This is a genomic window from Streptomyces sp. NPDC060000, from assembly GCF_042737375.1.
Lineage (GTDB): Bacteria > Actinomycetota > Actinomycetes > Streptomycetales > Streptomycetaceae > Streptomyces.
The window spans coordinates 1-52054 of the sequence record NZ_JBHWUU010000071.1; the positions used below are offsets into that span (position 1 = coordinate 1).

43 protein-coding genes and 1 pseudogene are annotated in these 52054 nt (G+C 71.0%); 20 read left to right on the forward strand and 24 right to left on the reverse strand.

The window, feature by feature from the left end; genetic code table 11:
• Positions 1-105 precede the first annotated feature (105 nt).
• The 7 genes from ACFWBB_RS31360 to mce all read right to left on the reverse strand — a co-directional run bounded on the left by ACFWBB_RS31360 (position 106) and on the right by mce (position 9937).
• Entirely contained in the window at positions 106-987 is an 882-nt protein-coding gene (locus tag ACFWBB_RS31360) for an ABC transporter permease subunit (protein WP_385279061.1), read from the reverse strand.
• Positions 984-2309: an ABC transporter ATP-binding protein gene (locus tag ACFWBB_RS31365; protein WP_385279063.1), complete on the reverse strand. Its 1326-nt coding sequence runs from the start codon at positions 2307-2309 to the stop codon at positions 984-986. Before ACFWBB_RS31365 ends, ACFWBB_RS31360 begins: the two co-directional genes overlap by 4 nt.
• Positions 2310-2419: 110 nt before the next feature.
• Positions 2420-3190: an ABC transporter permease gene (locus ACFWBB_RS31370; RefSeq protein WP_385279065.1), complete on the reverse strand. Its 771-nt coding sequence runs from the start codon at positions 3188-3190 to the stop codon at positions 2420-2422.
• Positions 3190-4176 (reverse strand): ABC transporter ATP-binding protein, encoded by a 987-nt coding sequence (locus ACFWBB_RS31375; RefSeq protein WP_385279068.1) that lies wholly within the window; start codon positions 4174-4176, stop codon positions 3190-3192. The genes ACFWBB_RS31370 and ACFWBB_RS31375 overlap by 1 nt, the downstream gene beginning before the upstream one ends.
• Positions 4177-4261: 85 nt before the next feature.
• A complete protein-coding gene (locus ACFWBB_RS31380; RefSeq protein ID WP_385279070.1) occupies positions 4262-5200 on the reverse strand; it encodes a cellulose-binding protein in 939 nt (312 codons plus the stop codon).
• Between the two features lie 183 nt (positions 5201-5383).
• Positions 5384-9265 carry a polarized growth protein Scy gene (gene scy / locus ACFWBB_RS31385; RefSeq protein ID WP_385279072.1) on the reverse strand — a complete coding sequence of 1294 codons (3882 nt, stop codon included), beginning with the start codon at positions 9263-9265 and terminating at the stop codon, positions 5384-5386.
• A 231-nt stretch (positions 9266-9496) separates the two neighbouring features.
• Positions 9497-9937: a methylmalonyl-CoA epimerase gene (mce, locus tag ACFWBB_RS31390; protein WP_057603473.1), complete on the reverse strand. Its 441-nt coding sequence runs from the start codon at positions 9935-9937 to the stop codon at positions 9497-9499.
• Between the two features lie 151 nt (positions 9938-10088).
• Here mce and ACFWBB_RS31395 point away from each other — a divergent pair, with 151 nt between their 5' ends.
• From ACFWBB_RS31395 to ACFWBB_RS31405, 3 genes are all read left to right on the forward strand, one after another.
• Positions 10089-11300, forward strand: coding sequence for an acetyl-CoA C-acetyltransferase (locus tag ACFWBB_RS31395; protein WP_385279075.1), 1212 nt, complete (start codon positions 10089-10091; stop codon positions 11298-11300).
• Positions 11301-11356: 56 nt separating this feature from the next.
• A complete protein-coding gene (meaB, locus tag ACFWBB_RS31400; RefSeq protein ID WP_385279077.1) occupies positions 11357-12313 on the forward strand; it encodes a methylmalonyl Co-A mutase-associated GTPase MeaB in 957 nt (318 codons plus the stop codon).
• Positions 12314-12719: 406 nt separating this feature from the next.
• Positions 12720-13976: an MFS transporter gene (locus ACFWBB_RS31405; protein ID WP_385279079.1), complete on the forward strand. Its 1257-nt coding sequence runs from the start codon at positions 12720-12722 to the stop codon at positions 13974-13976.
• 122 nt (positions 13977-14098) lie between these two features.
• Here ACFWBB_RS31405 and ACFWBB_RS31410 read toward each other — a convergent pair whose 3' ends face one another.
• The 4 genes from ACFWBB_RS31410 to ACFWBB_RS31425 all read right to left on the reverse strand — a co-directional run bounded on the left by ACFWBB_RS31410 (position 14099) and on the right by ACFWBB_RS31425 (position 16761).
• Positions 14099-14575, reverse strand: coding sequence for a MarR family winged helix-turn-helix transcriptional regulator (locus ACFWBB_RS31410; protein ID WP_385279081.1), 477 nt, complete (start codon positions 14573-14575; stop codon positions 14099-14101).
• 92 nt (positions 14576-14667) lie between these two features.
• Positions 14668-15474: an AIM24 family protein gene (locus ACFWBB_RS31415; protein WP_385279137.1), complete on the reverse strand. Its 807-nt coding sequence runs from the start codon at positions 15472-15474 to the stop codon at positions 14668-14670.
• 2 nt (positions 15475-15476) lie between these two features.
• Positions 15477-16127, reverse strand: coding sequence for an AIM24 family protein (locus ACFWBB_RS31420; RefSeq protein WP_385279083.1), 651 nt, complete (start codon positions 16125-16127; stop codon positions 15477-15479).
• 1 nt (position 16128) lies between these two features.
• On the reverse strand, positions 16129-16761 hold the full coding sequence (locus tag ACFWBB_RS31425) for an AIM24 family protein (RefSeq protein WP_385279138.1): 633 nt from the start codon (positions 16759-16761) through the stop codon (positions 16129-16131).
• Positions 16762-16929: 168 nt separating this feature from the next.
• Between ACFWBB_RS31425 and ACFWBB_RS31430 the strand changes: the two genes are divergently transcribed.
• The 3 genes from ACFWBB_RS31430 to ACFWBB_RS31440 all read left to right on the forward strand — a co-directional run bounded on the left by ACFWBB_RS31430 (position 16930) and on the right by ACFWBB_RS31440 (position 18864).
• Positions 16930-17274, forward strand: a complete 345-nt coding sequence (locus ACFWBB_RS31430; RefSeq protein ID WP_385279085.1) for a DUF3817 domain-containing protein — start codon at positions 16930-16932, stop codon at positions 17272-17274.
• The gene (locus ACFWBB_RS31435) at positions 17271-17573 is read left to right on the forward strand and encodes an MTH1187 family thiamine-binding protein (RefSeq protein ID WP_385279087.1); all 303 of its coding nucleotides are present in this window, start codon (positions 17271-17273) and stop codon (positions 17571-17573) included. Before ACFWBB_RS31430 ends, ACFWBB_RS31435 begins: the two co-directional genes overlap by 4 nt.
• Positions 17574-17751: 178 nt before the next feature.
• Positions 17752-18864, forward strand: a complete 1113-nt coding sequence (locus tag ACFWBB_RS31440) for a matrixin family metalloprotease (protein ID WP_385279089.1) — start codon at positions 17752-17754, stop codon at positions 18862-18864.
• On the opposite strand, the gene ACFWBB_RS31445 is transcribed toward ACFWBB_RS31440, so the two are convergent.
• Positions 18813-19799, reverse strand: coding sequence for a DUF5937 family protein (locus ACFWBB_RS31445; protein ID WP_385279091.1), 987 nt, complete (start codon positions 19797-19799; stop codon positions 18813-18815). The two genes, ACFWBB_RS31440 and ACFWBB_RS31445, sit on opposite strands and share 52 nt — an antisense overlap.
• 73 nt (positions 19800-19872) lie before the next feature.
• On the opposite strand from ACFWBB_RS31445, the gene ACFWBB_RS31450 reads away from it, so the two are divergent.
• From ACFWBB_RS31450 to ACFWBB_RS31465, 4 genes are all read left to right on the forward strand, one after another.
• Positions 19873-21264 (forward strand): MFS transporter, encoded by a 1392-nt coding sequence (locus ACFWBB_RS31450; RefSeq protein WP_385279093.1) that lies wholly within the window; start codon positions 19873-19875, stop codon positions 21262-21264.
• Between the two features lie 11 nt (positions 21265-21275).
• Entirely contained in the window at positions 21276-21785 is a 510-nt protein-coding gene (locus tag ACFWBB_RS31455; protein ID WP_385279095.1) for a MarR family winged helix-turn-helix transcriptional regulator, read from the forward strand.
• Between the two features lie 43 nt (positions 21786-21828).
• Complete coding sequence (locus ACFWBB_RS31460) at positions 21829-22167, forward strand: DUF3817 domain-containing protein (protein ID WP_385279097.1); 339 nt, start codon at positions 21829-21831, stop codon at positions 22165-22167.
• Between the two features lie 140 nt (positions 22168-22307).
• Positions 22308-24008, forward strand: coding sequence for a methylmalonyl-CoA mutase (locus ACFWBB_RS31465; protein ID WP_385279099.1), 1701 nt, complete (start codon positions 22308-22310; stop codon positions 24006-24008).
• A gap of 193 nt (positions 24009-24201) precedes the next feature.
• Here ACFWBB_RS31465 and ACFWBB_RS31470 read toward each other — a convergent pair whose 3' ends face one another.
• Positions 24202-24852, reverse strand: a complete 651-nt coding sequence (locus tag ACFWBB_RS31470; RefSeq protein WP_385279101.1) for a TetR/AcrR family transcriptional regulator — start codon at positions 24850-24852, stop codon at positions 24202-24204.
• Positions 24853-25091: 239 nt separating this feature from the next.
• Here ACFWBB_RS31470 and ACFWBB_RS31475 point away from each other — a divergent pair, with 239 nt between their 5' ends.
• The 4 genes from ACFWBB_RS31475 to ACFWBB_RS31490 all read left to right on the forward strand — a co-directional run bounded on the left by ACFWBB_RS31475 (position 25092) and on the right by ACFWBB_RS31490 (position 29534).
• Complete coding sequence (locus ACFWBB_RS31475; protein ID WP_385279103.1) at positions 25092-26066, forward strand: tetratricopeptide repeat protein; 975 nt, start codon at positions 25092-25094, stop codon at positions 26064-26066.
• A gap of 643 nt (positions 26067-26709) precedes the next feature.
• Positions 26710-27342, forward strand: a complete 633-nt coding sequence (locus tag ACFWBB_RS31480; RefSeq protein WP_385279105.1) for a DUF6230 family protein — start codon at positions 26710-26712, stop codon at positions 27340-27342.
• 118 nt (positions 27343-27460) lie between these two features.
• Entirely contained in the window at positions 27461-28108 is a 648-nt protein-coding gene (locus ACFWBB_RS31485; protein ID WP_385279107.1) for a DUF6114 domain-containing protein, read from the forward strand.
• Entirely contained in the window at positions 28098-29534 is a 1437-nt protein-coding gene (locus ACFWBB_RS31490) for a hypothetical protein (RefSeq protein ID WP_385279109.1), read from the forward strand. The genes ACFWBB_RS31485 and ACFWBB_RS31490 overlap by 11 nt, the downstream gene beginning before the upstream one ends.
• A gap of 149 nt (positions 29535-29683) precedes the next feature.
• On the opposite strand, the gene pyk is transcribed toward ACFWBB_RS31490, so the two are convergent.
• The 3 genes from pyk to pta form a co-directional block, all read right to left on the reverse strand.
• Positions 29684-31114, reverse strand: a complete 1431-nt coding sequence (gene pyk / locus ACFWBB_RS31495) for a pyruvate kinase (RefSeq protein WP_385279111.1) — start codon at positions 31112-31114, stop codon at positions 29684-29686.
• A 116-nt stretch (positions 31115-31230) separates the two neighbouring features.
• A complete protein-coding gene (locus tag ACFWBB_RS31500) occupies positions 31231-32451 on the reverse strand; it encodes an acetate kinase (RefSeq protein WP_385279140.1) in 1221 nt (406 codons plus the stop codon).
• A gap of 38 nt (positions 32452-32489) precedes the next feature.
• Positions 32490-34580: a phosphate acetyltransferase gene (gene pta, locus ACFWBB_RS31505; RefSeq protein ID WP_385279113.1), complete on the reverse strand. Its 2091-nt coding sequence runs from the start codon at positions 34578-34580 to the stop codon at positions 32490-32492.
• A gap of 175 nt (positions 34581-34755) precedes the next feature.
• Between pta and ACFWBB_RS31510 the strand changes: the two genes are divergently transcribed.
• Positions 34756-35784, forward strand: coding sequence for an ATP-dependent 6-phosphofructokinase (locus ACFWBB_RS31510; protein WP_385279115.1), 1029 nt, complete (start codon positions 34756-34758; stop codon positions 35782-35784).
• A gap of 272 nt (positions 35785-36056) precedes the next feature.
• Here the strand turns inward: ACFWBB_RS31510 and ACFWBB_RS31515 are convergent, their stop codons facing one another.
• The 3 genes from ACFWBB_RS31515 to ACFWBB_RS31525 form a co-directional block, all read right to left on the reverse strand.
• The gene (locus tag ACFWBB_RS31515) at positions 36057-36770 is read right to left on the reverse strand and encodes an XRE family transcriptional regulator (protein ID WP_385279117.1); all 714 of its coding nucleotides are present in this window, start codon (positions 36768-36770) and stop codon (positions 36057-36059) included.
• Between the two features lie 83 nt (positions 36771-36853).
• Positions 36854-37549: a response regulator gene (locus ACFWBB_RS31520; protein ID WP_385279119.1), complete on the reverse strand. Its 696-nt coding sequence runs from the start codon at positions 37547-37549 to the stop codon at positions 36854-36856.
• Positions 37546-39255 (reverse strand): ATP-binding protein, encoded by a 1710-nt coding sequence (locus ACFWBB_RS31525; protein ID WP_385279121.1) that lies wholly within the window; start codon positions 39253-39255, stop codon positions 37546-37548. The genes ACFWBB_RS31520 and ACFWBB_RS31525 overlap by 4 nt, the downstream gene beginning before the upstream one ends.
• A gap of 123 nt (positions 39256-39378) precedes the next feature.
• Between ACFWBB_RS31525 and ACFWBB_RS31530 the strand changes: the two genes are divergently transcribed.
• Entirely contained in the window at positions 39379-40815 is a 1437-nt protein-coding gene (locus tag ACFWBB_RS31530) for a cation:dicarboxylate symporter family transporter (RefSeq protein WP_385279142.1), read from the forward strand.
• 126 nt (positions 40816-40941) lie between these two features.
• Here ACFWBB_RS31530 and ACFWBB_RS31535 read toward each other — a convergent pair whose 3' ends face one another.
• Positions 40942-41916 (reverse strand): NAD-dependent epimerase/dehydratase family protein, encoded by a 975-nt coding sequence (locus ACFWBB_RS31535; protein WP_385279123.1) that lies wholly within the window; start codon positions 41914-41916, stop codon positions 40942-40944.
• Positions 41917-41961: 45 nt separating this feature from the next.
• Here ACFWBB_RS31535 and ACFWBB_RS31540 point away from each other — a divergent pair, with 45 nt between their 5' ends.
• The 4 genes from ACFWBB_RS31540 (at position 41962) to ACFWBB_RS31555 (ending at position 45680) form a co-directional block, all read left to right on the forward strand.
• Positions 41962-42471: an Lrp/AsnC family transcriptional regulator gene (locus ACFWBB_RS31540; RefSeq protein WP_385279126.1), complete on the forward strand. Its 510-nt coding sequence runs from the start codon at positions 41962-41964 to the stop codon at positions 42469-42471.
• 29 nt (positions 42472-42500) lie between these two features.
• The gene (locus tag ACFWBB_RS31545; RefSeq protein ID WP_020131119.1) at positions 42501-42929 is read left to right on the forward strand and encodes a MerR family transcriptional regulator; all 429 of its coding nucleotides are present in this window, start codon (positions 42501-42503) and stop codon (positions 42927-42929) included.
• Positions 42926-43273, forward strand: coding sequence for a thioredoxin family protein (locus ACFWBB_RS31550; protein ID WP_385279128.1), 348 nt, complete (start codon positions 42926-42928; stop codon positions 43271-43273). Before ACFWBB_RS31545 ends, ACFWBB_RS31550 begins: the two co-directional genes overlap by 4 nt.
• Positions 43274-43451: 178 nt before the next feature.
• Complete coding sequence (locus ACFWBB_RS31555; protein ID WP_385279130.1) at positions 43452-45680, forward strand: HelD family protein; 2229 nt, start codon at positions 43452-43454, stop codon at positions 45678-45680.
• A gap of 162 nt (positions 45681-45842) precedes the next feature.
• Here the strand turns inward: ACFWBB_RS31555 and glgB are convergent, their stop codons facing one another.
• From glgB to ACFWBB_RS31575, 4 genes and pseudogenes are all read right to left on the reverse strand, one after another.
• Positions 45843-48320: a 1,4-alpha-glucan branching enzyme gene (gene glgB / locus ACFWBB_RS31560; RefSeq protein ID WP_385279132.1), complete on the reverse strand. Its 2478-nt coding sequence runs from the start codon at positions 48318-48320 to the stop codon at positions 45843-45845.
• Positions 48321-48333: 13 nt separating this feature from the next.
• A complete protein-coding gene (locus ACFWBB_RS31565; protein WP_385279134.1) occupies positions 48334-49713 on the reverse strand; it encodes a phosphotransferase in 1380 nt (459 codons plus the stop codon).
• A gap of 92 nt (positions 49714-49805) precedes the next feature.
• Positions 49806-51524: a maltose alpha-D-glucosyltransferase gene (treS, locus tag ACFWBB_RS31570; RefSeq protein ID WP_385279136.1), complete on the reverse strand. Its 1719-nt coding sequence runs from the start codon at positions 51522-51524 to the stop codon at positions 49806-49808.
• Positions 51521-52054 (reverse strand): annotated as a pseudogene (locus tag ACFWBB_RS31575) (alpha-1,4-glucan--maltose-1-phosphate maltosyltransferase); the annotation flags it as partial. The gene treS and the pseudogene ACFWBB_RS31575, both read right to left, overlap by 4 nt.

The following is a 52054-nucleotide window of genomic DNA, read 5'->3' on the forward strand; positions in this document are numbered from 1 at the left end:
CGGGCGTCGACGCCCGCCGGCACGGGCACATGGCGTGCTGGACCGCACGGGACCGCCGCACCCGGGGGGGGCGCCGGTCCCGTAACGCGCCGAAGTTCTAGCGGGTCACACGTCGCGCTTCTCCAGCAGCGCGAAGGCGGCGCCGAGCACGGCGGCGGTCACGCCGAGCGCGATCCACAGCGGGTCCCAGCCGCTCGGGCCGCTGTCGCTGAGCGAGGTGGAGTAGAAGACGCTCAGCTGGTTCGGGATCGAGTACTCGAAGAGGGCCTGGCGCAGGCTCTCCAGCGAGGACGAGAACATGAAGATCGCGATCACCAGCGGGGCCAGCAGGACCCCGATCATGATGGTGATCGCACCGGCGGAGTGCCGGATGATCGAGCCGACGCCGAGCGAGATCAGTCCGAGCAGCGCGACGTAGAGGGACACCCCGAAGGTGGCCTTGAGCCACTCCTCACCGTTCGGCTGCCGGGCGTCGCCCAGCATGCCCACGTGCGCCATGGCGACGAAGCCCGAGGACACGAGCGTGACGACGAACGCGACGGCGAAGAACACGACCGCCTTCGCGGCGAGCACCCGGCCGCGGGACGGACAGGCCACCATGGTCGTCCGGATCATGCCGGTGCCGTACTCCGAGGCCGTGGTCAGCACGCCGAGCGTGATGACGCACATGCTGCCCAGGAGCAGCCCGAAGAAGCCGAACGACAGAGCGGTCTCGCCCTCGAGATCCTCCGGGGACGCGTTCGAGGCGACGACCGCTCCGGCCAGCAGCCCGATGCCGACGACGAGCAGGACGAACACGCCCAGCGTCCACATCGTGGAGCGCACCGACCGGATCTTCGTCCACTCCGAGGTGACGGCGTGCCCGAGGTGCGTGCGCACGATCGGGATCGGCGAGGTGTAGACGGGACCGGCCGTGGCGTACGAGGGACCGGGCGCCGCCTGCCAGGCGGGCGCGGCCTGCGGCGACGGGTGCTGCGGGGTGCTCATCGGGCGTCCTCGGACTTGGTCGGGGCGGCGTCGGGGGCGGGGGCGGCAGCGGCGGGCGCGGGCGGCGCCTTGTCCGGTGACGCGGCGGCGGCCGGTGCCGGTGCCGGTGCCGGAGCCGGCGCCTGGGGCGCCGGTGCGGCCGGGGCGGGCGGCTGGGCCGGGGCCTGTGCGGGCGCCTGCGCGTACGGGTTGGCCCCGTTCGGGCCGGACGCCGTGCCGGGTGCCGCCGGGGCGCCGTACGACCCGTAGGAGGCCGCCGGAGGCGTCTGGGCCGGCTGCGGGGGCGCGTAGCCGGGGTGCTGCGGGGGCGGCGGGGCGTACCAGCCCTGCTGGCCCTGACCCGGCACCGGCATCGGCGGCTGCGCGCCGGGCGGCAACTGCTGCTGGAGGCCGGCCCTCTGGTCGATGGTGGACCGGTAGTCGACGGCGCCCTGCGTCATCCGCATGTACGCCTCCTCGAGCGAGGCCTGGTGCGGCGACAGCTCCCACAGGCGTACGTCGGCGTCGTGGGCGATGTCGCTGATGCGCGGCAGCGGCAGCCCGGTCACCCGCAGCGCGTTGTCCTGCTCGGGCAGCACATGGCCGCCCGCCTCGGTGAGCGCGGAGGCCAGCTTCTCGCGCAGCTGAGGTTCGGTGTGCGGGGTGCGGACGCGCGCGAAGTCCGCCGAGTTGGCCGAGATGAAGTCCGTCACGCTCATGTCGGAGAGCAGCTGTCCGCGCCCGATGACGATGAGGTGATCGGCGGTCACCGCCATCTCGCTCATGAGGTGGGAGGACACGAACACCGTGCGGCCCTCGGCGGCCAGCGACTTCATCAGGTTGCGCACCCAGAGGATGCCCTCGGGGTCGAGGCCGTTGACCGGCTCGTCGAAGAGCAGCACCTGCGGGTCGCCCAGCAGCGCGGCCGCGATGCCGAGCCGCTGGCCCATGCCCAGGGAGAAGCCCTTGGAGCGCCTGCGCGCCACGTCCTGGAGGCCGACCACGCCGAGCACCTCGTCGACCCGCCGGGCCGGGATGCCGGACAGCTGGGCCAGGCTCAGCAGATGGTTGCGGGCGTGCCGGCCGCCGTGCACGGCCTTGGCGTCCAGCAGGGCGCCCACCTGGCGGGCCGCGTTCGGCAGCTTGCGGTAGGGGTAGCCGCCGATCGTCACCGTTCCGGCGGTCGGGTTGTCAAGGCCCAGGATCATCCGCATGGTCGTCGACTTGCCCGAGCCGTTCGGCCCGAGGAAGCCGGTGACCGCACCGGGCCGCACCTGGAAGGAAAGGTTGTACACAGCGGTCTTGTCGCCGTAGCGCTTGGTCAGGCCGACTGCTTCGATCATGCTCCGCACCCATCGAAAGGTTCAGGACAGCAGGGCACACGCCCCCGTAAGGGTTAGGAGACTATCGGGGCGCTGACGGTTCCGCTCAAATGAAAGCAAAGCCCAAAGCGTTACGCGTCGCGTTTCTTCAGCAGGAGGTAGCCGCCGGCCAGCGCGGCGAGCGCCCACAGCGCCATGATGGCGAACCCGCCCCAGGGTCCGTACGGTGTGTCGTCGTCGATCGGCGTGACCACCTGCATGATCTTGCTGCCGGCCTGGTCGGGCAGATACCGGCCGATCTTCTTCGTCGCGGAGACGTTCCCGAGGATGTTGGAGATCAGGAAGAAGAACGGCATCAGGATGCCGAGCGACAGCATCGGCGAGCGCAGCATCGTGGCCACGCCCATCGAGAACATCGCGATGAGCGTCATGTACAGACCGCCGCCGATGACCGCCCGCAGCACACCGCTGTCCCCGATCGACGCCCGGTGGGAGCCGAGCATGGCCTGTCCCAGGAAGAACGTGACGAAGCTGGTGACGAGCCCGACGGCCAGCGCGAGCCCGCTGGCCACCGCGATCTTGCTGAACAGGAAGGTGCCGCGCTGCGGCACGGCGGCCAGCGAGGTGCGGATCATGCCGGTGCTGTACTCGTTCGACACCACCAGCACCCCGAACACGATCATCGCGAGCTGGCCGAGACTCATCCCGGCGAAGCTGATGAAGGTCGGGTCGAAGGAAAGCCGGTCGGCACGGCTCATGTTGTCGAACTCGTGCCGCGACAGCGCCGAGATCAGCATGCCGAGGGCGATGGTGACGACCACGGCGAGGGAGAGCGTCCACACGGTGGAGGCCACCGACCGGATCTTGGTCCACTCGGACCGGATGACCTGGGTCGCCGCCATCACGGGCTCCTCGTCCAGTCGTCGCCCCACTGCTGCCGGGACGGTTCGGGGGGTGTGTCCGTGAGCGCGTCCGGGGGCGCGTCCGTGTGCGCGTGGTACTCCACCGACTCCGCGGTCAGCTGCATGAACGCCTCCTCGAGGGAGGCCCGCTGGGGGCTCAGCTCGTGCAGCACGATCTGGTGCCGCGCGGCCAGCTCCCCGATGTGCTCGGACTTGCCGTCGTCGACCTCCAGCACCCCGCTGCCGGTCTCGACGACCAGCATCCCGGCACCGTGCAGCACATCGAGCAGCCGCTCCCGCTGCGGAGTGCGGATGCGGACGAACGAGCGCGAGTTCTGCGCGATGAAGTCGGCCATGGAGGTGTCCGCGAGCAGCCGGCCCTGCCCGATGACGACGAGGTGATCGGCGGTCAGCGCCATCTCGCTCATCAGGTGGGAGGAGACGAACACGGTCCGGCCCTGTGCGGCGAGGGACTTCATCAGGTTGCGGATCCAGTGGATGCCCTCGGGGTCGAGACCGTTGACCGGCTCGTCGAACATCAGGATCCGCGGGTCGCCGAGGAGCGCCCCCGCGATGCCCAGCCGCTGTCCCATGCCCAGCGAGAACCCCTTGGCCTTCTTCTTCGCCACGGAGGTGAGCCCCACGGTGTCCAGTACCTCGTGCACCCGGCTCTTCGGGATGCCGTTGCTCTGCGCCAGGCACAGCAGATGGTTGAAGGCGCTGCGCCCGCCGTGCATCGCCTTGGCGTCCAGCAGGGCGCCGATGTACTTGAGGGGATCCCTCAGCCGGTCGTAGTGCTGCCCGTCGATCCGGACGTCCCCCGCGGTCGGCCGGTCGAGGCCGAGCATCATCCGCATGGTGGTGGACTTCCCGGCGCCGTTGGGACCGAGGAAGCCCGTGACGATGCCCGGTCTGACGGTGAAGGTGAGGTTGTTCACCGCGACCTTCTCGCCGTACCGCTTCGTCAGGCCAGACAGCTCGATCATGCGGCCACGCTAGAGCGCGACGAAGCCCTCTGCCACCGGAGTGACAAAGGGCTTCACCGATGTTCGGTCACCGTACCCCCGGGCGTTACCGGGACTGCTGCGCCGGGACCCCACGGGAGATCGGCTCGTCGTCCGTGGACGGCGTGCCGGTCGCGGCCACCGCGGCACCGGTCAGCGTGGCGAGCATCTCGCGGACGTTCGTCAGCTGAGCGTTGATCGAGTCGCGGCGGTTGGTGAGAGCCGCCAGCTCGCGCTCGGACTCGGAACGGATGCGGTCGGCCTTGGCGTTCGCGTCGGCCACGATGTCCTCGGCCTGGCGCTGTGCCGTCTCGACGGTCTGACGAGCGCGACGCTCGGCGTCGGTGCGCAGCTTCTCCGCCTCCAGACGCAGCTGCTCCGCGCGGTGCTCGATCTCCGCGAGACGCTTCTCCGCCTTCTGCTGACGCGACGCCAGGTCGCGCTCCGACTGCTCGCGGCGCTTGGCGAGGTTGGTCTCGAAGTCGGCGGCGGCCTGCGCGGCCTTGGCCCGGGTCTCCTCGAAGAGGGCGTCCGCCTCCTCACGCTTCGACTGCGCGTCCTTCTGCGCCTCGGAGCGCAGCTGCGACGCGTCGCTCTTGGCCTTCTCGACGATCCGGACGCCCTCGTCCTCCGCCTTGGACTTGCGCTCCGCAGAGAACGATTCTGCGTCGTTGCGCACCTGCTGGGCCGCCGACTCGGCGAGCTCGCGGTGCTGCTCGGCCGCGCGACGGGCCTCCTCGCGCAGGTCCTTGGCCTCTTCCTCGGCGAGGCGGAGGATCTTCTCGACACGCGCGCCGAGGCCGGCATACGACGGTTCCGCGTCGCTTACCTGGGCCTGGGCGTTCTGCGTCTCGAGGTGGAGCTCCTCGATGCGCTTTTCCAGAGCAGTGATACGAGCCAGAGCGCTGTCACGGTCGGAGACGAGCTTCGAGATGCGTTCGTCCACCTGAGCGCGGTCGTACCCACGCCGCACAAGCTCGAAGCCGTAGGGGGAAGTGTCGCTCATGGGGTTCCTGTCGAATGAGACCGGTGAGGTGATAGGTGGAATCCTAGGGGCCTGAACGGTGTGTCATCGAGCGTATGCGTGTTTGATCTGGAGAATGACACCCCTTTCGGGTGGCTGAGCCGCAGACCACTTGCCAACGGTCCGGTCAAAGGCACCAGACTTTAACGCAATTCACACATTCCGCTAGCCGTCCGAGGACTTCCCACCCGATCGAGGCGCTCCGATGGCAGCCCCCGCCTTGACGCCCCCGTCCTTGCCGCCGGCCGGGACCTCGAAGGACTCCAGCGCCTCCAGCACGTCCTGCACCCGGGAGATCTCGGCGTTGATGTCCTCACGCCGGCGCACCAGGACCTCCAGTTCGCGCTTGCCCTCCTCGACCGTGCGCCGCGCCTCGCGGATCGCCTCGGCCTTGAGCTCCTCGGCCTCCCGCACGAGCGTCGCCTTCTTCAGCTCGGCCTCCTTGAGCAGCCCCTCGGCCTTCTTGACGGCGGCGATCCGGACCTTGCCGGCCTCGGAGTTGGCGTCCGACACCAGCTCCTTCGCCTTCGCCTGCGCCTTGGCGAGCTGCTCCTCGGACGCCTTGATGAGCGCGTCGCAGCGGTCGCCGGTCGACTTCATCGTCTCGGCCGCCTCACGGCGGGCCCGCTCGTGCAGCGACTCGATCTCGCTGGTGATGCGGTCGCGCAGCTCCTCCGCGCGCTCCCTTATCGCGGTCGCGTCCCGGCGGGCGCCGATCAGCAGCTCGTCGGCGTCCGTACGGGCCTTCTCCACCCGGGAGTTGCCCTCGACCGTCGCCTCGGAGACCAGCCGGTCGGCCTCGTTGCGGGCCGCGCCGACCATCGAGTCGGCCTGCGCCTCCGCGTCCGCGGTGGTCTTCTGCGCCTGCTGCTGTGCCTCCGTGAGCAGCTTGTCCGCCTCGGCCGCGGTCTCCGTGATGAGGGTGTCGACCTGCTCGGCCGCCTCGGAGCGCCGCTTGTTCGCCTCCTTGCGGGCCTCGTCCAGCGTGGAGTCGGCCTCCTCGCGGGCGACGCTCATCAGACGGTCGGCCTCCGCCGCCGCCGACGTCCTGACGCGCTCGGACTCGGCACGGATCCGCTCGGCGTGCTGCTGCGCGCTGCCCACCGTCTCGGCGGCCTCGGCGCGCAGCCGCTCCGCGTCCCCGGCGGCGTCCGAGATCAGCTTCTCCGCCTTGGCGACCGACTCGGCCCGCAGCCGGTCGGCCTCCGCGATCGTCTCGGACTGGAGGCGCTCGGCCTCCGCGATGGTCTCCGTCTGGAGCCGCTCCGCCTCGTTGCGCGCCTCGGTGATGAGGGTGTCCGCCTGCGTCGCCGCGTCCGAGCGGATGCGGTTGGCGTCGTCCCGGGCGTCCGCCCGGGTGCGCGACGCGTCCTGGTCGGCCTGCGCGATGGCGTCCGAAACCTCGGTGCGGACCCGCTGGGCGTGCGCGGACGCCTCCGAGCGCAGCCGCTCCGCCTCCGCGATCGCCTCGCCGACGGTCTGCTCGGCCAGTGCCTGCGCGGCCTCCGACGCCTCGCTCGCCTCGCGCCTGACCCGGTTGGCGTCCTCGGCCGCCCGCTCCTGCACCGCGTAGGCGTCGGAACGGACCCGGTCCGCCTCCTGCTCGGCCTCGCGCCGGGTACGGTCCGCCGCGTGCTCGGCGGCGGAGCGCAGCCCGTTGATCTCGTCCTGCGCCTGCTCGTGCAGCCCGGCCACGGACTCACGGACCTGCTGCGCGTGCTGCTCGGCCGCCGACACCATCTCGCCCGCGCGCCGGTCGGCCTCCTCGACCAGCCGGACGGCCTCGGTCTGCGCCTCCTCCACGCGCTTGCGCGCCGAGGCCAGCAGCTCCTCGCTCTGCCGACGTGCCTGCTCGCGCTCCTGGTCGGCCTCCTGGCGGGCGGAGCCGAGGAGTTCCTCGGCCTCGCGGCGGCGCCGCAGCGCCTCCTCCTGGGCGGCGGCCAGCGTCTCGGACGCCTCGGTGGCCAGCCGCTCGGCGGCGGCCTGCGCCTCCGCGCGCACCCGGTCGGCGGTGTCCTGCGCCTCCGACTTCAGCCGCTCCGCCTCGGCGGCGGCCTCGGAACGCAGCCGTACGGCGACGGCCTCGCCCTCGGCGCGCGAGGCGGACGCGTCGGCGGCGGCCTCGTCGCGCAGCCGGTCCGCCTCCGCGGCGGCCTGCTGCTGGAGCGCGCGGATCCGCTCCGCGGCCTCCGAGCGCAGCCGGTCGGTCTCCTCGCCGGCCTCGCGGCGGATCCGCGCGGCCTCCTCGCGGGCGTCGGTCAGCGCCTGCTCGGCGGAGGCGAGCCGGGTCTCCGCCTCCGTGTGCAGCCGGGTCAGCTCCTCGGCGGCCTCCGCCTGCCGGGCCTCGACCCCGCGCTCCGTCTCCTCGCGCAGTTCGAGCGCGGCCTGCTCGGCGTTCGAGGTGATGGTCTCGGCCAGCTCCACCGCCTCGTCACGCTGGCGCTCGGCCTCCGCGCGGGTGCGCTCCAGGGTCTCCTCGGCCTGCCGGCGCAGCGTGGTGGCGCGCTCGATGGCCTCGGTGCGCACCTTCTCGCTGTCCGACGTGGCCTTCTGGCGCAGCTCGTCCGCGTCGGCCTTCGCCTTGGACAGCAGTTCCTCGGCGGTCCTGGCCGCCTCCTCGATCTGCTGGACGGCCTCCTTGCGGGCCTCCGCGCGGATCTTCTCGCCCTCGGCGACCGCGTCGGCGCGCAACTGCTCGGCCTCGCCGCGCAGCCGACGGGCCTCCTCCTGGAGCTCGACCGTCTTGGCGCGGTACTCCTTGGTGTCGTCCTTCGCCGAGCCCTTGAGCTGCTCGGCGATGTCGTGCGCCTCGGCGCGCAGTCGGTCCGCCTCGGTCTCCGCCTCGCGACGGATCCGCTCGGCCTCCTCGGCGGCGGCCTTGGTGGTGTTCTGCGCGTCCTCCTGCGCCTTGTTCAGGACGTCCTCGGCGGTCTTCGCCGCCTTCGACAGCTGGGTCGCGCTCTCCTCGGCGGTGAGCGTGCGGGCCTTCTCGGAGGCCTCCGCGACGATCTTCTCCGCCTCGGCGCGGGCGTCGGCGACGAGCTGCTCGGCGTCCGCCTTGGTGGTCTCGGCCTCCTTGGTGGCCTCGCTGACCAGCCGGGCGACCTGTTCCTTCGCCGTACGGGTGCGCTGCTCCTTGGCCGCCTCCGCGCCGGCGAGCGCCTTCTCGGCGGTGGCCTTGGCCTCCGCGAGCACCTTGTCGGCCTCGGCCTGCGCCTTGCGCAGCGCCTCCTCGGCCTCGGACATGCGCTGCTCGGCGGCGCGGCTGAGCTCACCGGCCTGACGGCGGGCCGCGTCGGCCTCCGTGACGGTGGAGGTGCGCAGCTGCTCGGCGTGGTCGCTGGCCTCCTGGGCCTGGCTGGAGGCGGCGTTCAGCAGCCGTTCGGCGTCCGTGCGGGCCCGCAGCAGCAGTTGCTCGGCCTCCGCGCGGGTCGCCTCGGCGTCGGCCTGGAGCCGCTGGCGGGCCTCCGCGGCCACCCGTTCCGCCTCGGCCCGGGCGGACGTCAGGGCCTGCTCCGCCTCGGCGCGCGACTCGTCCAGCAGCCGGCGGGCCTGCGCCTCGGTGCGGGCCCGCAACTGCTCGGCCCACGCCACGTTCTCGTTGACGTGCGACTCGACGTTCTGCCTGCGCTCCGCCAGCTCCTGGTCGAGCTGCTGACGCCGGGCCACGGCCTCCTGGTGCAGCTCCGCCTGGAGCCGGGCCGCCTGCTCGGCGTGCTCCTGGAGGATCCGCTGCGTCTGCGCCCGGGCCTGGCTCAGCTCCCGTTCGGCGTCCTGCCGCAACTGGTCGGCCTGCATCTGCGCGTTACGCAGCATCTGCTCGGCCTGGTACCCGATGTCGCCGCCGTCGAAGGCGGGCCGGGACATGATGGTGCGGCGCGCCTCGTGCAACTTGGCGCGCAGCACCTCGACCTGGTAGCCGAGGTCCTCGGCATGCTGAATCGCCTTTTCCCGCTCGGTCTTCAGCCGCTTCATCTCGGCTTCGAACCGAGTCAGGTGGTCGACGTCAGCCGCCGGTTCCCGCTCCTGGCTCTCGTAGCCCCGCACTGCGCGGTCCCATCCGTCCCTGGTCGCAAGCTTCCCGAACGAGCTCCGTCCTTCCGCCGAACGGGGCTCCCGGGGAATGGTGTCAGATCAACGGCGGAGCATGGGCTGCGCCCCGACGCTCGTCCCCCGAAACCCGGACCCCGGCTACGTCCCGCCGCCGCACGGCAGGACCGGGTCGCCCCGGTGTGAGCGGCGACCGCCCCCAACCCTACCGGCCCATATGTACGAGGGTCAGTGCTCAGGTGACTCAACGGGCGCCGATGTGACCAGTTCTGTCAGTACTCCGTGGCAATCCTTCGGGTGCAGGAAGGTGATTCGTGACCCCATGGAGCCGCGTCGCGGCTCTTCGTACAGAACGCGTACGCCCTTGTCCTTGATGTCCGCGGCGTCCGCGTCGACATCCGCCGTACCGAAAGCGATGTGATGGACGCCCTCGCCGTTCTTGTCGAGCCACTTGGCGACGGTCGAATCCGGTCGCGTGGGCTCCAGGAGCTGCAGGTACGAGGCCCCGCCGTCGGACGTATCGTTGATCTTGAGCATGGCCTCCCGCACGCCCTGCTCCTCGTTGACCTCGGAGTGGAACACCTCGAAGCCGTAGGTGGAACGGTAGAACTCGACGGTCGCGTCGAGGTCGTGGCAGGCGATCCCGATGTGGTCGATTCGCGTCAGCATGCTGTTAGTGCAGCGCGCCGGAGGTGGTTACGCAACGTGCGCGCGATCACACTGAAGGGCCGGTGACGGGGCGGACTACCGCTCAGTACATTCGAAGTAAACCCTCGTTCACTCCTCGGCCCGTGCAGGCCGGTAAGGGGAATCGCAGCTCATGACTGGATCGACTGGCTCCAACGGCACGACCTCGGTGATCGTCGCGGGCGCGCGTACGCCCATGGGACGGCTGCTGGGCTCCCTCAAGTCCTTCTCCGGAGCCGACCTCGGCGGCTTCGCGATCAAGGCCGCCCTCGACCGTGCGGGGATCGGCGGCGACCAGGTGCAGTACGTGATCATGGGCCAGGTGCTCCAGGCGGGGGCGGGGCAGATCCCGGCCCGCCAGGCCGCGGTCAAGGCCGGCATCCCGATGAACGTCCCGGCGCTCACGATCAACAAGGTGTGTCTGTCGGGCCTCGACGCGATCGCGCTGGCCGACCAGCTGATCCGCGCGGGCGAGTTCGACATCGTGGTGGCCGGCGGCCAGGAGTCCATGACCAACGCCCCCCACCTGCTGCCGAAGTCCCGCGAGGGCTTCAAGTACGGCGCGATCGAGATGCTCGACGCGATGGCGTACGACGGTCTCACCGACGCCTTCGAGAACATCGCCATGGGCGAGTCCACGGAGAAGCACAACACGCGGCTCGGGATCGCGCGTCCCGAGCAGGACGAGATCGCCGCGCTGAGCCATCAGAGGGCCGCCGCCGCGCAGAAGAACGGCATCTTCGAGGCCGAGATCACCCCGGTCGAGATCCCGCAGCGCAAGGGCGAGCCGGTCGTCTTCAGCAAGGACGAGGGCATCCGCGCCGACACCACGGCGGAGTCCCTGGGCAAGCTCCGTCCCGCGTTCACCAGGGACGGCACGATCACCGCGGGCACCTCCTCGCAGATCTCCGACGGCGCCGCGGCCGTGGTCGTGATGAGCAAGGCCAAGGCGCAGGAACTCGGCCTGGAGTGGATCGCCGAGATCGGCGCCCACGGCAACGTGGCCGGGCCGGACAACTCCCTGCAGTCCCAGCCCTCCAACGCCATCGCCCACGCCCTGAAGAAGGACGGCCTGGAGGTCTCCGACCTCGACCTCGTCGAGATCAACGAGGCCTTCGCCGCCGTCGCGGTGCAGTCAATGAAGGACCTCGGCGTGTCCACGGAAAAGGTGAACGTCAACGGCGGTGCCATCGCCCTGGGTCACCCGATCGGCATGTCCGGCGCCCGCCTCGTCCTGCACCTGGCGCTGGAGCTCAAGCGCCGCGGCGGCGGGATCGGCGCGGCCGCGCTGTGCGGCGGAGGCGGTCAGGGTGACGCGCTGATCGTGCGGGTGCCCAAGGCCTGAGTCCCGTCGTACGTCCCTTGTACGACTGTCTCTGAACGGATCTGAACGGAGCTGTGATGCAGGACGTCTCCTCGCTGGTCGCCCAGGCCAGGGAAGGCCGGCCGCGGGCCGTGGCCCGGCTGATCTCCCTGGTGGAGGGGGCGTCCCCGCAGCTCAGGGAGGTCATGGAGGCACTGGCCCCGCTCACGGGCAACGCGTACGTGGTGGGCCTGACCGGTTCACCGGGCGTCGGCAAGTCCACGTCGACGTCCGCGCTGGTCACCGCCTACCGCAGGCAGGGCAGGCGGGTCGGGGTGCTGGCCGTCGACCCGTCCTCGCCGTTCTCCGGCGGCGCCCTGCTCGGCGACCGCGTCCGGATGTCGGAGCACGCCTCCGACCCCGGCGTCTACATCCGTTCGATGGCCACCCGCGGCCATCTGGGCGGCCTCGCCTGGTCGGCCCCGCAGGCGATCCGCGTGCTGGACGCGGCGGGCTGCGACGTGATCCTGGTCGAGACGGTCGGTGTGGGTCAGTCGGAGGTCGAGATCGCCTCCCAGGCCGACACCTCCGTCGTCCTCCTGGCCCCCGGCATGGGCGACGGCATCCAGGCCGCCAAGGCCGGGATCCTGGAGATCGGCGACGTCTACGTCGTCAACAAGGCCGACCGGGACGGCGCCGACGCCACCGCCCGTGAGCTGAACCACATGCTCGGCCTCGGCGAGGCCCGCGGGCCCGGCGACTGGCGCCCGCCGATCGTGAAGACGGTCGCCGCCCGCGCCGAGGGCGTCGACGAGGTCGTCGAGGCCCTGGAGAAGCACCGCGCGTGGATGGAGGAGCACGGCGTCCTCACCGAGCGGCGCCGCTCCCGCGCGGCCCGCGAGGTCGAGACGATCGCTGTCACGGCCCTGCGTGAACGCATCGGCGACCTGCACGGCGACCGCCGCCTGAGCACCCTCGCGGAACGAATCGTCGCCGGCGAACTGGACCCCTACCGCGCGGCGGACGAACTGGTGGCAGGCCTGACACAGGGCTGACGCGGGACTGGCGCAGGGGCCGGCGCGGGACTGGCGCGGGACTGGCGCGGGACCGACGCAGGACCGGCGCAGGGATTGGCGCGGGGACGCGGGACCGGCGCAGGGACTCGCGCAGGGACTGGCGCGGGACCGACGCGGGGATTGGCGCGGGGACGCGGGACTGACGCGGGATTGGCGCGGGGACGCGGGACTGGCGCAGGGACTGGCGCGGCCCGGGGGTGCGCGGGTCGGGGAGTCGGTCCTGGAAAGCCGTCGGCGGCCCCCGGACCGCGCTGATACGGTCGTGTACATGTTCCTTCTCTTGGCATAGGGCCCGCCCCGGCCCGCGATCGGTGAGCGGCGTTCGGCCGCCCCGCTCGCGGCGATCAGGCGTCCCCTTTCCCTGCCATGAGTCGAGGAACTCCTCATGTCCGCTTCGCCTGCCCTGCGGCCTTCGTATGCCGTCGTCCTGCGCGTTCCGCATGCCCGCCGTACCTTCGCCGCCGCCCTGACCGGTCGGTTGTCGTACGGGATCGTCCCGCTGTCCGTGATGCTCGCCGTGACCCGTTCCTCGGGTTCCTACTCGGTGGCGGGCACCGTGATGGCCCTGTTCGGGGCCACCACCGTCTTCCTGTCGCCCGCCAGGGCGGCCCTCATCGACCGGCACGGGCCACGCCGGGCGCTCGTCCCGATGACCGCGGCCTACCTCGCGACGCTGGCCCTGTTGACGTCGGCCCTGTTGACGCCGGCCCTCGCCCGACCGGGCGCCGCCCCGGCCGCCGTGCTGGGCGGCCTCGCCGCCGCCGCGGGGGCCTGTGTGCCGCCGCTGGGGCCGACCATGCGGGCGGTGTGGGGCGGGCTCACCCCGGACCGCGCCCTGCTGCAGCGCGCGTACAGCCTCGACGGGGTCGCCGAGGAACTGCTCTTCGTCACAGGGCCGTTGCTGGTCGGCGTTCTCGTCGGCTTCGCACCGCCGGCCGCCGGGATCGTCGTGGGGGCGGCCCTGATGGCCGGGGGCATGGCCGGGTTCGTGTCGTCGCCGGCCGTGCGGGCGGTCCGGCCGGGGAAGACCGGCGTCCGGCGCGGTGGCGGCGGGCTGCGCGGACTCGGGCGGCCCGTGGTCGCCATCGCGGGCGTGGGGCTCGCGCTGGGCGTGGTCGATCTGCTGGTCGTGGCCTTCGCCGAGCGGCACGGGCACGGGGCCGGGCACGGGGCCGGCGGGGCGGACGCGGCCTGGGTGCTGGCCGCGCTGTCGGCCGGCAGTGCCGTCGGCGGGCTGCTCAACGGGGCCGTCGCCTGGCGGACACCGGCCGGGGCGCGACTGCCGCTGCTCACGGCGGGGCTCGGGCTGACGCTGTGCGGCGCGGGACTCGCGCCGGGGCTCGGCACGCTCACCGTCGCCGTCGCGGCCGCCGGGTTCTTCGTGTCGCCGGCGATCACCACGGCCTATCTCATCGCCGACGAGGCCGCCGCGCCGGAGGCCCGGGTGCGGGCCGGGGCATGGGTCAACACGGCCGTCAACGCGGGCAGTACGGCCGGTACGGCGGTCGCCGGGGCGCTGGCCGGGTGGCTGCCGGTGGGGCTGTGCTTCGTGGTGACCGGGGCGGTGGTCCTGATGACGGCGGCGGCCGTCGCCGTCAGGACTGCCCGGCGGACCACGAGCGATCTCGTGCCCCTCGCCTGATCCGGGGCTCCTGAGTCCGAGGGACCCTGAGACCGAGGAACCCTGAGTCCGAGGGACCCTGAGACGCCGGCAGGCGGCGCCCTGTTCGAGCACCGCCTGCCGGATCGTCTAGCGCGGGTCCCTCACGGACGTCCCCGCTGCCCGCGGAGGTGTTCCGCGACGGGCTTCAGGGCCTTCGACAGATCCGTCGTGGCCTCGGTGGAGAGGAGGTCGATGAAGTGCCGCCGGACGGACTCCACATGGTGGGGCGCGACCTTCTGCATCGTCTCCATGCCGTGCTCGGTCAGCACCGCGTACAGGCCGCGGCGGTCGGACTCGCAGTTCTCACGGCGCACCAGGTTGGCGCTCTCCATACGGGTGATCTGGTGCGAGAGACGGCTCTTGGACTGGAGGGTGGCGGACGCGAGGTCGCTCATCCGCATCCGGACGCCCTCCGACTCGGAGAGATTCACCAGGATCTCGTAGTCGTTCATGGTCAGGCCGAACGGTTGGAGATCCTTTTCGAGCTGGTACGTCAACAGCCTGTTGACCTCCAGGTGGGTGCGCCAGGCGCACTGCTCCGCATCGGTCAGCCAGCGCGTGGCCGTTTCGGTCTCCATAATTGAAGTCTACCTAAAATGTTGAAAGGCGAACTAGTGAGGGCGGTGTGACGGTGCGCACGCGTTCGATGTCACACTCCGCAGACTACCGCTCACAGCCCGAAGCGACGCTGGAGGTCACCCAGCTGTCCGGGAAGGCGCGGTGCGCCGGTTTGCGCTCCATGGCCCCCGTGCCCACCTGCTGCGGCACCCCCGCCGGGCACTCCCGGCTCGTGCGGAACCGCTCCCGTGGCCTGCTCGGCCATGAGCAGCTCGGTCGACTGGAGCAGTACCGTGCCGACGCCCACGAACTCGAACTGGTGCTCCTCGCCGGAAGCCCCGCCGAGGCCCGTCAGTGCACGTAGACCGCCCATTACGCCGGTCATGTACCCGTGGTCGTAGTGATGGCACGGGGACGGGCAGTCGGCCCAGCCGACGAGTGCCTGCGGGTCGACCCGGATCGGGGGTTCCATGAACACCACCGGGCCGTTGGATGCCGCGACGAACTTGCCGGTTCCGATCAGCGTCAGAAATCCCGGCACGATCGACTGCTTGAGCGACAGACTTGGCTGAAAAGCGAGCAGATTGCCCGAGCGAATGGTCAGGTTGCCGTCGTCCAGATCGTACGAATTCACGTCGAAGGCCCGGTCGGCGAGGAGCATCTTGCCCGAGCCCTCCGCCACGACCCAGTCGCTGGCGTGCAGTGGCGAATGGAAGGAAGTGCGCACGAGACGGTCCAGACGGCCGTGTCCGACGCCGTTGAAGTCGATCGACCCGTAGTAGGCGATCATCTTCCCCTTCTGGAGGAACCACTGGCTCCCCTTGAGCTCCACGCAGAAGGTGTAGTTGTTCACGTTGTCGTCGACCGGCAGGGTCATCGGGTCGTACACCGTCGGGCCGCCGCCCGGAGCCCCGTACATGCTCACAGCTTCTCCTCCGACGCCTGGACGAACACCGCACCGCTGCCGCTGAGCTCCAGCTGGAACGCCTCGCCGGAGCCGCGGCCGACCATGTCCCGCCAGCCCAGCGCCGTCGACAGCTTGTTGCGGACGTCGCCGTGGTGGGCGACATAGGCCTGGGGGTCGACGTGCACCGGGCGCTGCGGGGTGATCGGCACCTCGAAGACCCCGCCGTGGGCCATCACGGCGACGGCCCCCTGCCCCTTCAGGGTGGTGGTGAACAGGCCCTGTCCGCTGACCTGGCCGCGGACCATGCCCATGACCCCGCCCTGGGAGCCCATGAACATCGTGCCCTGCTGGAGCGTGCCCTCGAAGGCGAGCAGGCGGTCCGCCTCGACGTACAGCGTGTCGCCGGTGAGCCGGATGACCTGGACGTGGTGGCCGCCGTGCCCGAAGAGGACCGTGCCGCTGCCCTCGACGGTCATCAGGGGGGTGTCCTCGTTGGCGAGCCGCCGCCCGATCATGGACATCACCCCGCCCTGGCCGCCCTGGACGTTGGGTGTGAAGGACACCTCGCCGCGGTAGGCCAGCATGGCGCCGCGCTGGCTGAAGAGCCGTTGGCCGGGGACGACGGTCGCCTCGACGATCTTGGAGTTGATCTCGCGGAAGGTCATCTCACACGTCCCCCGCGATCGTGTTGCGCTCGCTCGGCTGGACGTACACCAGGCCGTCCCCCTCGAACCGGATCTGGAAGGCCTCGCCGCCGCCCTCGCCCATGAAGGTGCGGAAGGTCACACCGGAGTGGAAGGACTGCCGGACGTTGCCCTGATGCGCGACATAGGCGCCGGGGTCGACGGTCAACGGGTACTGCGGGCTGACCCGCAGCACCACGGCCGGCCCGTCGGAGGTGATCGCCGCCTGGCCGGTGCCCTCGACGGTCGTCGTGAACAGACCGTTGCCCTGGGTCGCGCCGCGCAGTCCGGTGAAACTCGTCCCGGTCCTGAGCGCGCCGTCGGTCGCGAGCAGGTTGCTCGACTCGACGTACAGCTTGTCCCCCTGGAGCCGGACGAGATTGATCTCGGAGGCGCGATCGGCCAGCCAGCACGTCCCCTGCCCCCTCACCTCCATCATGGTCATCTGCTCGCCGGTGAGCCTCCGGGTGACCATCCCCCGGATGCCCTCACCGCCGCCGCTGAGCTTCTTGAAGGCCATCTGCCCGTCGTACGCCACCATGGAGCCGTTCTTCGCCTTCACGGCGTCCCCGGTCACGTCGACGGCGAGCACCTTGCTGCCTTGAAGTCGAAACATCGCCACGCTGGGAAGGTATCCGCCGGAAGGGTGCGCCGAACAGCACCCGGGGGTGGAGAGCGACCCTGAACGCACCCCTAGGTGAACCGTTTGCCACAATGGACGAACGCTTGTGCGTGCATTCACAAACCGACTGTTCGTCGCCGTATCTCCCCCCGAAGGTGACCCGTGGACCTGAAGACAGCCTCCGCCCTCCGCCGACTGCGTCTGGTCTCCGCCCCCGAGGCCGTTTCCTTCCTCCTGCTGCTGCTCTGCTCGATGCTGAAGCGGACCACGGACTTCAACGCGGTGCCCGTGATGGGCCGGGTCCACGCCGTGCTGTTCCTCTTGTACCTGGTCCTGTGGGCCCTCGCCTGGTACCGCACGAGGTGGTCGCTGAAGACCGCGGCCCTCTACTTCGTCCTCGCGGTCCTGCCGACCGGCGGTTTCTTCGCCGAGCGCAGGCTGCGCCGTGAGGCCGAGGACGCGGTCATCGCCTCCCGCGCCCGCCAGGACGGCGTCGTGAACGCATGATCGTCGCCTTCTCGATCACTCCGCTGGGTGTGGGTGAGGACGTCGGCGAGTACGTCGCCGACGCCGTCCGGGTCGTCCGCGCGTCCGGGCTCCCCAACCGCACCGACGCCATGTTCACCTCCGTCGAGGGTGAGTGGGACGAGGTCATGGACGTCGTCAGGCGTGCCGTGGCCGTCGTCGAGGAACGCGTCCCCCGGGTCTCCCTGGTCCTGAAGGCGGACATCCGCCCCGGCGTGACGGACGGTCTGACCTCCAAGGTGGAGACCGTGGAACGGCATCTGGGGGAGCGGCCGGCGTAGGGGGCGGAATGGCCGGAGCCGGCGATGCCGACGTGGCCCGCGACGGCTGCGGAACACCCGTTTGAGTGGTCCCTCGAACGGGTCCTGGTAAAAGGGGTTTCCGCCGGTGCCGCCTGGCTAATGTCTCCCGAGGCCGATCAAGTTCCGCGCCTGGCGGGGCATCGAAGGGGAGTGTGCGGTGGCACGGCGGCGCGGACCGGGGTTGGCCGGCAGGGCCATCACGGCGTTCCTGGTGACGGCATCGCTGTCGGTGGTCTGCGTGGGGGAAACGCCCCGGCCGCCCGCGTGCGCGCTCTCCCGGGGCGAGCTGACCGTGGACGACCTGCCCGCCGGCTCGTCCGTGCTCGACTGCCTCGCAGTCGGCCGCGTGGTCACTCACGCCGGCGCCGGAGTGGCGGTGCCCGAACCCGGCACCACGGTCAGCGTCGACGCGCTCACGGCGGACGGCTCGGCGCGCGGCTTCACGCTGGCGGTCGCCGCCGACGGCACGGTCTCCTACGCCTACGAGGCGGACCGTACGGAAGCGGCCGCGCGGGCCCGCGCCGACGCCCCCGCGCCCTGCGCCGACAGCGCCTACTCCACCGAGGGCCGCAAGGAGTACGGCACGTACGAGTGGTTCATCGGCGACGGCCCCCTGCCGGGCCACCTGTCCCACGACGAAGCCCGGCAGGTCTTCGAAGACGCCGTCGCGACCATCACCACGAGCCGCAACGACTGCGGCTACGACGACACGGTCACGGCGAAGGGCAGGTTCCTGACGGTCACCGGCAACGAGGCGGGCGTCGACCGGGAGGCCCGCTGCACGCACCGGGACGGCCTGAGCGTGTGGGACGCGGGCGACATCGGCGGCGACGCCGTCGCGACGACCTGCTCGTGGAGCCGGCCCGTGCCGGGCGGCCCCGAAGAACTGCTCGAGGCCGACGTCCGCTTCAACACCCATGACTTCCCGTTCACGAACCGCCCGTCCGGTGGCTGCACGCACGCGTACGACATCCGCAGCGTCGCCACGCACGAGGCCGGGCACGTCTTCGGCCTCGGTCACTCCGGCCCCGGACACGAGAACCTCACCATGTACGCGAACTCCTTCGCCTGCTCCACGGACGCCCGCAGCCTCGGCAAGGGCGACGTCCTCGGCCTGCGCAGCCTCTACGGAGCGCGAGTCCCACCGAGCACCACCCCTACGGAGCACATCCTTACGGAGCACCGCCTTACGGAGCACCGCCCTACCGAGCACGGCCCCTACCCGGCACCGCCCGACGCCAGCGCCACCCCCAGCGGCGTCCGCTCGTAGAGCACCTGGTGGCCGTAGCGCCGGGACACCAGCAGTCCGGAGTCGCGGAGCACCGTCAGGTGCGCGGAGACCGAGGACGGGGCGAGGCCGAGCCGGTGGGCGAGTGCGGAGGTGGTGGCCGGGTCGTCGAGCGCGGTGAGCACGGCGGCGCGGCCCCGGCCCAGCAGCCGGACGAGCGTCTCGGGGGAGTGTGCGGTGGCGTCGGTCCACAGGCCGCCGATCCCCCGCGCCGGGTACACCAGCGTCGGCTGCCAGGGAGGATCGAAGCCGCTCACGACGTCCGGCCAGGAGAACACGCTCGGCATCAGCACCAGGCCCTGGCCGCCCAGGTGGCGCTCGTGCTCGCCGTTCGAGGCGATGGTCAGGGTCCCGGCCCGCCAGCCGCAGAGCCGGTTGATCTCCGGCAGCACCCCGCCGAGGCCCACTTCGGCCAGCCGTCGCGAGTGGAAGGCGACATCCGCCTCCAGCAGGGCGCGCAGCCGGGGCCAGTCCGGCGCGAGGAGGGTGTGCCAGATCTCCTCCAGTACGTCGGTCAGCTCCCGGATCATCCGCTCCGGATCCGCCAGCCAGGCCCGCCCCTGCGGCGAGTCCAGCGCGCCGGGGGTGTCCGCGAGCGAACGGGCGGTGTCCGCGAGGGCTGCCTGCGGGTCGGCGGCCCGGACCGCGGCGATCTCCTCCTCGAACCCGGCCGCGGGCCCGACCGGCGGCGGGCACAGCCAGTCGGGGGAGTGGCCCGGGCGCGGCATCAGCAGCCACAGCCCGGTCAGGTCGAGGGCCTCGGCAGCCGTACGGATCCGGCGCAGCCACGGCGCGTGGTAACCCTGCCGGTCGGGCCGCTTGAGGGTGCGCGCGACCTCCTGCGTCTCCCACAGCGGGGACACGGCGAAGCGGCAGCGCAGGAAGTCGTCCTCCCCGAAGTGCAGATGTGACGGCACGGCCTCGCCTCTCGAACATTCGGCTGCGCCCGAAACTCTAGGGCCCACGCCCCCGTCCGAGCACGCTGCTGCCATGTCAGAAGCCACGACGCCCGGGACACCCACGGCACCCGCTACACGAACGGCAGCCGCTGCACCCGCGGCACCCGCTGCACCCGCGGCACCCGCTGCACCCGCGGCACCCGCGACGCCCGCGACACCCACGGAACGTGCGGAAACTGCGGCACCCACGGCCAGGACGCCACCCGCCGGATACCTCCGCGTCTTCGCCGTCCGCGAGTTCCGGGCCGTCTTCGCCGCGCACCTGCTGTCCATGCTCGGTGTGATCGTCGCCGAGGTCGCGCTGTCCGTCCTGGTCTACGACCTGACCGGCTCGCCCCTGATGAGCGCCCTGGCCTGGGCGCTCGGCTTCCTGCCCTACGTCGTCGGCGGCACCCTGCTGGCCGGGGTCGCCGACCGGTTCCCGGCCCGGCGCGTCCTGGTGGGCTGCGACCTGGTGTGCGCGCTGTGCGTGGTGCCGATGACGGCGCCGGGCGCGCCCCTCGCCGCGCTGCTCGCCCTGCGCTGCTGCCTCGCCGTCGTCTCGCCGGTCTTCGCGGGCACCCGGATGGCCACCCTCGCGGACATCCTCGGCGACGGCGACCTGTTCGTCCTCGGCCGCTCCCTGCTGCGCATCACCGCGCAGAGCGCGCTGCTGGCCGGCTTCGGACTCGGCGGACTCCTGCTCACCGTCACCTCCCCGCGCCAGGCCCTCCTCGTCACCGTCGGCACCTTCCTCGCCTCCGCCGCCCTGCTCCGCCTCGGCACCCGCCGCCGTCCCGCCCGGGCCCGGACCGGCGGCGCGCTGGTCACGGACTCGCTCAAGGGCGCCCGGCAGATCCTCGCCGACCGGCGGGTACGGGCGTTGCTGCTGCTCTTCTGGGTGCCGCCGACCTTCACGGTCGCCCCGGAGGCGCTCTCCGCGCCCTACGCCGACGGCCTCGGCGTCGGCCCCACCGGCCTGGGCCTGCTGATGTGCGCGCTGCCGGCCGGCACGATCGCCGGCGAGCTGTACGCGGGAGCCCGGCTGCGCCCGGTCACCCGTGAGCGCGTCGCCCTGCCGCTCGTCTGTGTGACTCTGCTGCCCTGTCTTGGCTACGCCTTCCACCCCGGCCTCGCCGTCTCGCTGCTGCTGCTGGTGGTCTCGGGCGCCGGGTCGGCGTACACCCTCGGCCTCGACCAGTGGATCGTCCGGGACGTGCCCGAGGAGCTGCGCGGACGGGCCATGACACTGCTCACCGCCGGGCTGATGACGTTCCAGGGCGTCGGCATGGCCCTGGCGGGGGTGGCCGCGGAGCTCGTGGGCGTGGCCGGCGCGGTCACGGGGGCGGGCGCACTGGGGACGGTCTGCTGCGTCCTGGCGGCCCGGGAGGTCCGGCGGACCGAAACGCGAGACGGGGCTGACCATGATGTGACCGGCCGGTAAGGTCTCGAGGCGTGCCGAAACCGCCCAGTCTCCCCTTCGACCCCATCGCCCGCGCCGACGAGCTCTGGAAGCAGCGCTGGGGGAACGTGCCGTCCATGGCCGCGATCACCTCGATCATGCGCGCGCACCAGATCCTGCTCGCCGAGGTCGACGCCGTGGTCAAGCCGTACGGCCTGACGTTCGCACGCTTCGAGGCGCTGGTGCTGCTCACCTTCTCCAAGGAGGGCGAGCTGACCATGTCGAAGATCGGCGAGCGACTCCAGGTGCATCCCACCTCGGTGACGAACACCGTCGACCGGCTGGTGCGGTCGGGCCTGGTGGCCCGGCGCCCCAACCCCAACGACGGCCGAGGCACCCTCGCCGTCATCACCGACAAGGGCCGTGAGGTCGTCGAGGCGGCCACCCGTGACCTGATGGCGATGGACTTCGGCCTCGGGGTGTACGACGCAGAGGAGTGCGGGGAGATCTTCGCGATGCTCCGGCCGCTGCGGGTGGCCGCGCGCGACTTCGACGAGGACTGACCCGGGGCAAGATCTCCCGGAACGGGTCGTTACGCTCGACGGCATGAAGAAGAGCGTGCTGACCCGCTACCGCGTCCTGGCCTATGTCACCGGTGTGCTGCTGGTCCTGCTGTGCCTGGGCATGATCGCCAAGTACGGCCTGGACGTCGACGGAGCCGCGGACTTCACCCGCGTCGTCGCCATCGCGCACGGCTGGCTCTACGTCCTCTACCTGGTCTTCGCCTTCGACCTGGGCTCCAAGGCGAAGTGGCCGGTCGGCAAGCAGCTGTGGGTGCTGCTGGCCGGGACCGTCCCGACGGCCGCCTTCTTCGTGGAGCGGAAGATCAGCCACGAGCTCGAGGGCAGGCTCGCCGACGGGACCCCCGTGGCCGCCAAGGCCTAGGCGCGCCGCCGATCCCGCCGCCGTACGCACGCCACGCGCGCGTACGGCGGCCGGTCACGAGGGCCGATCACGCACAGTTACTTGGAAGTCCTACCAGTTTCGCGTCGACATTTAGTTGGACGTCCTAGTAAATTCGAGTCATGGACGCTGACGCCATCGAGGAGGGCCGCCGCCGCTGGCAGGCCCGGTACGACGCTTCGCGCACGCGCGAGGCCGACTTCACCACGCTCTCCGGGGACCCCGTGGAGCCGGCGTACGGGCCCCGGCCCGGTGACGCCTACGACGGTTTCGAGCGGATCGGCTGGCCCGGGGAGTACCCCTTCACGCGCGGCCTGTATCCGACCGGCTACCGGGGGCGCGCATGGACCATCCGGCAGTTCGCGGGGTTCGGCAACGCCGAGCAGACCAACGAGCGCTACAAGATGATCCTGGCCAACGGTGGCGGGGGTCTGTCCGTTGCCTTCGACATGCCCACGTTGATGGGGCGCGACTCCGACGACCCGCGCTCGCTGGGCGAGGTCGGGCACTGCGGGGTCGCCATCGACTCGGCCGCCGACATGGAGGTCCTGTTCGAGGACATCCCGCTGGGTGACGTCACGACCTCCATGACGATCAGCGGGCCGGCCGTGCCCGTCTTCTGCATGTACCTCGTCGCCGCCGAACGGCAGGGCGTCGACCCGGGCGTCCTCAACGGCACGCTCCAGACCGACATCTTCAAGGAGTACATCGCCCAGAAGGAGTGGCTCTTCCAGCCCGAGCCGCACCTGCGCCTGATCGGCGACCTGATGGAGTACTGCGCGGCCGGCATCCCCGCCTACAAGCCGCTGTCCGTCTCCGGGTACCACATCCGCGAGGCCGGCGCGACGGCCGCTCAGGAGCTCGCCTACACACTGGCGGACGGCTTCGGGTACGTGGAGCTGGGGATCGGCCGCGGTCTCGACGTGGACGTCTTCGCGCCCGGGCTGTCGTTCTTCTTCGACGCGCACGTCGACTTCTTCGAGGAGATCGCCAAGTTCCGCGCGGCGCGCAGGATCTGGGCGCGATGGATGCGGGACGTCTACGGGGCCCGCTCCGACAAGGCGCAGTGGCTGCGGTTCCACACCCAGACCGCCGGGGTGTCGCTGACCGCCCAGCAGCCGTACAACAACGTCGTGCGTACGGCCGTGGAGGCCCTCGCGGCGGTGCTCGGCGGCACCAACTCGCTGCACACGAACGCCCTCGACGAGACCCTCGCGCTGCCGAGCGAGCAGGCGGCGGAGATCGCGCTGCGCACCCAGCAGGTGCTGATGGAGGAGACGGGGGTCGCCAACGTCGCCGATCCGCTGGGCGGTTCCTGGTACGTCGAGCAACTGACGGACCGCATCGAGGCCGACGCCGAGAAGATCTTCGAGCAGATCCGGGAGCGGGGACTGCGGGCCCACCCCGACGGGCGGCACCCGATCGGACCGATCACCTCCGGGATCCTGCGGGGGATCGAGGACGGCTGGTTCACCGGGGAGATCGCGGAGTCCGCGTTCCGGTACCAGCAGGCCCTGGAGAAGGGCGAGAAGAGGGTCGTCGGCGTCAACACGCACACCGGGTCGGTGACCGGGGACCTGGAGATCCTGCGGGTCAGCCACGAGGTGGAGCGGGAGCAGGTGCGGGCGCTGGGCGCGCGGAAGGCCGCCCGGGACGAGACGGCGGTGCGGGGCGCGCTCGCCGCGATGCTGGGCGCCGCCCGGGACGGATCCAACATGATCGGGCCGATGCTGGACGCGGTGCGGGCCGAGGCGACGCTGGGGGAGATCTGCGACGTGCTGCGCGAGGAGTGGGGGGTGTACACGGAGCCCCCGGGCTTCTGACCACGGTCACACCGCTGCCGCTGCCGCTGCCGCTGCCGCAGCCACCGGCGGTATCCCTTGCCCGGGCGGTCGCGCAGACCCGGCCCAGTTGTGTCTGCGGGGACCGGGCGGGTGCGGGACGCTGCGGGGCGGGGCGGGTAGAGGGACGGAGGAGGGCGGGAGTCGGGCGTGGGTGAGGGTGAGGCTCTCGGCGTCAGGCTCCGGCGTCAGGGGTGGCGCCGGACGGGCCGGTGGATGCCGTCAGGCCCAGGAGCAGGACCCGTGTGAAGCTGCGCACCCACTCCTCGTCCGCCGGTTCCGCGCTGACCAGGGTGCGGTGGACCACCGCGCCCGCCACGACGTCGAAGATGAGATCGACCGTGCGGGCGGCCTCGGCCGGGTCGGTCTGCGGGGGGAGTTCGCCGCGCGCCTGGGCGCGGGCCCGGCCCTCCAGGACCAGATCCTTCTGCGGGTCGACGATGGAGGCCCGGATGCGCTCGCGCAGGGCGTCGTCGCGGGTGGACTCGGCGACGGCCGCCATCAGGCCGCTCTTGGCCTCCGGCCGGGCCAGGATCGCCGCGAACTGAAGGACCACACCCTCGATGTCGGCGGCCAGGCTGCCGCGGTCGGGGAGTTCGAGCTCGCCGAAGAGTTCCGCGACCGCGTCGACGACCAGTTCGTTCTTGCCGGCCCAGCGGCGGTAGAGCGTCGTCTTCGCGACCCCGGCGCGCGTCGCCACGTCCCCCAACGTCAGTTTCGACCAGCCCAGTTCGACCAGCGCCTCCCGGGTCGCGGCCAGGATCGCGGTGTCCGCGGCGGCGCTGCGCGGACGGCCGGGACGGCAGGCGGGGGTGCGGATCTGCATTCCCAGACCATAACCGGCAGTTTGTCATGGGCTTCCGTGAGGGAGATCACCGAGGGGTGGTGTTGCGCAGGCACCCGGTGCCATTACGCTACGACTCGTAGCGAAAGCTCGCGCAGGACGTGCGCGGGCCGGTGGCCCGGCAGGGTGCGGGGTGGGGACCCCGGTGCTCATGTTCGGGATGTTCGGGACGTATTCGGAACGCTTTTCACGCAGGCGCGCGGACGGGGGAGGATAGACGCATGCAGCCACGGAACATGTCCATGAGCGGAGTCGTCGACCTCGCCGCGGTGAAGGCGGCCCAGGAGGCCAAGGCGAAGGCGGAGCAGACGCGCGCCGAAACGGCACGGCAGGGCGGCGTGGGGGCCGTCTCCCCGGCCGATCTCGTCATCGACGTCGATGAGGCGGGGTTCGAGCGGGAGGTTCTCCAGCGGTCCGCCGAGGTGCCCGTCGTCATCGACTTCTGGGCCGAGTGGTGCCAGCCCTGTAAGCAGCTGAGCCCCGTCCTCGAGCGGCTCGCCGTCGAGTACGACGGCCGCTTCCTGCTCGCCAAGATCGATGTCGACGCCAACCAGATGCTGATGCAGCAGTTCGGGGTGCAGGGCATCCCGGCCGTCTTCGCGGTCGTCGCGGGGCAGGCGCTGCCGCTCTTCCAGGGGGCCGCCGACGAGGCGCAGATCCGGCAGACCCTCGACCAGTTGGTGCAGGTCGCGGAGCAGCGGTTCGGGCTCACCGGCCTGACCGTGGACGCCGACGCCGAGCCGGGGGACGTCGAGGAGGCACCGGCCGAAGCCGTCGGGCCGTACGACGCGCTGCTGGAAGCGGCCGTGCGGGCACTGGACGCCGGTGACTTCGGCGGCGCCGTGCAGGCCTACAAGAACGTGCTCGCCGACGACCCGGGCAACAGCGAGGCACAACTCGGCCTCGCCCAGGCCGAGTTGCTCCAGCGGGTGGGCGGTATGGATCCGCAGCAGGTGCGCAGGGACGCCGCCGACAGACCCAAGGACGCCGAGGCCCAGATCGCCGCGGCCGACCTGGATCTGGTGGGCGGTCATGTCGAGGACGCGTTCGGACGGCTCATCGACACCGTGCGCAACACGGCCGGGGACGACCGGGACACCGTACGACTGCGGCTGCTCGAACTGTTCGAGGTGGTGGGCCCGGACGACCCCCGGGTGGCGGCGGCCAGGCGGGCGCTGGCACGCGCTCTGTTCTGAGGTGCCCGGGCCGGTTCTGACCAGTCACTAAACGTCAGAGCCGACGGTGCCCGAGTGAAAATTCTGCTGATGTGGTTCCCCAGCGGCCGCGCTTTACCAAATCTTGGTAAACGCGGCCGCTGTTACTGCAAGTAAGAGTTGGGCGTTGGTCTGTCGGATTCTGTCCAGTGATCAACAGCTTTGTCCCGGGCGTCGATGACACCCTGTGTTGCCGGTCGAGACCTATGGGTCGTTGTTCGGTTATCCGGCCGTTACTAGCGAGTAACGAACCCCCTTGTGCGGGCGGCGAGAATGCACCACGATCGGCCACGCTCGGTCCAGTCCCGTACCCCGACAGCCGGTTGGGTCAACGGGTTTTCCTGGGTCCCCACCGAGTAGAGCCGCCGGCAGTGGAGTCGGCTCTTGGGCAGGGGGGTCTTCGCAGTGCCGGAGCCTGTCCAGCAAGGTTGTGCGTGATGCGTGTCAGGCGCGACCAGTGGTTGTCGCTCGGGGGTGATCGCCGGTGATCGGTGCGCGGTTCGCGCCTCCGGAACAGGCGCTCCCCTTCCCGAGGACGTAGCACTTCTCCCATCCCTGCCCGGCTGAGCCGCCGTACGAGGGGGCTAGTCAGGGTCAGGAGATGTACGTCCGAGAAGGAGGAAATATGGAGTCCCAGGTGCGTGGCGGGACCAGATGGAAGCGCTTCGCTGTGGTCATGGTGCCCAGCGTCGCAGCGACGGCCTGTATAGGTGTCGCCCTCGCGCAGGGTGCGCTGGCAGCGTCGTTCAGCGTGTCCGGTCAGTCGTTCAAGGTTTCTGCCGACAAGCTCGAAGGTACGGGCTTCTCGCAGTACGGCGCGATCGACTCGGGTTACACCCTCGACGGCAAGAAGACGGCTCACGCCGTCGCCGTCTCGGCGTTCAAGAGCGCCTCGATCACGAACATGTGCCAGTCCGTGGTCACCCCGAACATCCCGCTGCTCGGGTCCGTCAGCCTCACGCTGAAGGCGGGCGGCAACGGTACGCCGGTCGAGGCCGAGAACCTTTACATCGACGTCGAGGACCTGAGCGCGGACGCCGTGTTCCGGGGCATCGACATCGGTGTGGCCGCGAAGGACGCCTCCAAGGGTCCGGGCCTCAAGAGCGGTGACGCGGCCAACCCGTACGGGTTCGCCCAGCAGGCGGACTCCGCCACGCTGACCGACGTGAAGCAGACGGCGTGGGCCACCACCGCCGGAACCTTCAAGCTCAGCGGCCTGAAGATGTCGCTGTCGACGGGTGTCAAGGAGTGCTACTAAGCACTCTCTGACGGGCGGGGGAGCCGATGGCGCCCCCGCCCGTCCAGTCTGAAGCCCGGGGCTTCACCAGAAGTACGACTCACCACCACAGCAACGCCGCACCAGGGAGCTGTTTTCCATGAGCGCCGAGACCCCTGTCGCCGCCGGCCAGTTCACCCGCCGGAGGCAGCAGTTCCGCGCCTGGCGGGGCACCAGGCCGTTCTGGGCGGGCCTGTTCGTCCTTCTCGCGGGCTTCCCCATCGCCTACTTCCCTTACGCCCACCTCCAGGTGGGCCACCTGACACTGGCGATGGCGACCACCGCGGGAGCCGGGTCGCTGATCATCGGCGGTCTGCTGGGCGTCCTGGGCATCAGTCTGTGGTTCCAGAAGCACGTACAGGTCTTCGCGGGTGTCGCGGCGATCCTGCTCGGGCTGGTGTCCATCCCGGTGTCCAATCTCGGCGGCTTCCTCGTCGGCTTCTTCCTGGCGCTGATCGGCGGGGCGATGGCCGTGTCCTGGGCGCCGGGCGCACCGCCCGCCCAGGCCTCGGCGCCGGAGGCCGGCGCGAGCGCCGGAGGCGCCCCCGAGGGCGTGTTCCCAGCGAATCCCGCCCCGGCGGGCGACCTCACCGAGAACCCGTACAGCACGGGCCCCGCCCCCGCCCCGAAGCCGTCCTTCACCAAGGACGACGACGTGGCGGGCGAGCCGCACGATCCGCGTGATCTGCACGATCTGTCAGGAACGAGCCCGGCGAACGGGGCGAACGGGAGGCACAGTGCCGGCTGACGAGGTTTCCACCGGGAGCGATGTGGACGCTGCCCGCGTGAGAACCACCGGGCCGCGGCACGCGGCACCCAAGAAGCCGATCTTCACCAGGTTCCACATGCCGGCCGGCAAGGCGATAGCCCTGGCGGCCATGCCCACGGCCGTCCTGATGGGCATGGGCTTCACGCCGACCCTCGCCAACGCCGAGGACCAGCCGACGTCCAAGAGCCTCACCATCGACGAGTACAAGGACTGTGTGGCGGCCCTCGAGGGCGCCGACGCCTCCGCGTCGGCCTCTCCGTCGCCGTCCGCCTCGGCGAGCGCGAGCGAGTCCGCCGACGACTCGAAGGACGACTCGAAGGACGACTCCAAGGACGGGTCCTCGGGCTCCGAGGACGACTCGAAGGACACCTCGGGCGACGCGGGTGACTCCGGTTCGTCGGATTCAGGTTCCGGCGACACGGCCGAGCCCGCTCCCGCCGCGTCCTCCGAGGCCACCGCGCCCGAGAAGTCGACGACGTCCGGCGACACCGCGACGGCGAGCCCGTCGGCCTCCGAGACGAGCAAGAACGTCCTGGAGACCATCGGCGACGCCATCACCGGCCTCTTCGACGGCAAGGACGCCGACGCGACGGCCACCGCGACCCCCTCGCCCTCGGCCTCGGCCACGGCGGGCGACTCGTCGGCGGACTCCGGCTCGGGCTCCTCGGACACCTCCGGCTCCTCGGACACCTCCGGCTCCTCGGGCTCCGGTTCCTCGGGCTCCTCGGACAAGGACTCGTCCGGCACGTCCGGTTCGTCCGGCACGTCCGGCACGTCCAAGGACACCACCGACGCCGTCACCGGCACGGTGAAGGACACCGTCAAGGACACCGCCGGCACGGCCGAGGACACGGCGAAGGACACCGAGGAGGCCGCCGACGACGCCACGGCCTCGCCGAGCCCCTCGGAGAGCGCCACCACGAACGCCGACGACTGCCCCGTCGCCACGGAGGACGAGGGCGGCATCGACAACAAGATCAGGCTGCCCGACGACCCCTGGTACCTGAACGCCAGTTCGCTGCTCCTCAAGGGCGCCGACTACCAGGGCGTCGTCAAGGTCAAGACCGCCAACGGCACGGTCAAGGAGGTGCTGAAGTACGTCATCTCCGGCGGCACCGACATCGGCGACCTGCACCAGACGGTGGACGACAAGCAGAGCGGCAAGACCTACCACGTGCAGGCGGGCAAGGGCACCACGTCCACCATCAATGACGGTGACACGATCATGTACACGGAGAGCATCTCCGGCAACCTGTTCGGCCTGATCCCCATCACGTTCAGCCCGAAGAGCCCGCCGCCGCTCAACATCCCGCTGATCTACTTCACCAACGCGAAGGTGCAGCAGGCCGGCCAGTTCGGCGGCACGCTCACCGTGCCCGGACTGCACCAGTACACGACCGGCTGAGCAGCACAGGGGCGAGGCGGAGCCGCCGAGCGCCCACGAGCCGCGACAACGCAGAGGGCGCCCCCTGTGACAGGGGGCGCCCTCTGGGTCTTTTCCCAGGCCCTCAAGGCGCTGGGGAGCCGATCAGGCCCCTTCGCGGGGCTGCCGGGTCAGTCGCGCGAGCCGCCGCCGAGGTGGTGGACGCGGAGCATGTTGGTGGTGCCGGGCACGCCGGGGGGCGAGCCGGCGGTGATGATGACGATCTCGCCCGGGTTGAAGCGGTTGATCTTGGCGATCTCCTGGTCGACCATGTCGACCATCTCGTCGGTGCTGTTCACGAACGGCACGATGTGCGACTCGACGCCCCAGCTGAGCGCCAGCTGGTTGCGGGTGCCCTCGTCCGTGGTGAAGGCGATGATCGGCTGGGCCGCGCGGTAGCGGGAGAGCCGACGGGCGGTGTCACCGGACTGGGTGAAGGCCACCAGGCCCCGGCCGCCGAGGAAGTCGGAGATCTCGCACGCGGCGCGGGCGATCGAACCACCCTGCGTGCGCGGCTTCTTGCCCGGCACGAGCGGCTGGAGGCCCTTGCTGAGCAGCTCCTGCTCGGCCGCGGTGACGATCTTCGACATCGTCTTCACGGTCTCGATCGGGTACGCGCCCACGCTCGACTCGGCGGACAGCATGACCGCGTCCGCGCCGTCCAGGATCGCGTTGGCCACGTCGGAGGCCTCGGCGCGGGTCGGACGGGAGTTGGTGATCATCGACTCCATCATCTGGGTCGCCACGATCACCGGCTTGGCATTGCGCCGGCACAGCTCGATGAGGCGCTTCTGCACCATGGGGACCTTCTCGAGCGGATACTCGACGGCCAGGTCGCCACGGGCCACCATCACGGCGTCGAACGCCGCGACGACGTCCTCCATGTTCTCCACCGCCTGCGGCTTCTCCACCTTGGCGATGACGGGGACCCGACGGCCCTCCTCGTCCATGACCTTGTGGACGTCGGTGACGTCCTTGGCGTCCCGGACGAAGGACAGCGCGACCAGGTCGGCGCCCATCCGCAGCGCGAACCGCAGGTCCTCGATGTCCTTCTCGCTGAGCGCGGGCACGTTGACGGCCGTGCCGGGCAGGTTGATGCCCTTGTGATCGGAGATGACACCGCCCTCGATGACGATGGTCTTCACCCGCGGGCCCTCGACGTCCAGGACCTTCAGCTCGACGTTGCCGTCGTTGATGAGGATCTGGTCGCCGCGCGAGACGTCGCCGGGCAGGCCCTTGTACGTCGTGCCGCAGATCGTCTTGTCGCCGGGGACGTCCTCGGTGGTGATGGTGAACTCGTCACCGCGTACCAGCTCGACGGGACCCTCGGCGAAGGTCTCGAGGCGGATCTTCGGGCCCTGGAGGTCAGCGAGGACACCGATGGCCCGGCCGGTCTCCTTGGCGGCGGCCCGGACCCGGTCGTAGCGGCCCTGGTGCTCGGCGTGCGAGCCGTGGCTGAAGTTGAAGCGGGCCACGTTCATGCCGGCCTCGATCAGCGAGACGAGCATTTCATGGGAGTCGACCGCGGGGCCGAGAGTACAGACGATTTTCGAACGGCGCATGGGGCGATCCTATCGGTTTGTTTCGCTACGGAATATTCCGTCTGGCGGAAGATACAAATGAGAGGGCTTGTGCTCAGTTGCTTTCCTGCTCAGTTGTCACGCGGCGGAGTCGCAAATCAATGCCGCTTCACCAGTGCGTAGGTCTGTGTCGCGATCTCCAGTTCCTCGTCCGTCGGCACCACGGCGACCGCCACCCGCGCGCCGGCGGGCGAGATCAGCCGCGGCTCGTCGCCGCGTACCGCGTTCAGCTCGTCGTCCACCGCCAGGCCCAGGGAATCCAGGCCCGCGACGGCCGCCTCCCGCACCGGCGCCGCGTTCTCCCCGACCCCGGCGGTGAACGCGACCGCGTCCACGTGCCCGAGTACGGCGTAATAGGCGCCGATGTACTTCTTCAGCCGGTGAATGTAGATGTCGAAGGCCAGCTGCGCCCGCTCGTCACCCTCGTCGATCCGGCGCCGGATCTCCCGCATGTCGTTGTCACCGCACAGCCCGACGAGCCCGCTCTTCTTGTTGAGAAGAGTGTCGATTTCATCGATGGACATTTCACCAACTCGCGCCAAATGGAAGATGACGGCCGGATCGGTGTCCCCGGAGCGCGTACCCATCACGAGCCCCTCCAAGGGTGTGAGCCCCATCGAGGTGTCCACGCACCGGCCCTTCTCGACGGCCGAGGCGGACGCCCCGTTGCCGAGGTGCAGCACGATGACGTTCACCTCTTCGGGGGCCTTGCCGAGCAGCTTCGCCGTCGCCCGGGAGACGTACGCGTGGGAGGTCCCGTGGAAGCCGTAGCGCCGCACCCGGTGCGCGTCGGCGGTCTCGACGTCGATGGCGTAGCGGGCCGCCGCCTCCGGCATCGTCGTGTGGAACGCCGTGTCGAAGACGGCGACCTGGGGGAGGTCGGGCCGCAGGGCCGTCGCGGTGCGGATGCCGGTGAGGTTGGCCGGGTTGTGCAGCGGGGCGACCGGGATCAGCCGCTCGATCTCGGCGAGGACGGCGTCGTCGATCACGGTCGGCTCGGTGAAGTGCTTGCCGCCGTGCACGACACGGTGCCCGATGGCGGCGAGCTCGGGGGAGTCGATACCGAGGCCGTCCTTGGCGAGCTCCTCCGCCACGGCCTTCAGCGCGGCGTCGTGGTCGGGGATCGGCCCGGTCCGCTCACGGCTCTCGCCGCCGGTGGCCAGCGGGGTGTGCTTGAGCCGGGAGGACCGTTCACCGATGCGCTCGACGAGCCCGTTCGCGAGCCGGCTGCTGTCCCGCATGTCGAGCAGCTGGTACTTCACCGACGAGGAGCCGGAGTTGAGGACGAGGACACGGGAGGCAAGGGGGACCGAGCGCAGCTCGTCGGGCAGGCCGGTGGGGGGCGACGGGTGGGAGGTCACTGCTGGACAGCCTTCTCGCTCGGGGCCTGGGCCTGGATCGCCGTGATGGCGACGGTGTTGACGATGTCCTGGACCAGGGCGCCCCGGGACAGGTCGTTGACCGGCTTGCGCAGGCCCTGGAGCACCGGCCCGACGGCGATCGCGCCGGCCGAACGCTGCACGGCCTTGTAGGTGTTGTTGCCGGTGTTGAGGTCCGGGAAGATCAGCACACTCGCCTGACCGGCTACTTCGGAGCCCGGCAGCTTGGTCGCGGCGACGGTCGGCTCCACGGCGGCGTCGTACTGGATCGGCCCCTCGATCATCAGGTCGGGGCGCCGCTCGCGGACGAGCTTCGTCGCCTCCCGCACCTTGTCGACGTCGGCGCCGGAGCCGGACGTACCCGTGGAGTACGACAGCATCGCGATCCGCGGCTCCACCCCGAACTGGGCGGCGGTCGCGGCCGACTGGATGGCGATGTCGGCGAGTTGCTCGGCGTTCGGGTCCGGGTTCACGGCGCAGTCGCCGTAGACGAGGACCTTGTCGGCGAGGCACATGAAGAACACCGACGAGACGATGTCGGCGTCCGGCTTCGTCTTGATGATCTCGAAGGCGGGCCGGATGGTGGCGGCCGTGGAGTGCACGGAACCGGAGACCATGCCGTCGGCGAGGCCCTCCTGGACCATGAGCGTCCCGAAGTAGTTCACGTCCGAGACGACGTCGTAGGCCAGCTCCACCGTGACGCCCTTGTGGGCCCGGAGCCCGGCGTACTTCTCGGCGAAGGAGTCGCGCAGCTCGGAGGTGGCCGGGTCGATCAGCGAGCAGTCGCCGAGGTCCATGCCGAGATCGGCGGCCTTCTTGCGGATCTGGTCGACGGGCCCGAGCAGGGTGAGGTCGCAGACACCCCGGCGCAGCAGCACCTCGGCCGCGTGCAGCACCCGCTCCTCGGTCCCCTCCGGGAGGACGACCCGGCGCTTGTCGGCGCGGGCCCGTTCCAGCAGCTTGTGCTCGAACATCATCGGCGTGAGGCGGTCGGTGCTCGGCGCGGAGACGCGCCCGAGCAGCTCGCCCGTGTCCACATGCCGCTCGAACACACCCAGGGCGGTCTCGGCCTTGCGCGGGGTGGCCGCGTTCAGCTTGCCCTCCAGGGAGAACAGCTGCTCGGCGGTGGGGAAGCTGTTGCCGGGCACCGAGATGACGGGGGTGCCGGGGGCGAGGCGTGCGGCGAGGGTGAGGACCGCGTCGCTCGGCACCTCGTCGAGGGTGAGCAGCAGACCGGCGATCGGCGGGGTGCCGGCGCTGTGCGCGGCGAGCGAGCCGATGACCAGGTCGGCCCGGTCGCCCGGGGTGACGACCAGACAGCCCGGGGTCAGCGCGTTGAGGAAGTTCGGCAGCATCGCCCCGCCGAAGACGAAGTCGAGCGCGTCACGGGCCAGCCCGGAGTCGTCGCCGAGGAGCACCCTCGCGCCCAGCGCGTGGCTGATCTGCGCGACGGTCGGCGCGGAGAGGGCGGGCTCGTCGGGCAGGACGTAACAGGGCACGGGCAGCCGGGTCGCGAGCCCGGCGGCCATCTTCTCCCGGTCCTCCGGGGCCACCCGGTTGGTCACCATGGCGAGGACGTCACAGCCGAGGGCCTCGTACGCCCGGTAGGCGTTGCGGGTCTCGGCGAGCACGGACTCCACCGTCTGCCTGCGGCCGCCCACGACCGGGATCACGGACGCGCCGAACTCGTTCGCGAGCCGCGCGTTGAGGGCGAGTTCGTCGGGGAACTGGGTGTCGGCGTAGTCCGTGCCGAGGACGAGGACGACGTCGTAGGCGCGGGCGACACCGAGGAACCGCTCGACGAGGGTGGAGACCAGTTCGTCCGTCCCCCGCTCCGCCTGGAGGGCGGACGCCTCGTGGTAGTCCATGCCGTAGACGGTGGCCGGATCCTGCGCCAGCCGGTAGCGGGCACGCAGCAGCTCGAAGAGCCGGTCGGGCCCGTCGTGGACGAGTGGACGGAAGACGCCCACCCGGTCGACCTGCCGGGTCAGGAGCTCCATGACTCCCAGCTCGACGACCTGACGGCCGTCGCCGCGGTCGATTCCGGTCACGTACACGCTGCGGGTCACGCGAGCTCTCCGTTTCCTTACGAGGGCACAAAAATCGCCCACCTAGGTGAGCAGATCCCTCTTGACAATACCTCCGGCCGTAGTTAAGGCGCCCGTCAAGAGACAGCCCGATCGGCGGCGTGAAACAATCGAATCTGGCTCACCGGTACCAACAGCGAGCAGGAGACACAGCACGATGCGCATCGGAGTTCTCACCGCAGGTGGCGACTGCCCCGGCCTGAACGCAGTGATCCGGTCGGTCGTGCACCGCGCCGTCGACAACTACGGCGACGAGGTCATCGGCTTCGAGGACGGCTACGCCGGGCTGCTGGACAGCCGTTACCGGGGGCTCGACCTCAACGCGGTGAGCGGCATCCTGGCCCGCGGCGGCACCATCCTCGGCTCGTCCCGCCTGGAGCGCGACCGGCTGCGCGAGGCCTGCGAGAGCGCCTCCGACATGATCCACGACTTCGGCATCGACGCGCTCATCCCGATCGGCGGCGAGGGCACGCTGACGGCCGCGCGGATGCTGTCGGACGCCGGTCTGCCGGTGGTGGGCGTCCCGAAGACGATCGACAACGACATCTCGTCGACGGACCGCACCTTCGGCTTCGACACCGCGGTCGGCGTCGCGACGGAGGCGATGGACCGCCTGAAGACGACCGCGGAGTCCCATCAACGGGTGATGGTGGTCGAGGTCATGGGCCGCCACGCCGGCTGGATCGCGCTGGAGTCCGGGATGGCGGCGGGCGCGCACGGCATCTGTCTGCCGGAGCGGCCCTTCGACCCCGCCGACATGGTGAAGATGGTCGAGGAGCGGTTCGCCCGCGGCAAGAAGTTCGCGGTCATCTGCGTCGCGGAGGGCGCGCACCCGGCCGACGGCACCATGGACTACACCAAGGGCGCGATCGACCAGTTCGGTCACGAGCGCTTCCAGGGCATCGGTACGGCGCTGGCCTACGAGCTGGAGAAGCGGCTCGGCAAGGAGGCCCGGCCGGTGATCCTCGGCCACGTCCAGCGTGGCGGTGTCCCCACGGCGTACGACCGTGTCCTCGCGACCCGCTTCGGCTGGCACGCGGTGGAGGCGGCGCACCGCGGCCAGTTCGGGCGGATGACGGCGCTGCGCGGGACGGACATCCGGATGGTGCCGCTGGCGGAGGCGGTGACCGAGCTGAAGACGGTTCCGGCGGACCGGATCGAGGAAGCGGAGTCGGTCTTCTCCTAGGCGGTCCGTCTTCCGGACGGTTCGGCCGCCCGGCGTTTTGCCCGCTGCCGACTGCCCGCTGCCCGCTGCCGGCTCGGCCGCCCGGCGGGTTCGTCTGCTGGGCGGTTTCGGTCGCCCGGCGGTCCGTCTTCCGGACGGTTGGGCCGCCGCCGGGCGGTTCGCCTTCTGAGCGGCTCGGCCCGCCCGGCGGTCCGTCTTGGACGGTTCGGCCGCCAGGTGTTTTGCCTGCTGGGCGGTTCGCCGGCCGGAACCGTTCCTACGCGGTCCGGGTTTTACGCGGTCCGGGTTTCGAGGGTTGTCCAGAAGGTGTCGACGATCCGGTTCAGGAAGTCCCGGCCGGCCTCGCTCGCCTCGTCGGCCGCACTGCCGTCGCCCCGGCTCGGCGTGGCGGCCAGCTGCCCCTGGTAGGCCCGGTGCAGATCCTGGAGGGTCTCCTCCAGCAGACGCCGGTCCAGGGGAACGATCCGGCTCACGGGTCCGACGTAGGCCTGCCAGCGCGTGCGCGCGGCGGTGCGCAGCAGGTCGGCCAGCCTGCCCTCGTGCCCGGTGACGGTGATCAGGTCGGGCAGCGAGAGGCCGAGCAGCTCGGCGAGGGCGGCGGACTGCCGGTCCGTGCCACGCCACTGCCCGCTCTCCTCCATCCGCGTGTACGCCAGGAACTCGTGCCCCACGGCCCGGGCCACGTCCTCGGGGGCGAAGCCGCGGGCGACGCGGTGTTCGCGCAGGGTGCGCGGCCTGCCGATCAGCTCCCCCGGAGAACACCACAACACGCCCGCCAGGGCGGTGAGTTCGGAATACGCCGGGGTGAGTGTCCCGCGTTCCCAGGCGATGACGAGGTCGGGGGTGGCGTGCGGAAGCGCGTAGGAGGCGCGAAGGCCGTGGGCGACGTGGTCCGGGGTCATGCCGAGGGCCGCGCGGAGCCTGCGGGCGGCGGGAGCGTTGAAGGGGGGACCTGGCTGACGGGTGTGGGTCGGAGGTCTGGGCACGGGGGACAAGGTAGGGGCCCGGGAGCGCGGTGACTACCGGGTGTTCGGACATGGTCACCGGTTGTGGAAACCTGCGGGGGTCTTCACTTCCCCCGGGTCGTCCGCACCCACCGGTACACCAGTTCCGGCCTCCCGACCTGCCCGTACAGCGGCTTGCGCTCGGCCCGTCCCGCCTCGACCAGATGCTCCAGATAGCGCCGGGCCGTGATGCGGGAGATGCCCACCGCCTCGGCGACCCCCGCCGCGGTCAGCCCCTCCGCCGCCTCCCGTACGACCTCCGTCACCCGCTCAAGCGTCGGCGCGCTCAGCCCCTTGGGCAGGGCGGCGGGCCCCGGCGCGCGCAGGGCCGCCAGCGCCCGGTCGACCTCGTCCTGGCCGCTCGCCTCACCCGCGGCGCCCCGGAACTCGGCGTACCGCACCAGCCGGTCCCGGAGCGTCGCGAAGGTGAAGGGCTTCAGTACGTACTGCACGACCCCGAGGGAGACGCCCTCCCGCACCACGGTCAGGTCCCGCGCCGACGTCACCGCTATCACGTCCGCGTGATAGCCCGCCGCCCGCAGCGAGCGGGCCAGCTGGAGCCCGTGCGCGTCGGGCAGGTGCAGGTCGAGGAGCAGCAGGTCCACCGGCGTACGGTCCAGCAGGCGCCGGGCCTCCGCACCGGTGTGCGCCTTGCCCACCGCGACGAATCCGGGCACCCTTCCCACGTACATCACATGGGCGTCCGCGGCGACCGGATCGTCCTCCACCACCAGCACTCTGATCGGCTCGTCACTCGTCATCCCTTGCCTCCAGACCCCGGCCCCGACACGGCCTCACCGGACGCGGTCTTACCGGACCCGGACGTCCCGGGCTCGCCGGCGACAGCCGTCCCGGTACGTCCGGGCCCGGCCGTCGCCCGCAGCGGCAGGCGCACCAGGAACTCCGCCCCGCCGCCCGCGGCCTCCGCCACCGACAGCGTGCCCTCGTGCCGCTGTACCGCCTGCCGGACCAGGGCCAGGCCGAGGCCCCGCCCGCCCGGCCCCGCCGGCTTCGTCGAGAAGCCGCGCTCGAAGACCAGCGAGGCGTGCGCGGGATCCACTCCCGCGCCGGTGTCCGCCACCCGCAGCAGCAGCTCGGCGCCCTCTGTGGCGGCGGTCACCGTGACCTGCGCCCGGGTGCTCCCCTGGGCCGCGTCCACCGCGTTGTCGATCAGGTTGCCCAGGATCGTCACCAGGTCCCTCGCGGGGAGCGACTCCGGCAGCAGACCGTCGTCCAGCGTGCTCTCCTGCGACACCACGAGTTCCACGCCCCGCTCGTTCGCCTGGGCCGTCTTGCCCAGCAGCAGGGCCGCCAGGACCGGTTCGCTGACCGCCGCGACCACCTGGTCCGTCAGTGCCTGGGCCAGTTCCAGCTCGGACGTCGCGAAGTCCACCGCCTCCTCCGCCCGGCCCAGCTCGATCAGCGACACCACGGTGTGCAGGCGGTTCGCCGCCTCGTGGGCCTGGGAGCGCAGCGCCTGTGTGAAGCCGCGTTCGGAGTCCAACTCGCCCATGACGGACTGGAGTTCGGTCACATCACGCAGGGTGACCACGGCGCCCCTGCGCTCGCCGCCCGACACCGGGGAGGTGTTCACCACGAGCACCCGGTCCGCCGTGAGGTGCACCTCGTCCACCCGGGGCTCCGAGGAGAGCAGCGCGCCCGTCAGGGGGGCCGGCAGGCCGAGGTTCGCCACCGACATGCCCACCACCTTCCCCGAGACGCCCAGCAGCTCCCGGCCTCCGTCGTTGATGAGCGCCACCTTGTACTGCCCGTCCAGCATCAGCAACCCCTCCCGCACCGCGTGCAGCGCGGCCTGGTGGTAGTCGTGCATCCGGCTGAGCTCGGCCGCGTTCATGCCGTGGGTGTGCCGGCGCAGGGACGCGTTGATGACGTACGTGCCGATCGCGCCGAGGGCGAGCGCGCCGACGGCCACCGCGAACAGCGCCGTCACCTGGTCCTGCACCCGCTTGCTGATCGACTCGACCTTGATGCCCGCGCTGACCAGGCCGATGATCCGGTCACCCTCCTCTATCGGGGTGACCGCGCGGACGGACGCGCCGAGCGTGCCGGTGTAGGTCTCGGTGAACGAGTCGCCCTTCAGGGCCTTCGCCGTGTTGCCCCGGAAGCGCTGGCCGATCTGGGTCTTGTCCGGGTGGGTCCAGCGGATGCCCTCCGGATTCATGATCGTGACGAAGTCGACCTCCGTGTCCTTCATGACCCGCAGGGCGTACGGCTGGAGCTGGGCGGTGGGCTTCGCGGTGTGGATCGCCGCCCGCACCGAGGGGGAGTCGGCGACCGAGCGGGCGACGGCCGTGGCCTGGCGGCCCGCGGCCTCCTCGGCCTGGGTGCGGTCGCTGACGTACGTGAACAGCGCGTATCCCGCGACGACGACCGCTATCAGCACGGCCTGCATGGCGAAGAGCTGGCCGGCCAGGCTGCGGGGTCGGGGGAGGGCGGGGATGCGCATGTCGTCAGTGTGCCCCCGAGGTTAAGTGTGAACTAAATGAACGGAAGGGTGACCGCCCTCACAGGGCGGGAGATAGTCACGGCATTCCCCCATAACTCCCCGGACGTGAGCCGCACGCCGGTGATGCCGACGAAGACGTCAAGGAGGGCAGCCGTGGCCGCCAGCAGCACCCCCGATACGGCACCTGCCGCACCCGCAGTCAAGCGGGACCGCACCCACTACCTGTACATCGCTGTGATCGTCGCGGTGGCGCTCGGCATCGCGGTGGGCCTGATCTGGCCCGACGCCGGCGTCGAGCTGAAGCCGCTGGGCACGGGCTTCGTGAACCTGATCAAGATGATGATCTCGCCGATCATCTTCTGCACGATCGTGCTGGGCATCGGGTCCGTACGCAAGGCCGCCAAGGTCGGCGCCGTCGGCGGTATCGCCCTCGGCTACTTCACGGTGATGTCGCTCGTCGCGCTCACGATCGGCCTCGTCGTCGGCAACGTCCTGCACCCGGGCGACGGGATGCACCTGACCGACGCGATCAAGGCGACCGGGCACGACCAGGTGTCCGCCGACGCGCTGCCGCCGGTCGACTTCGTCCTGTCGATCATTCCGTTGACGTTCGTCTCGGCCTTCACCGAGGGCCAGGTGCTGCAGACCCTGCTCGTCGCGCTGCTCGCCGGGTTCGCCCTGCAGGCGATGGGGCCGGTCGGCCAGCCGGTCCTGCGCGGCGTCGAGCACATCCAGCGGCTCGTCTTCCGCATCCTCGCCATGGTCATGTGGGCGGCCCCGATCGGCGCCTTCGGCGCCATCGCCGCCGTGGTCGGTTCGGCCGGTGTGGACGCGCTGAAGAGCCTCGCCGTGCTGATGCTCGGGTTCTACGCGACCTGTTTCCTGTTCGTCTTCATCGTGCTCGCGGCCCTGCTGCGCGCCTTCACGGGCCTGAACATCCTCAAGCTCTTCAGGTACCTGGGCCGTGAGTTCCTGCTGATCCTGTCCACCTCCTCCTCCGAGTCCGCGCTGCCGCGGCTCATCGCGAAGATGGAGCACCTGGGCGTCAGCAAGCCCGTCGTCGGCATCACCGTCCCGACCGGCTACTCCTTCAACCTCGACGGCACCATGATCTACATGACCATGGCGTCGCTGTACATCGCCGACGCGATGGGCACCCCGATGTCGCTCGGCGAGCAGATCCCGCTGCTCCTGTTCCTGCTCCTCGCCTCCAAGGGCGCGGCCGGCGTCAGCGGCGCGGGTCTGGCCACCCTGGCCGGCGGCCTCCAGTCGCACAAGCCCGCCCTGGTGGACGGCATCGGCCTCATCGTCGGCATCGACCGCTTCATGAGCGAGGCCCGCGCCCTCACCAACTTCGCCGGCAACGCCGTCGCCACCGTCCTGATCGGCACCTGGACCAAGGAGATCGACAAGGAGCGGGTCCAGCTGGTGCTCGCCGGCGGGCTGCCCTTCGACGAGAAGACCCTGCTCGACGAGGACGAGGCCGGCGTCGGGACCGCCCCGGCGGACGCCCTGCCCGAGCAGCGTGAGGACGGCGAGAAGGAACTCGCCAAGGCCTAGGCCCTGTCCGCACCCTCCCGACTCCGGGTGTCCGGCCCCGCCTGAACCGGGGCCGGACGCCCGGGCCCAGCCCCACCGTCTCCGGGCGGCCGAGCACTCCCCCGTGGCTCGGTCGCCCGGTTTTTCTCATGCCCTTCCGCGACCCGGCGGCGGCGCGGGGCGGGTCACCTTCCCCAGGGTCTCGTCGGCCGCGCGGCCCAGCCACTGCCGTGCGTTGCCGAAGGTGAACCCGAGCCGGCCGGCGCGGGCGTTGTCCATGCCGTAGAAGCGGCGGAACGAGAGCGGGGACACCTCGCCGACCTCGACCTCCCGGAAGACCACCCGGCCGCCGGGGACCCGCGCCGCCACCGCCTCGCACACCTCGTGCGTGGTCAGCGTGGAGTGCGAGGCCGCGTTGACCGGGCCGGTGAAATCCTGGCCCACCGTCCAGAACAGGAAGTCGGCGATCTCCTCGACGTGGATGTACGTCGCCGGGTGGTTCACCGTCGGCACGGCGATCGGCTCACCCGCGCGGACGCGGGACGCGTAGTGCTCGAGGCGTCCGGTGAAGTCGTCGGTCCCGCCCAGCACATGGGCGACGCGCACGGCCACGTGCGGGAAGTCGGGAGCCGCCGCGAACACCGCCTCGGCCTGCCGCTTGCCCTCGCCGTAGTGGGAGTCGAGGAACCCCGGTTCGTCCCAGGGGAGGCCGAGATCCACCTCCACGCCCAGCGGGTCGAGGTCCTCCTCCCGCACCAGGGCGATGGAGTCCTCGTACTCGTACACCTCGACCGTCGACGTCAGCACGTGACGACGGGTCCGGCCGGCGAACACCCGGCGGGCGATCGCCGCCTGGCGCGGGGTGTAGCAGACCTGGTCGACGACGACGTCGAAGGTGCGGGTACCGAGCGCCGAGTCCAGCGCGTTCTCGTCGTCGCGGTCGGCGATCAGGTGGGTGGCGCCCGGAGGCGGCGCCGACGAGCCGCGATTCAGTACCGTCACCCGGTCCCCGGCGGCCAGCAGACGCGCGATCAGCCGCTTGCCGAAATACCGGTTCCCGCCGATGACCAACACCTCGCGGGCCTTTTCCTCCCGGGCCTTTCCCTCCTGCGTCTTTTCCATGACCATGATTCTCCCGGCGCAGCCGCGCGTACTGAAGGGGTGTTCATGGGAGTTCCGGCCGCCGCACCGAAAGAACCTCGGCAGGTACGGGCCGTCGCCGACGAAACGTCGGTGGCCTTCGACGCGGTGGACCGGCAGATCCTGGAACTGCTCCAGACCGACGGCCGGATCAAGCTCAGCGAGCTGGGCCGCAGGGTACGGCTGAGTCCGGCGGCGGTGACGGAGCGGGTGCGGCGGCTGGAGGCCGCGGGGGTCATCTGCGGCTACGGCGCGCACGTCAGCCCGGCCCGGCTCGGCTACGGCATACAGGCGTTCATCCGGGTCGACCCGCACGGTGGCTACAACCTGAGGCACCCCAGGACCCTGGAGCTGATCGAGCGCCCCGAGATCACCGAGGTGCACCACGTGGTGGGCGAGGACTGCTGGATCCTCAAGGTCGCCGTCCGGGACACCGTCCACCTGGAGGATGTCCTCGAGGCGGTCTCCGCCCTGGGCCGCACCACGACGTCGATCGTGCTCACCTCGCCGGTCGAGCGCAAGCCGCTCTTGCCTTGACGCGGGCGTCAAGGCTTACGTTCGTGGACATGCGCATCGGCGAGCTGGCCGCTCGGGCCGGGACCACCACCCGGACGCTGCGGTACTACGAGTCGCGCGGGCTGCTGCCCGCGCGACGTGGCGACAACGGGTACCGGACGTACGACGAGGGTGATCTGCGGCTGTTGCGGCAGATCAGGACCCTTCAGGACTTCGGGTTCGACCTGGAGGAGACCCGGCCCTTCGTGGAGTGTCTGCGGGCCGGGCACCCGGAGGGCGACTCGTGCCCGGCGTCGCTGGCGGTCTACCGGCGCAAGCTGGACGAGCTGGACGCGCTCATCGGGGAGCTGCGGGCGGTGCGGGAGACGGTCGCCGGGCAGCTCGTACGGGCCGAGCTGGCGCGCGACGAGCTGGCCGCCGAGGCGCGGGTTCCGGGGGGTCCGGAGCCCGAGTGCGAGCTGGGAGGGCAGGAACGGTGATCAAGGCGGACGGGGTGGCCGAGGTGACGGACGCGGACTTCGGGACGGAGGTGCTCGGGGCGGACCTGCCGGTGCTGGTGGAGTTCACCGCGGACTGGTGTCCGCCGTGCCGGCAGATGGGCCCTGTGCTCACCGCGCTCGCCGCGGAGGAGGGCGAGCGGCTGAAGGTGGTGCAGCTGGACGTGGACACCAACCCTGAGACCACCAACGCGTACCAGGTGCTGTCGATGCCGACGTTCATGGTGTTCCGGGCCGGTGAGCCCGTGAAGTCGATGGTGGGGGCCCGGCCCAAGCGCCGGCTCCTGGCAGAACTGGACGAGGTCCTGCCGGACAGGGGCCGGTGACCGCGTCGATCTGACGCCCTGTACGAGGAAATCCCCCGGGCAATTGCGCCCGGGGGATTTCTCTGCGTATATTTGATGGTTCGCGACTTCTAATGGATCGAGTCGCAAAGAAGCTCAGTGAGCACAGTATATGCGGGCGGGAGTGGAATTGTCAAACGCCGACTTTCCGGATAGTGAATTGCGCTGCGAACAGGAATTCATCGACGGCCTGTACGCGCGCGTGGACGCGCTGCGCGGCGACACCGAGGGCTCCGTCACGGACGCGCTCGCCCAGGGCAACACGCCCATGCAGGCCCGGCTCGAGCGGGACATCCTGGTCGCCGAACGCTCCGGGCTGCTCGCCGCGCTGAACGCGGTGGACGGCTCCCTCTGCTTCGGCCGCATCGACCTCACCTCCGGCACCGACCACCACATCGGCCGCATCGGCCTGCGCGCCGAGGACGCCGAGCGCACCCCGATCCTCATCGACTGGCGCGCCGACGTCGCCCGCCCCTTCTACCTGGCCACCGGCCACACCCCGATGGGGCTGCGCAGGCGCCGGCACCTCACCACCGAGGGACGCCGGGTCACCGCCCTGCACGACGAGATCCTCGACATCGGCGACACCACCCGCACCGGCCACGAGGACCCGACCGGCGACGCCGTACTGCTCGCCGCGCTGAACTCGGCACGCACCGGCCGCATGAACGACATCGTGCAGACCATCCAGGCCGAGCAGGACGAGATCATCCGGGCGCCGCACCGAGGGGTGCTGGTGGTCGAGGGCGGCCCCGGCACCGGCAAGACGGCCGTCGCCCTGCACCGCGCCGCCTATCTCCTCTACGAACACCGGGAGCTGCTCGCCAAGCGGGCCGTCCTGATCGTCGGCCCCAACCCCGCCTTCCTCGGTTACATCGGCGAGGTGCTGCCCTCGCTGGGCGAGACGGGCGTGCTGCTGGCGACGATCGGGGAACTCTTCCCCGGCGTTCGGGCGACGGCCACCGACACCCGCGAGGCGGCGGCCGTGAAGGGCCGTGCCGACATGGCGGACGTGCTCGCCGGCGTCGTACGCGACTGGCAGGCGCTGCCCGATCCGGTGATCGCGATCGGGCACGACCGCGAGATCCTGATGCTGGACGACGGCCTGGTGAACATGGCCCGCGAGCGCACCCGTGCCGCGGGGCTGCCGCACAACGCGGCCCGCGAGCACTTCGAGGGCCACATCCTCAACACGCTCACCGACATGGTCGCCGAACGCATCGGCACGGACCCCTACGACGGCTCGAACCTCCTCGACCCGAGCGACATCACCCAGATCCGCGACGAGCTCGCCGAGAACCCCGAGGTCTGGGCCGCCGTCGACCAGCTGTGGCCGCGGCTGACCCCGCAGCGCCTGGTCGCCGACTTCCTCGCCGACCCCGTGGGCCATGTCTCCGACGACGACGCGGCCGCCATCCGCCGCCCGGTGACCCGGGCCTGGACCGTGGCGGACGTCCCGTTGCTCGACGAGGCGGCCGAACTGCTCGGCGAGGACGACCGGGTGGCACGGGCCCGCGCGGAGCGCGAGCGCGAGACGCAGGTCGCCTACGCACAGGGCGTCCTGGACGTCTCCTACGCCTCCCGCACCTACGAGTTCGAGGACAAGCACGAGGAGGACTCCGAGGTCCTGTCCGCGCACGACATCATCGACGCCGAACGCTTCGCCGAACGCCACGAGGAGGACGACCACCGCAGTGCCGCCGAACGCGCGGCGGCCGACCGCACCTGGGCGTTCGGGCACATCATCGTCGACGAGGCGCAGGAGCTGTCGCCGATGGCGTGGCGGCTGCTGATGCGGCGCAGCCCGACCCGCTCCATGACCCTGGTCGGCGACCCGGCGCAGACCGCGGAGGCGGCGGGCGTCGGCTCCTGGGACAGGATCCTCCAGCCGTACGTCGACAACCGCTGGGAGCACACCCGGCTGGGCGTCAACTACCGCACCCCGGCCGAGATCATGGACGTGGCCGCGGCGGTGGTCCGCGCGGAGCATCCCGGCTTCGAGCCGCCGAGTTCGGTGCGGTCGACCGGCGTACGCCCGTGGGCGCGCGCCACCGCAGACCTCGCGGGCGCGGTCGCCGAGGCCGTCGGCGAACTGACCCCCGCCGAGGGCCGGCTCGCCGTCATCGCCCCGCGCGACCTGCACCGGAAGCTGGCGGCCCGGCTGGACGGGGTGACGGCGGGCGCCGAGCCGGACCTGACCCGCAACGTCGTGCTGCTCGACCCGCGCCAGTCCAAGGGCCTGGAGTTCGACTCCGTGCTGGTGGTGGAGCCCGCCCGGTACGGCACGAGCGACCTGTACGTGGCGCTGACCCGGGCGACCCAGCGGCTGGCGGTGCTCCACAGCAGGCCGCTGCCGAGGGCGCTGGCCGCGGCCCTGGAAGGAGCCTGAAGGAACCTGTGGGAGCTTGGCCCGACGCCGGATCAGCAGGACGTGCCGGCTCGTGCCGTGATCCCCGCGGGTGCGCGGCCGGTGCGGTGAGCGGATGTGGGAGGCAGGCCCACCCGCACACCACCGCACCGGCCGACAGCCCCGGTGAGGAGCGGACGCGGCTCAGGCGGGACGCAGCCACACCGTCGCCAGCGGAGGCAGCGTCAGCCGGACGCTCGCCGGCCGGCCGTGCAGGCCCTGCGGCTCCGGCTTGACCGGGTCGGGGTGCGCGACACCGCTGCCGCCGTACGCGGCCGCGTCGGTGTTGAGGACCTCGTGCCAGGCCGGGACGTCGTCGGGTATGCCGAGGCGGTAGTCCTGGCGGACGACGGGGGAGAGGTTGGAGACGGACAGCAGCGGGGACCCCTCGGCGTCGTAGCGCAGGAACGCGAAGACGTTGTCCTCGGCCGCGTCCCCGACCACCCACTGGAAACCGGCGGGGTCGGTGTCCCGCTGCCACAGGGCCGGCGCCGCCCGGTAGACGGTGTTCAGGTCGCGGACCAGGTCCCGCACACCCCGGTGGTCGGCCTCGGCGCCGTACGCCGGATCCAGCAGCCACCAGTCGGGGCCGTGCGCCTCGGACCACTCCGCGCCCTGGGCGAACTCCTGGCCCATGAAGAGGAGCTGCTTGCCCGGGTGGGCCCACATGTACGCCAGGTACGCCCGCAGCCCGGCGCGCTGCTGCCACCAGTCGCCGGGCATCTTCGACACCAGCGAGCGCTTCCCGTGCACCACCTCGTCGTGCGAGATGGGCAGCACGTAGTTCTCGCTGTAGGCGTACACCATCGAGAAGGTCATCTCGTGGTGGTGGTACCTGCGGTGCACCGGCTCGTGGCTCATGTACTCCAGCGAGTCGTGCATCCAGCCCATGTTCCACTTCAGCCCGAACCCGAGCCCGCCGAAGCCGCTCGGACCCGAGTGGTGCGTGGCCCGCGTGACGCCGTCCCAGGCCGTGGACTCCTCCGCGATCGTGACGACCCCGGGGCTGCGGCGGTAGACCGTCGCGTTCATCTCCTGGAGGAACGCCACCGCGTCCAGGTTCTCCCGGCCCCCGTGCTCGTTCGGGGTCCACTGGCCCGGCTCGCGCGAGTAGTCGAGGTAGAGCATCGAGGCGACGGCGTCCACCCGTAGCCCGTCGATGTGGAACTCCTCGCACCAGTAGGTGGCGTTGGCCACCAGGAAGTTGCGCACCTCGCGTCGCCCGAAGTCGAATTCGAGCGTCCCCCAGTCGGGATGCGCGGCGCGCAGCGGGTCCTCGTGCTCGTACAGCGGACGTCCGTCGAACTCGGCGAGGGCCCATTCGTCGCGCGGGAAGTGCGCCGGCACCCAGTCCATCAGGACCCCGATGCCGGCCCGGTGCAACGCGTCCACCAGGTACTTGAAGTCGTCGGGAGTGCCGAGCCGGGCCGTGGGCGCGTAGAAACCGGTGACCTGGTAGCCCCACGAGCCGCCGAAGGGATGCTCGGCGACCGGCATCAGCTCGACATGGGTGAAGCCCAGGTCCCCGACATAGGCGGGCAGCTGCTCCGCGAGCTGACGATACGTCAGTCCCCGTCGCCAGGACGCCAGATGGACCTCGTAGACGGAGAACGGGGCCTCGTGGACGGGTATCTCGGCGCGCCGGGCCAGCCACTCCTCGTCGCCCCACTCGTAGTGCGAGGCGTGCACGATCGAGGAGGTCGCCGGCGGGACCTCCGTACGCCTGGCCATCGGGTCGGCGCGCAGGGTGTGCGAGCCGTCGGGGCGGGTGATGTCGAACTTGTACAGCTCGCCCTCGCCGACCCCGGGCACGAACAGTTCCCAGACCCCGGACGAGCCGAGCGACCGCATCGGGTACCCCGTGCCGTCCCAGAAGTTGAAGGTGCCGGCCAGCCGCACCCCGCGCGCGTTCGGCGCCCACACGGAGAACGAGGTGCCGCTCACGCCCTCATGGGTCCTCGGATGGGCACCGAGCACCGTCCACAGCTGCTCGTGCCGGCCCTCACCGATCAGGTGCAGGTCCAGGTCACCCAGCGTGGGCAGGAACCGATAGGCGTCCTCGGTCTCCACGGTCGTGCTCTCGTAGGCCACGAGCAGCCGGTGGGCCGGGACCTCCGTCAGGGGCAGCAGGGCGGAGAAGAAGCCGTCGCCGTCGTCGTGGAGCTCGGCGCGCAGGTCCCCCGCCAGCACGGTCACGGACCGCGCGTACGGGCGCAGCGCCCGGAAGACGACTCCGCCGGGCACCTGATGCGCGCCGAGCACGGAGTGGGGATCGTGATGGGTGCCGTGCAGCAGGCGTTCACGGTCTGCGGGGCCGAGGGCGGGGTCGACCGCCGTGCCGGGAGTGCTGCCGACGCTGTCCACGGGGGGTTTCCCGGACTTCTCGGGCTTCTTCGCGGCGCCCTCCGCCGCTGCCCCGGCTGCCGCTGCTGCCGCCTCTGCCTCTGCCGCCGCCTCTGCTGCTGCCGCTGTCTCCTTCGCCATGGCCTTCTCGCCCGCCGCCTTCGCCTTCTTGCCCGTCGTCTTCCTGCTCGCCGCCTTCTGGGCCGCCGCCTTCTTGGTCACCGCTTTCTTCGCGGTGGCCTTCTTCTTCGCGGTGGCCTTCTTCTTCGGGGGAGTCACGTACGGAGCCTCCTCAAGGCAGGTCGGGTGCGGCGAGGCGGTGTATCGCGGAAAGGGGTACGGGCAGCCAGTCGGGGCGGTGCCGTGCCTCGTAGACGACCTCGTAGACCGCCTTGTCCGTCTCGTGGGCCCGCAGCAGTACGGGGTCGGTGCGCGGGTCGGCACCCGCCACCTCGGCGTACCCGGAACAGTAGGCCGCCCGGCAGGCGTGTGCCCAGGCCGGGGCCGGCGGCTCCGCGGAGTGGGCGGCGTAGTCGAAGGAACGCAGCATGCCCGCCACGTCCCGCACGGTCGGCTGGGCCATCCGCCGCTCGGCCAGCGGCCTGGCGGGTTCCCCCTCGAAGTCGATCAGCGACCACTGTCCGGAGGCCGAGCGCAGACACTGCCCGAGGTGCAGATCGCCGTGGACGCGCTGGGCGGTCCAGGTGTGGCCCTCGGCCGCGAGGTCGGCCAGCGCGGTGAAGGCGGTGCGCAGCGCGGGCGCGTACGGGCGCAGCGCGGGCACCGCCTGCGCGGCCGCGTCGAGCCGCTCGGTCATGCCGTCCACCATCGGACGTATCTGTGCCTGGCCCAGCGTCGCCGTGGGCAGCGCCCGGGCGAGCGCACCGTGCACCTCGGCGGTGGCCCGCCCCAGCGCGCGTGCCTCGGCGGCGAAGTCCTCGCCCTTGGCCAGTTCCCGCAGGGCCAGCTCCCAGCCGTCCGCCGCGCCCTGCACATACGGCTGGAGCACGGCCAGGACGTACGGCTCGGCCCCGCCCTCGTCCGGGTCCCCGTACATCCACGCGGTCGGCGCGGGCACCCGGGGGCAGCCCTCGCGGGCCAGCGCCAGCGGCAGCTCCAGGTCGGGGTTGACCCCCGGCACGACCCGGCGCAGCAGCTTCAGGATGAACGTATCTCCATAGATGAGGGACGAGTTCGACTGCTCGCCCGTCAGGCGGCGCGGGACCAGCCCCGACCGGATCTCCTGCTCCGGGTCCCGCTCGCAGCGCAGCCCGCCGATCCGGGCCCCGGTGCGCAGGGCCTCCAGGAGCACCTCGGCGGGCCGGGTGTCGTACAGGGCGTCGAAGGCGGTCTGCCCGGCCAGCGGCCCCTGTGTCACATGTCCGATCAGGGCGGGCGCCAGCCGGGGCGGGAGGGCCGCGCGGACGCCGATCAGAAGCTGGTAGCAGTCCCCGGGCCCCGCCTGCTGCTGGGCGCGCACGAGCAGGTGGTACAGCCCGGGCCTGGTGCCGACCGGGAGCAGTTCGGTGGCCGCGACCAGCGAGAACCCGCTGATGGGATGCCCTTTGCCGGCGAACCAGCGCTGCCGGGGCAGCCACTCGCGCAGCAGGGGGTCCAGCGATATGAGGAGGCCGGGGTCCGTTCGGCCGGAGACTGTGACAGTTGCCGCCATAGGTGTCACATTCCTTTCCCCGGGGGGTCGGGGTCGGGGCGTTACTGTTGCGTGCCCCGGGCGGGGCGGGGGAAACCGCCCCGCCCGGACTTCTAGGCCGCGTCCCTGCGCAGCCTGAACCAGTAGAAGCCGTGGCCCGCCATGGTCAGCAGGTACGGCAGGTCACCGACCGCCGGGAAACGCACCCCGCCGAACAGCTCCACCGGGTACCGCCCCTTGAACCGGCTCAGGTCCAGTTCCGTGGGCTGCGCGAACCGCGAGAAGTTGTGCACGCACAGCACCAGGTCGTCCCCGCCGTCCTCCGTCAGGGGAGCCTCGCGCAGGAAGGCGAGGACGGCCGGGTTGGAGGACTGGAGTTCGGTGTAGGTCCCGAGGCCGAAGGCGGGGTTCTGCTTGCGGATCTCGATCATCCGGCGGGTCCAGTGCAGCAACGACGAGGGCGACGACATCGACGCCTCGACGTTGGTGACCTGGTACCCGTAGACGGGGTCCATGATGGTCGGCAGGACCAGCCGCCCGGGGTCACAGGACGAAAAACCCGCGTTGCGATCGGGTGTCCACTGCATGGGGGTGCGGACGGCGTCGCGGTCGCCGAGCCAGATGTTGTCGCCCATGCCGATCTCGTCGCCGTAGTAGAGGATCGGCGAGCCGGGCAGGGAGAGCAGCAGTGCCGTGAAGAGCTCGATCTGGTTGCGGTCGTTCTCCAGCAGAGGCGCGAGGCGGCGGCGGATGCCGATGTTGGCGCGCATACGCGGGTCTTTCGCGTATTCCGCGTACATGTAGTCGCGTTCCTCGTCGGTGACCATTTCGAGGGTGAGCTCGTCATGGTTGCGCAGGAAGATTCCCCATTGGCAGCGGGAGGGGATAGCGGGGGTTTTCGCGAGGATTTCCGAGACGGGGTAGCGGGATTCCCGGCGGACCGCCATGAAGATGCGGGGCATGACCGGGAAGTGGAACGCCATGTGGCATTCGTCGCCGCCGGAGGCGTAGTCGCCGAAGTAGTCGACGACGTCCTCGGGCCACTGGTTGGCCTCGGCCAGGATCACCGTGTCCGGGTAGGCGGCGTCGATCTCCTTGCGGACCCGCTTCAGGAACTCGTGCGTGGCGGGGAGGTTCTCGCAGTTCGTGCCCTCCTCGGCGTACAGGTAGGGCACGGCGTCGAGGCGGAAGCCGTCGATGCCCAGGTCCAGCCAGAACCGCAGGGCGGAGATCATCTCCTCCTGGACGGCCGGGTTCTCGTAGTTGAGGTCCGGCTGGTGGGAGAAGAAGCGGTGGAAGAAGTACTGCTTGCGGACGGGGTCGAAGGTCCAGTTGGAGACTTCGGTGTCGACGAAGATGATGCGGGCGTCGGCGTACTGTTTGTCGTCGTCGGCCCACATGTAGTAGTCGCCGTAGGGTCCGTCGGGGTCTTTTCTCGATTCCTGGAACCACGGGTGCTGGTCGCTGGTGTGGTTCATGACGAAGTCGATGATGACGCGCATGCCGCGTTGGTGGGCGGCGTCGACGAATTCCACGAAGTCGGCGAGGTCGCCGAATTCGGGGAGGACGGCGGTGTAGTCGGATACGTCGTATCCGCCGTCGCGCAGGGGTGATTTGAAGAAGGGTGGCAGCCAGAGGCAGTCGACTCCGAGCCATTGCAGGTAGTCGAGTTTGGCGGTGATGCCCTTGAGGTCGCCGACGCCGTCGCCGTTGCTGTCCTGGAAGGAGCGGACGAGGACCTCGTAGAACACGGCGCGTTTGAACCACTCGGGGTCGCGGTCCTTGGCGGGAGTGTCCTCGAAGGTGTCCGGAACGGGCTCGTTGACGATCATGTTGTGGGTGACCCTCCGATCTGCGGGTAGGACGGTCGCAGGACGGTGAGTACGTGCGCGGGCCGGGTGCCCGGTTCGAGGCGCACGTAGTTGGCCCTGCCCCAGTGGTAGGTCTCGCCGGTGAGCTCGTCGCGCACCGGCACCGACTCGTGCCAGTCCAGGCCGAGTTGCGGCATGTCCAACGACACCGTCGCCTCCTGGGTGTGGTGGGGGTCGAGGTTGACGATCACCAGAACCGTGTTCGAACCGCTCTTCTCCGCGCTCCTCTTCGAGTAGGCGATCACCGTTTCCTTGTCGGTGGGATGGAAGTGCAGATCGCGCAGTTGATGCAGGGCCGGGTTCGCGCGCCGGATCTCGTTGAGCCGCGTGATCAGGGGGGCGAGGCTGCGGCCCTCCCGTTCGGCCGCCGCCCAGTCACGGGGCCTGAGCTGGTACTTCTCCGAGTCGAGGTATTCCTCGCTGCCCTCCTTGAGCGCCGTGCCCTCGCAGAGTTCGTAGCCGCTGTAGACGCCCCAGGTGGGGGAGAGGGT

Bases quoted from the DNA above. Each gene is read 5' to 3' on its own strand.
- ACFWBB_RS31365 (WP_385279063.1), bottom strand. From the start codon at position 2,309: ATGATCGAAGCAGTCGGCCTGACCAAGCGCTACGGCGACAAGACCGCT.
- treS (WP_385279136.1), bottom strand. From the start codon at position 51,524: ATGATCGTCAACGAGCCCGTTCCGGACACCTTCGAGGACACTCCCGCC.
- meaB (WP_385279077.1), top strand. From the start codon at position 11,357: ATGCAGGACGTCTCCTCGCTGGTCGCCCAGGCCAGGGAAGGCCGGCCG.
- ACFWBB_RS31565 (WP_385279134.1), bottom strand. From the start codon at position 49,713: ATGGCGGCAACTGTCACAGTCTCCGGCCGAACGGACCCCGGCCTCCTC.
- ACFWBB_RS31370 (WP_385279065.1), bottom strand. From the start codon at position 3,190: ATGGCGGCGACCCAGGTCATCCGGTCCGAGTGGACCAAGATCCGGTCG.
- mce (WP_057603473.1), bottom strand. From the start codon at position 9,937: ATGCTGACGCGAATCGACCACATCGGGATCGCCTGCCACGACCTCGAC.
- ACFWBB_RS31475 (WP_385279103.1), top strand. From the start codon at position 25,092: ATGCAGCCACGGAACATGTCCATGAGCGGAGTCGTCGACCTCGCCGCG.
- ACFWBB_RS31545 (WP_020131119.1), top strand. From the start codon at position 42,501: ATGCGCATCGGCGAGCTGGCCGCTCGGGCCGGGACCACCACCCGGACG.
- ACFWBB_RS31470 (WP_385279101.1), bottom strand. From the start codon at position 24,852: ATGCAGATCCGCACCCCCGCCTGCCGTCCCGGCCGTCCGCGCAGCGCC.
- ACFWBB_RS31480 (WP_385279105.1), top strand. From the start codon at position 26,710: ATGGAGTCCCAGGTGCGTGGCGGGACCAGATGGAAGCGCTTCGCTGTG.
- ACFWBB_RS31415 (WP_385279137.1), bottom strand. From the start codon at position 15,474: ATGTACGGGGCTCCGGGCGGCGGCCCGACGGTGTACGACCCGATGACC.
- ACFWBB_RS31510 (WP_385279115.1), top strand. From the start codon at position 34,756: ATGCGCATCGGAGTTCTCACCGCAGGTGGCGACTGCCCCGGCCTGAAC.
- ACFWBB_RS31530 (WP_385279142.1), top strand. From the start codon at position 39,379: ATGCCGACGAAGACGTCAAGGAGGGCAGCCGTGGCCGCCAGCAGCACC.
- ACFWBB_RS31420 (WP_385279083.1), bottom strand. From the start codon at position 16,127: ATGACCTTCCGCGAGATCAACTCCAAGATCGTCGAGGCGACCGTCGTC.
- ACFWBB_RS31410 (WP_385279081.1), bottom strand. From the start codon at position 14,575: ATGGAGACCGAAACGGCCACGCGCTGGCTGACCGATGCGGAGCAGTGC.
- ACFWBB_RS31360 (WP_385279061.1), bottom strand. From the start codon at position 987: ATGAGCACCCCGCAGCACCCGTCGCCGCAGGCCGCGCCCGCCTGGCAG.
- ACFWBB_RS31395 (WP_385279075.1), top strand. From the start codon at position 10,089: ATGACTGGATCGACTGGCTCCAACGGCACGACCTCGGTGATCGTCGCG.
- ACFWBB_RS31450 (WP_385279093.1), top strand. From the start codon at position 19,873: ATGTCAGAAGCCACGACGCCCGGGACACCCACGGCACCCGCTACACGA.
- ACFWBB_RS31425 (WP_385279138.1), bottom strand. From the start codon at position 16,761: ATGTTTCGACTTCAAGGCAGCAAGGTGCTCGCCGTCGACGTGACCGGG.
- ACFWBB_RS31540 (WP_385279126.1), top strand. From the start codon at position 41,962: ATGGGAGTTCCGGCCGCCGCACCGAAAGAACCTCGGCAGGTACGGGCC.
- ACFWBB_RS31405 (WP_385279079.1), top strand. From the start codon at position 12,720: ATGTCCGCTTCGCCTGCCCTGCGGCCTTCGTATGCCGTCGTCCTGCGC.
- ACFWBB_RS31435 (WP_385279087.1), top strand. From the start codon at position 17,271: ATGATCGTCGCCTTCTCGATCACTCCGCTGGGTGTGGGTGAGGACGTC.
- ACFWBB_RS31485 (WP_385279107.1), top strand. From the start codon at position 27,461: ATGAGCGCCGAGACCCCTGTCGCCGCCGGCCAGTTCACCCGCCGGAGG.
- pyk (WP_385279111.1), bottom strand. From the start codon at position 31,114: ATGCGCCGTTCGAAAATCGTCTGTACTCTCGGCCCCGCGGTCGACTCC.
- ACFWBB_RS31535 (WP_385279123.1), bottom strand. From the start codon at position 41,916: ATGGAAAAGACGCAGGAGGGAAAGGCCCGGGAGGAAAAGGCCCGCGAG.
- ACFWBB_RS31520 (WP_385279119.1), bottom strand. From the start codon at position 37,549: ATGACGAGTGACGAGCCGATCAGAGTGCTGGTGGTGGAGGACGATCCG.
- ACFWBB_RS31460 (WP_385279097.1), top strand. From the start codon at position 21,829: ATGAAGAAGAGCGTGCTGACCCGCTACCGCGTCCTGGCCTATGTCACC.
- ACFWBB_RS31525 (WP_385279121.1), bottom strand. From the start codon at position 39,255: ATGCGCATCCCCGCCCTCCCCCGACCCCGCAGCCTGGCCGGCCAGCTC.
- ACFWBB_RS31380 (WP_385279070.1), bottom strand. From the start codon at position 5,200: ATGAGCGACACTTCCCCCTACGGCTTCGAGCTTGTGCGGCGTGGGTAC.
- ACFWBB_RS31465 (WP_385279099.1), top strand. From the start codon at position 22,308: ATGGACGCTGACGCCATCGAGGAGGGCCGCCGCCGCTGGCAGGCCCGG.
- ACFWBB_RS31375 (WP_385279068.1), bottom strand. From the start codon at position 4,176: ATGATCGAGCTGTCTGGCCTGACGAAGCGGTACGGCGAGAAGGTCGCG.